The sequence below is a fragment of the Corynebacterium sp. HMSC059E07 genome, from assembly GCF_001814395.1.
GTDB classification, from domain to species: Bacteria; Actinomycetota; Actinomycetes; order Mycobacteriales; family Mycobacteriaceae; genus Corynebacterium; species Corynebacterium hesseae.
Map to the genome: position 1 here is coordinate 1 of NZ_KV816328.1, position 57,671 is coordinate 57,671.

At 61.3% G+C, this 57,671-nt stretch carries 37 protein-coding genes and 1 tRNA gene (1 of these 38 running past the window's edge); 22 read left to right on the forward strand and 16 right to left on the reverse strand.

Annotated features, from left to right (window positions below):
* Positions 1-458 precede the first annotated feature (458 nt).
* Positions 459-6,566 (forward strand): YPDG domain-containing protein, encoded by a 6,108-nt coding sequence (locus HMPREF2967_RS08460; protein WP_083312607.1) that lies wholly within the window; start codon positions 459-461, stop codon positions 6,564-6,566.
* A 558-nt stretch (positions 6,567-7,124) separates the two neighbouring features.
* On the opposite strand, the gene HMPREF2967_RS08465 is transcribed toward HMPREF2967_RS08460, so the two are convergent.
* Entirely contained in the window at positions 7,125-10,847 is a 3,723-nt protein-coding gene (locus HMPREF2967_RS08465; RefSeq protein WP_070686028.1) for a multifunctional oxoglutarate decarboxylase/oxoglutarate dehydrogenase thiamine pyrophosphate-binding subunit/dihydrolipoyllysine-residue succinyltransferase subunit, read from the reverse strand.
* A gap of 153 nt (positions 10,848-11,000) precedes the next feature.
* Positions 11,001-11,762 (reverse strand): hypothetical protein, encoded by a 762-nt coding sequence (locus tag HMPREF2967_RS08470; protein WP_070531255.1) that lies wholly within the window; start codon positions 11,760-11,762, stop codon positions 11,001-11,003.
* A 115-nt stretch (positions 11,763-11,877) separates the two neighbouring features.
* On the opposite strand from HMPREF2967_RS08470, the gene HMPREF2967_RS08475 reads away from it, so the two are divergent.
* From HMPREF2967_RS08475 to HMPREF2967_RS08485, 3 genes are all read left to right on the forward strand, one after another.
* Positions 11,878-13,599, forward strand: a complete 1,722-nt coding sequence (locus tag HMPREF2967_RS08475; RefSeq protein WP_070686030.1) for a carboxylesterase/lipase family protein — start codon at positions 11,878-11,880, stop codon at positions 13,597-13,599.
* Between the two features lie 76 nt (positions 13,600-13,675).
* Positions 13,676-14,524 (forward strand): DNA primase, encoded by an 849-nt coding sequence (locus HMPREF2967_RS08480; protein WP_070686032.1) that lies wholly within the window; start codon positions 13,676-13,678, stop codon positions 14,522-14,524.
* Positions 14,525-14,587: 63 nt separating this feature from the next.
* Positions 14,588-15,439 carry a hypothetical protein gene (locus HMPREF2967_RS08485; RefSeq protein ID WP_070686036.1) on the forward strand — a complete coding sequence of 284 codons (852 nt, stop codon included), beginning with the start codon at positions 14,588-14,590 and terminating at the stop codon, positions 15,437-15,439.
* A gap of 36 nt (positions 15,440-15,475) precedes the next feature.
* Here the strand turns inward: HMPREF2967_RS08485 and HMPREF2967_RS08490 are convergent, their stop codons facing one another.
* Positions 15,476-15,997, reverse strand: coding sequence for a hypothetical protein (locus tag HMPREF2967_RS08490; protein ID WP_232770792.1), 522 nt, complete (start codon positions 15,995-15,997; stop codon positions 15,476-15,478).
* Positions 15,998-16,090: 93 nt separating this feature from the next.
* Here HMPREF2967_RS08490 and HMPREF2967_RS08495 point away from each other — a divergent pair, with 93 nt between their 5' ends.
* Positions 16,091-17,326, forward strand: coding sequence for an MFS transporter (locus HMPREF2967_RS08495; RefSeq protein WP_070531242.1), 1,236 nt, complete (start codon positions 16,091-16,093; stop codon positions 17,324-17,326).
* 354 nt (positions 17,327-17,680) lie between these two features.
* Here HMPREF2967_RS08495 and HMPREF2967_RS08500 read toward each other — a convergent pair whose 3' ends face one another.
* From HMPREF2967_RS08500 to HMPREF2967_RS08515, 4 genes are read right to left on the reverse strand one after another with little or no spacing between them, the layout of a single operon-like run.
* Positions 17,681-20,797, reverse strand: a complete 3,117-nt coding sequence (locus HMPREF2967_RS08500) for a DUF3427 domain-containing protein (RefSeq protein WP_070686038.1) — start codon at positions 20,795-20,797, stop codon at positions 17,681-17,683.
* Positions 20,794-21,186, reverse strand: a complete 393-nt coding sequence (locus tag HMPREF2967_RS08505) for a (deoxy)nucleoside triphosphate pyrophosphohydrolase (protein ID WP_070686040.1) — start codon at positions 21,184-21,186, stop codon at positions 20,794-20,796. Before HMPREF2967_RS08505 ends, HMPREF2967_RS08500 begins: the two co-directional genes overlap by 4 nt.
* 33 nt (positions 21,187-21,219) lie before the next feature.
* Positions 21,220-22,188, reverse strand: coding sequence for a formimidoylglutamase (gene hutG, locus HMPREF2967_RS08510; RefSeq protein WP_070686042.1), 969 nt, complete (start codon positions 22,186-22,188; stop codon positions 21,220-21,222).
* 2 nt (positions 22,189-22,190) lie between these two features.
* Positions 22,191-23,573 (reverse strand): amino acid permease, encoded by a 1,383-nt coding sequence (locus tag HMPREF2967_RS08515; protein WP_070531231.1) that lies wholly within the window; start codon positions 23,571-23,573, stop codon positions 22,191-22,193.
* 367 nt (positions 23,574-23,940) lie between these two features.
* Between HMPREF2967_RS08515 and HMPREF2967_RS08520 the strand changes: the two genes are divergently transcribed.
* From HMPREF2967_RS08520 to HMPREF2967_RS08550, 7 genes are all read left to right on the forward strand, one after another.
* On the forward strand, positions 23,941-25,287 hold the full coding sequence (locus HMPREF2967_RS08520; RefSeq protein WP_070684348.1) for a YjiH family protein: 1,347 nt from the start codon (positions 23,941-23,943) through the stop codon (positions 25,285-25,287).
* 37 nt (positions 25,288-25,324) lie between these two features.
* Complete coding sequence (locus HMPREF2967_RS08525) at positions 25,325-26,053, forward strand: IclR family transcriptional regulator (RefSeq protein WP_070686043.1); 729 nt, start codon at positions 25,325-25,327, stop codon at positions 26,051-26,053.
* Between the two features lie 188 nt (positions 26,054-26,241).
* On the forward strand, positions 26,242-27,795 hold the full coding sequence (gene hutH / locus HMPREF2967_RS08530; protein ID WP_070686044.1) for a histidine ammonia-lyase: 1,554 nt from the start codon (positions 26,242-26,244) through the stop codon (positions 27,793-27,795).
* A 255-nt stretch (positions 27,796-28,050) separates the two neighbouring features.
* Positions 28,051-28,950 (forward strand): endonuclease domain-containing protein, encoded by a 900-nt coding sequence (locus tag HMPREF2967_RS08535; RefSeq protein ID WP_070686045.1) that lies wholly within the window; start codon positions 28,051-28,053, stop codon positions 28,948-28,950.
* A 374-nt stretch (positions 28,951-29,324) separates the two neighbouring features.
* Positions 29,325-31,001, forward strand: coding sequence for a urocanate hydratase (locus tag HMPREF2967_RS08540; RefSeq protein WP_070686046.1), 1,677 nt, complete (start codon positions 29,325-29,327; stop codon positions 30,999-31,001).
* 21 nt (positions 31,002-31,022) lie between these two features.
* Positions 31,023-32,201, forward strand: a complete 1,179-nt coding sequence (gene hutI, locus HMPREF2967_RS08545; RefSeq protein ID WP_070686047.1) for an imidazolonepropionase — start codon at positions 31,023-31,025, stop codon at positions 32,199-32,201.
* Positions 32,202-32,488: 287 nt separating this feature from the next.
* On the forward strand, positions 32,489-34,504 hold the full coding sequence (locus HMPREF2967_RS08550) for a DEAD/DEAH box helicase (RefSeq protein WP_070686048.1): 2,016 nt from the start codon (positions 32,489-32,491) through the stop codon (positions 34,502-34,504).
* A gap of 112 nt (positions 34,505-34,616) precedes the next feature.
* Here the strand turns inward: HMPREF2967_RS08550 and HMPREF2967_RS08555 are convergent, their stop codons facing one another.
* From HMPREF2967_RS08555 to putP, 3 genes are all read right to left on the reverse strand, one after another.
* Positions 34,617-35,060 carry a DUF2269 domain-containing protein gene (locus HMPREF2967_RS08555; RefSeq protein ID WP_070686050.1) on the reverse strand — a complete coding sequence of 148 codons (444 nt, stop codon included), beginning with the start codon at positions 35,058-35,060 and terminating at the stop codon, positions 34,617-34,619.
* A gap of 47 nt (positions 35,061-35,107) precedes the next feature.
* Positions 35,108-35,650: an HNH endonuclease family protein gene (locus HMPREF2967_RS08560; protein WP_070686051.1), complete on the reverse strand. Its 543-nt coding sequence runs from the start codon at positions 35,648-35,650 to the stop codon at positions 35,108-35,110.
* A gap of 326 nt (positions 35,651-35,976) precedes the next feature.
* Entirely contained in the window at positions 35,977-37,539 is a 1,563-nt protein-coding gene (gene putP / locus HMPREF2967_RS08565; RefSeq protein WP_070624844.1) for a sodium/proline symporter PutP, read from the reverse strand.
* 242 nt (positions 37,540-37,781) lie between these two features.
* Here putP and HMPREF2967_RS08570 point away from each other — a divergent pair, with 242 nt between their 5' ends.
* From HMPREF2967_RS08570 to HMPREF2967_RS08605, 8 genes are all read left to right on the forward strand, one after another.
* Entirely contained in the window at positions 37,782-40,868 is a 3,087-nt protein-coding gene (locus tag HMPREF2967_RS08570; protein WP_070624846.1) for a DEAD/DEAH box helicase, read from the forward strand.
* Entirely contained in the window at positions 40,869-41,702 is an 834-nt protein-coding gene (locus tag HMPREF2967_RS08575) for an SWIM zinc finger family protein (protein ID WP_070597097.1), read from the forward strand. It abuts the gene before it with no gap.
* A gap of 62 nt (positions 41,703-41,764) precedes the next feature.
* A complete protein-coding gene (locus HMPREF2967_RS08580; protein ID WP_070686053.1) occupies positions 41,765-42,889 on the forward strand; it encodes a metallophosphoesterase family protein in 1,125 nt (374 codons plus the stop codon).
* A 2-nt stretch (positions 42,890-42,891) separates the two neighbouring features.
* Positions 42,892-45,468, forward strand: a complete 2,577-nt coding sequence (locus tag HMPREF2967_RS08585) for an AAA family ATPase (RefSeq protein ID WP_070686055.1) — start codon at positions 42,892-42,894, stop codon at positions 45,466-45,468.
* Positions 45,469-45,492: 24 nt separating this feature from the next.
* A complete protein-coding gene (locus tag HMPREF2967_RS08590; RefSeq protein WP_070531202.1) occupies positions 45,493-46,002 on the forward strand; it encodes a MarR family winged helix-turn-helix transcriptional regulator in 510 nt (169 codons plus the stop codon).
* Positions 46,003-46,068: 66 nt separating this feature from the next.
* A complete protein-coding gene (locus HMPREF2967_RS08595; RefSeq protein WP_070531200.1) occupies positions 46,069-46,362 on the forward strand; it encodes a molecular chaperone GrpE in 294 nt (97 codons plus the stop codon).
* A gap of 182 nt (positions 46,363-46,544) precedes the next feature.
* Entirely contained in the window at positions 46,545-46,751 is a 207-nt protein-coding gene (locus HMPREF2967_RS08600; RefSeq protein WP_154737117.1) for a hypothetical protein, read from the forward strand.
* A 309-nt stretch (positions 46,752-47,060) separates the two neighbouring features.
* On the forward strand, positions 47,061-47,501 hold the full coding sequence (locus tag HMPREF2967_RS08605) for a hypothetical protein (protein ID WP_070531198.1): 441 nt from the start codon (positions 47,061-47,063) through the stop codon (positions 47,499-47,501).
* Positions 47,502-47,703: 202 nt separating this feature from the next.
* Here HMPREF2967_RS08605 and HMPREF2967_RS08610 read toward each other — a convergent pair.
* From HMPREF2967_RS08610 to HMPREF2967_RS08635, 6 genes are all read right to left on the reverse strand, one after another.
* Positions 47,704-47,777 (reverse strand) — tRNA-Arg (locus HMPREF2967_RS08610).
* A 137-nt stretch (positions 47,778-47,914) separates the two neighbouring features.
* Positions 47,915-49,516 carry an alpha/beta fold hydrolase gene (locus HMPREF2967_RS08615; protein WP_070525130.1) on the reverse strand — a complete coding sequence of 534 codons (1,602 nt, stop codon included), beginning with the start codon at positions 49,514-49,516 and terminating at the stop codon, positions 47,915-47,917.
* Positions 49,517-49,620: 104 nt separating this feature from the next.
* Complete coding sequence (locus tag HMPREF2967_RS08620) at positions 49,621-50,250, reverse strand: LutC/YkgG family protein (protein ID WP_070686057.1); 630 nt, start codon at positions 50,248-50,250, stop codon at positions 49,621-49,623.
* Positions 50,247-51,752, reverse strand: coding sequence for a LutB/LldF family L-lactate oxidation iron-sulfur protein (locus tag HMPREF2967_RS08625; RefSeq protein ID WP_070525134.1), 1,506 nt, complete (start codon positions 51,750-51,752; stop codon positions 50,247-50,249). Before HMPREF2967_RS08625 ends, HMPREF2967_RS08620 begins: the two co-directional genes overlap by 4 nt.
* Complete coding sequence (locus HMPREF2967_RS08630; RefSeq protein ID WP_070525136.1) at positions 51,752-52,537, reverse strand: (Fe-S)-binding protein; 786 nt, start codon at positions 52,535-52,537, stop codon at positions 51,752-51,754. Before HMPREF2967_RS08630 ends, HMPREF2967_RS08625 begins: the two co-directional genes overlap by 1 nt.
* 324 nt (positions 52,538-52,861) lie before the next feature.
* On the reverse strand, positions 52,862-54,514 hold the full coding sequence (locus HMPREF2967_RS08635; RefSeq protein ID WP_070525138.1) for an L-lactate permease: 1,653 nt from the start codon (positions 54,512-54,514) through the stop codon (positions 52,862-52,864).
* Between the two features lie 237 nt (positions 54,515-54,751).
* Here HMPREF2967_RS08635 and argS point away from each other — a divergent pair, with 237 nt between their 5' ends.
* Together argS and lysA are read left to right on the forward strand one after the other, a co-directional pair.
* Positions 54,752-56,413, forward strand: a complete 1,662-nt coding sequence (gene argS / locus HMPREF2967_RS08640) for an arginine--tRNA ligase (RefSeq protein WP_070686058.1) — start codon at positions 54,752-54,754, stop codon at positions 56,411-56,413.
* Between the two features lie 12 nt (positions 56,414-56,425).
* Positions 56,426-57,671: the 5' portion of a diaminopimelate decarboxylase gene (lysA, locus tag HMPREF2967_RS08645; RefSeq protein WP_070686059.1), read on the forward strand. It continues 92 nt past the right edge of the window; 1,246 of the gene's 1,338 nt are visible here — the first part of the coding sequence; the start codon lies at positions 56,426-56,428; the stop codon falls past the right edge of the window.

Genomic DNA, 57,671 nt, shown 5'->3' on the forward strand with positions numbered 1-57,671 from the left:
TGCAATGGAATAGCCATCCGGCTATTCCACCGCCGCAAACGTCCAAAAAGCCACTAGACATCCCGTCCAAAAACATCCTGGACTCCGTGTCCAAAAAGTCGCTAGACATCACAAACCTAGGACTGTATAAAACGGCGCTGAACGCGCCTAGCTTGGCGACGTCTCCCCGCACCGCCCGCCCTCTACGTGCAGAAACCGGAGAGTATCGCACAGGGCTGGCAATTCTGGGAAATCTATATTTGCCATATAGTTGTGTGTTTATTTTTAAAAAGTGCAGGTAAAATCCTTTTTTTATTGCGACTTTATGTGCGGGAGGGGATTCTTTTTAGCATTCACCTGCCTTTTTCCTGTCAACTCTGTAGGGAATCTGTGAGGAACTGTCTTGAGAAGTCTCTGCGACTTTCGGGTTTCCGCACTGTGGGGTGGAGCAGGGTACTGCCTTTGAAAGGACCTAAGGAATGAATGCATCAAGGAACGACACCGCTCGGCGACGCTCTTCCCGTAAAGGGATGGCAGCTCTTTCTGCTATTACACTCGCGCTCAGTGGGCTGAGCATCACCTCTTTTAACACCGTGATGCCCGAGGCCACCGCCGCTCCGTTCACTGGCGGCATCCGCGACAAGTCCGGCGCGGTGGAGAAGGACGCCCAGCAGGCCTCCGACCTGCCGGCCGGTTCGTGTGTTGTTAAAGAGGCCAACACCGCTAATCACAGCCAGGCTGGTTTTAGCTGGAACATCCAGGAGCCGAGTAGTACCAGCCCCGACAAGACCTTGTGGGGCTTAAGCGTCTCCTTTGATAACTCGAAGGACCGCACATTCGCCGATTGGTACTTCACCAATACGGGGAACCTTGGCGACTACTTGAATCCCGGCGAGGTGCCTTCCATGGAGGCCGGCCAGACCTTCCTTGACAAGAGCGTCACTGACAAGGCCGACGAAAGCATTGACATTACTGGTTCTCGCACACAACGAAACCTGAATCTCTACGCAGAGCTGACCGATGACAAAGTCAAGCAGTTCGCTTCGGCCACTGCCGACAATCCCGTGCGCTACGCCTGGCAGGGCAATTACAAGAAGGACAATCCTTCGGGTGTGCTGCAAGCCACACAAGGTCGCAGCTCGGAATTCAGCGCTACTGTAAACCCGTGGCCGAGCGAGAATATTGAATGTAACCCAATTACGGTCTCGTGGGAGAACCAAGAAAAACTGGTCATTAGGCCCGGCGAGAAGCTCAAGGTCGGCAAGATCAACGTTCCCAAGGTGCAGAACGGCGGCACGGACGATTCCCTGTCCCGCATGGTCGTGGAGGCTTACGACGCGCAGGGTAACTTCATGGGCACGAGTGACACCGATGCTTCTGGTGGTGGCACGTCGAGCGTGAGTATTGATGAGACTACCGGCGAGATCTTCTACACCATGCCTGAGTACAAGGGCACGAAGCTGAGCGACCAGCAGGGCATGCGCTTTAGCGTGCTGGCTAAGCCCCGTACCGTCGACCAGTTGCAGGCTGCTGCTCGCAACAACGCCTTTGGCGGCGGCGGGGTCTTCGACAGCTCCAACTCGCTGACCCGCTACAACCAGGCGAACGTTATCGCGAACCATCAGTGGAGCTTCGACGACACCCAGTTCCACGACCCCAAGTATGACCCTGCCCAGCAGGCCATCATCTCCGGTGTAGAGGGCTCGAACGGACCTGTTATCACGGAGCGTCAGGTTATCAAGTTTCCGCAAGCCGGTGACAAGATCGCCAATCTGGTAAAAAAGCGTGAGGACGGTGGTGTTGAAGCCGAGGTCAAGCTGGATAAGCAGTTTGTATACTCAGGCTGGGAAGCCAAGATGGACCCCGACACCTACGAGGTCACCGTCACTGCACCGAAGAACCCAAACCCGGGCACCTTTGCGCAGCCACGTGTTATCGTGACCTACTCCAACGGCTCGCGGGATATCATCCCGCTGCTTGTGACTGTGGACCCCAACAATACCCAGGTCACTACTCTGGTTAGCCCTGGAACCACCACGGGCATTCCGGGCCAAAGCATGGACGCGCAGCTGACCGTGGAGGCCTCCTTTGAGGATCGCGACGCGGTCCCGCCAAAGTCCTATGAGGTGGTCGAGGGCACCGTTCCTAACGGTTGGACGGTCACCGTGGATAAGGAGACAGGCAAGGTTACCGCGACCTCGCCTGTGGATGCCCCGAACTTCTCCACGATCACACCAGAGATCAAGGCTATCTATCCTGATGGTACGACCGATACTGTCAAGACGAGTTTCCAGGTTATCAACAGTGTGAAGGTGCCGGACTACGCCGCAGTCTCTGGCCAGGTTGGTGAAGAGGTATCGCTCCAGCCAGTCATGCCTCCGGTGGGTCAGGGCGGCAAGGAAACGGACGAAGAGCCGAACCGCTACACCTTCGAGGATGGCACCACCGAGTACAAGGCCGGTGGGTGGACTATCAAGATTGATGAGAACACCGGTGTCCTATCCACCACTATCCCGGATAATATTTTCCCTGGTGCGCAGCTGACCGTGCCAGTGAAGGTGTATTATGCCACCGGCGCAAACCCGCAGATCACCACCGGCACCATCAGTGTGATCGGTGACAAGTCGGGTGAAGATACCGCGCACTACCTGCCGAAGTTGACCAAGGCAGGGGCCTCGGTTACGTCCGATTTCCAGAGCCTGCTGCCTGACCCGAAGCTAGCCAAGTTCAAGCTGCCTGATAGGAAGACCTGGCCGAAGGGCTGGGAGTTCAGTATCGACGAAAGCGGTACTGTTACAGCAACCCCGGGCTCGAACATTCCGAACGGTGAGGCTGTCTCCATCCCAGTACATGTCGTCTACCCGGATGGCTCCACGGCTGAGGTACCAGCAGACTTCACTGTTGTCGGTTCGTACTCGCGAATCAACCAACCAACCTACCCGACGGTAAACGGCAAGATCGGGACCACGGTGACCAGCCATGTCGACCGTACGCACCTGAGTGATGCTTCTGAGCCGCGCTTCTCCCTCGTGACTGACCCGAAGGACCCGGATTACATTGCGCCGCCGCGTAACCTCACCTGGGACAAGGTGAAGATCGATCCGGAAACCGGTGAGATCACCACGCCAATTGGTAAGAACGTTCTTCCGGGCTCGTCTGCGGATATTCCAGTTCGTGTGACCTACAAGGATGGGTCGAAGGACTTCACCATCGCTACTGTGGTGGCACAGGGCGCGCAGCGTCAGATTTATGAACCGAAATATGAGCAGAAGACCACCAAGCCGGGCGAGGGTGCCGCTTCCTCCATCACGGAATATACGAAGATTCCTGAGCGTGATCTGGCTACAGAGCCGTCGAAGCGCTTTAGCGCGCCTGACACTGTTGATGGTTGGGTGGTCAATGTTGATGAAACCGGCATTGTCACCGCAACACCACCAGCAACCGCCAAGGCCGGAGACGGCATCCAGGTGCCTGTGACCGTGACCTACCTCGACGGTTCTCAGGACACTGTCTTGGCGCCGTTCAAAGTGCGGGAGTCGCAGAATGATGTATATGAGCCTTCCTACTCCGTTCAGGATGCGGCCCCGGGCGAAGAGGTGAAGCGAAACGTCAATCGGAATAACATTCCGGATGGTTCGACCTTCTCCTTCGGCATGGACGGCGACAAGCCGAAAACTGAAGACACCGTTGACGGATGGAAGTACAAGATCGATCCCGCCACCGGCGAAGTTTCAGTGACCCCACCGGCAAACGCTAAGCCCGGCGATAGGCGCAAGTACCACGTCTCCGTCACTTACCCTGACGGCTCGATTGATGAGGTCCCTGTTGGCACCGTGGTGAAGCTGACCAACAAATGGGAGGCTAACCCGACGTATCCTGAGGAGACGGTGTACCCGGGCGAGACCGCAACGCTACCGGTCGCTCTCGACAAGCCGGAGAACGTCAACGTCGCGAAGGAAAACCCATACAAGTTGGGCGATGTTCCTACCGGCTGGAACGTCAGCATTGACGACAATGGCCAGGTCACCGCAACCGCACCCGCGGATGCGAAGCCAGGTGACCAGGTCAAGATCCCAGTTACCGTGACCTACGAGGACGGTTCTACCGACACCGCTTATGCAGTGGTGAACGTTGTCGACGTTCCGACGCGCGAGGTTCCGTTCAAGGTTGAGTACAAGTACTCCGACCAAATCCCTGCCGGCGATTACCAGGTTGAGGCCGAGGGTGAGCCGGGCAAGGAGAAGAAGAACAAGGACGGCGAATGGGAGCGCGTCGTTGATCCAGAAACAGGCAAGCCGATGGACCCGGTCAACGAGGTCGTTGTCATCGGCACCAAGCCTGCCGAGAGTGCCGAGGAAGTCATTTGGACGGTTCCGATCCCGTACCCGACTGAGGTTCGCGAGAACCCGGTCCTGAAGCCAGGTGAGATCAAGGTTTTTCAGGAGGGTGCAAACGGCGAGAAGACTTACACCGCCAAGTTCACCGCCAAGGGTGACAAGGCCCAGGTTGCTGAGGAAGAGACCACCAAGGAAGCCAAGCCACGCATCATCGAGGTTGGCCCGGGCATCCCTGATCAGGAGCTGACCAGCAAGAAGACCCAAGAGGTCCCGTTCGAGATCGAGTACGTTTACGACGACACCCTCGAGTCCGGCAAGCAAGTTGTCGACCAAGAGGGCGTTCCGGGTGAGCAGACCATCACCTCCACCCAAAAAATTGAGAACGGCAAGCCTGTTGGTGAACCGAGCATCACCACGGAGCAGACCAAGGCGCCGAAGAATGCCAAGATCCGTGTGGGCACCAAGACCACTGGAACCACCACTGAGACCGTGAAGTCTGAGGTTCCGTTCGGTGTGAAGATCGAGTTTGATCCGAACATGCCTGCCGGTACGTCTGAGGTTGTGACCGAAGGTGTTCCTGGTGAGAAGACGGTGACGATCAAGCGAGACATTGTTAACTCCAAGCCGGGTGACCCGCAGATCACCGAGGAAATCACCAAACAGCCGGTTGATCAGGTCATCAAGGTAGGCACCAAGCCTTCCGAGGCATCTGAGAAGGTCACCTGGACTGCCGAGGTTCCGTTCGAGGTTGAAACCCGCCCGAACCCGGATTTGAAGCCGGGCGAGAGCAGGGTGGTCCAGAAGGGCGTGCCTGGCGAGAAGACCTACACGGCTGATTTCTCCGCCACGGCCGGCAATGCCACGGTGACCCCTGAGGAGAAGCAGACCAAGGACCCGATCAACGAGATCATCGAGTACGGTCCGAAGGCTGATGACACCTCTGTGGTGACCAAGGTTGAGAAGCCGATTCCGTTTGAGACTGAGATCGTCTTCGACAGCACCCTGGAAAAGGGTAAGCAGGTCGTCGACCAGCAGGGCGAGACCGGCACCGAGGTTGAAACCTCCCTCCAGAAGATCGTGGATGGCAAGCCTTCTGGCGACCCGACAGTGACTACTGAGCGCACCAAGGAGCCGACCAAGCAGATCATTCGCGTGGGCACCAAGGCCCAGCCTGCCTCCACGGTCATCGAATGGACTGAGAACACCCCGTTTGAGGTTGAGGTGCGCGTTAACCCTGAGCTGCAGCCTGGTGAGAGGAAGATCATCCAGCAGGGCAAGCAGGGCGAGATCAAGCACACCATCACTGTCAATGCAGAGAATGGTGAAGCCACCAAGGACGAGTCCACTGAAAAGATAAGCGATCCGACCACGCACATCATCGAGATTGGTCCTGCGACGCACCATGAGACTGAGCTGACGGATACGTACAAGGAGAACACTCCTTACGACACCATCATTGAGTACGACCCGAACCTGGAAGTTGGTGAGGTCGTTGAAGACCAAGCCGGCGAATACGGTGAGAAGGAAGTAACCAAGACCTGGAAGCTCAAGGACGGCGTGCCGGAGGGCGATCCGGAGACTTCTGAGGAAGTCATCAAGGACCCGCAGCCGCGCAAGCTGCGCGTCGGTACCAAGTGCAAGTGCGAGGGACCGACGGACGATCCGAGCCAGGAACCGAGCCAGGAACCGAGCGAAGAGCCCGGTGACGATCCAAGCCAGGAGCCGAGCGAAGAGCCCGGTGACGATCCAAGCCAGGAACCCAGCCAGGAACCCAGCCAGGAGCCGAGCCAGGAGCCGAGCGAAGAGCCCGGTGACGACCCGAGCCAGGAACCGAGCGAAAAGCCGGATAAGCCTGGTACATCGAGCATCCCGGATCTCAGCAGCCTGTGGCCGCTCATCCCGCTGGCGATTATTCCGCCGGCACTGGCCCACTTCTTCAAGCCTCCGCACATTCCGGAGCTGCCGACGAAGCCGGCCAAGCCAGCAGAGCCGCTGAAGCCTGAGGAACCGAAGGCGCCAGAGGTACCGAGCACGGAAGCACAGCCGACGGCTGAGCAGACTCCGAGTGCACAGCCGAGCCAGGCTAGCCAGCCAGGAACGACATCGAGCACCCCGGCCTCTTCCAAGAGCACCTCGTCTGGCAAGCTTGCCAACACAGGTGCTAACGTCCTAGGCCTCATTGGTGTGGCACTGGCACTCATCGCTGGTGCAGCTCTGATTCTGCGTCCTAGCCGCCGCAAGGATTCCTAAGCACTAGGTATCCGCAGGGGCCCGACCGGCCTCACGGCAGTGGTTGAGTAAACCACGAGCAAACGCCCGAGCTAATGCTCGGGCGTTTCTTTTTGCTCAATCACACTGAGGCGATCCACTTGCCCTGTCGAGGTTCGATGCCACATGAGAAGGGGTGTCTGCCGTCGTCGTCGGCTAGGGCGTCAGCGTGATCAATCGCGCCGGTTGACGGATGGATCACTTAGAGGTTGTGCCACAGACTTATCTACGTGTGCAACGCTGCCTAGCCTTTCGTGGGGAATCTGAGAAAGCACTCACTCATATGGGCGTCTCCCTTTGCGCTCACCGGGAGTGCTTGCGGTTGCTGTTTGAGGCTCACGGTGAGCGCGAAGGGCGAGTAAGGGAGAATGGAGGGCGGGTGGCTGAGCGCGCAGCGCGGCTTTTGTGGTCTGGTAGGGGAGGCAACCCGGGTTACACAAGCAAGAAAAGGCCCCAGCCACCACACTCGCTGTGAGTTCGTGGTGGCCGGGGCCTTGCTCGGCGCTGGGCTTTGGCCAGCGCCGTCGGCTTTAAGCGCCTTTAGATGTCGAAAGCTTCCTCCAGCAGGTTCTTCTGCTCAATCTGGTGAACCTTCGCGTTACCGGTAGCAGTCGAGGACTGCGAGCGGCGGGACACGCGGACCATCTCCGGCATATCCGGGATGAGGTCGCGCAGGTGCTCGTTGTAGAACGGCCACGGACCTTGGTTCGCCGGCTCGTCCTGTACGAAGCGAATCTGCGTTGCGTTCGGGTAAGCCTCGAAAGCCTCACGCAGACGGTTGAACGGAATCGGGTGGAGCATCTCCACGCGGACGATAGCGATATCGTCGCGGCCGTCGGCCTCCTTCTTCTTGGCCAGCTCCCAGTAGAGCTTGCCGGAGACCAGCATGATGGTCTTGACCTTGTCCGTATCGCCGACCTTCTTGCCGTTGATGTCAACGAAGTTCGGGTCATTGATGACGGACTGGAACTTCTTGATCTCAGTGAAGTCCTCGACGGAGGAGGTAGCAGCCTTGTTGCGCAGCATGGACTTCGGGGTGAAGACCACGAGCGGGCGCTTCATCTCACCGAGAGCCTGACGGCGCAGCAGGTGGAAGTGGTTAGCCGGGGTGGACGGCTGTGCCACAGTCATGGAGCCCTCAGCACACAGCTGGAGGTAGCGCTCGATGCGGGCGGAGGAGTGGTCCGGGCCCTGGCCCTCATAGCCGTGGGGCAGCAGCAGGATCAGGCTGGACAGCTGGCCCCACTTGGCCTCACCGGAGGAGATGTACTCATCGATGATGGTCTGAGCGCCGTTGGCGAAGTCACCGAACTGTGCCTCCCAGGCCACGACAGCATCCGGGTTACCCACGGTGTAGCCGTACTCGAAGCCCATGCCGGCGTACTCGGTCAGCGCGGAGTTGTAGACCATGAACTTGCCGCCATTGCCCTTGGACTCAGCCAGGTGCGCAACGGGGTTGTATTCCTTACCCGTGTGCGGGTCGAAGGCCACCGCGTGGCGTTGGGTGAAGGTACCGCGGCGGGAATCCTCACCGGCCAGGCGCACGACCTTGCCGGAGTTGGCCAGGGAGCCAAAGGCGATGAGCTCGCCCCAACCCCAGTCGATGCCGCCTTCGCGGGAGGTCTTCTGGCGGTCCTTGGCAACCTTGCGAACACGCTTGTGGTACTCGAAGTCCTCCGGCGGGGTGCCGTAGGCATCGCCGATCTCGGCGAGTTCCTCGGCAGTGATGGAGGTATCCAGACCGCGGGTCAGCTCCTGGGAGGAGGTAATACCGGTCTGCTCCTTCGGTCCAGCCTCTTGCGCCTTCTTGTGCTCGGTGAAGACGGACTCCATCTGATCGTGGAAGTCGCGTGCAGCTGCCTCTGCCTCTTCATCGGAGAGGTCGCCGCGGCCGATGAGCTCCTCGGTGTAGCGCTCACGGACGGACTTGTGGTCATCGATGATGTCGTAGAGCAGCGGCTGGGTCATCGACGGGTCATCGGCCTCGTTGTGGCCGCGCAGGCGGTAGCAGACGAGGTCAATGAAGACGTCCTTGCCGAAGCGGCGGCGGTACTCGGTGGCCAGCTTGCCCACCCAGACAACTGCCTCGGGGTTGTCGCCGTTGACGTGGAAGACCGGGCAGTCGAAGCCCTTGGCCAGGTCGGTGGCGTAGTGCGTGGAGCGTCCGGAATCCGGGGTAGTGGTGAAGCCAACCTGGTTGTTGACGACCACGTGGACGGTACCGCCGGTGGTGTAGCCGCGCAGCTTGGACAGGTTGATGGTTTCCTGGACCACGCCCAGGCCGGTGAAGGAAGCATCGCCGTGGAGCATGATCGGCACGACCGTGTGGCCCTCCGCGCCCTTGTCCAGGATGTCTTGCTTAGCGCGTGCGATACCTTCCATGACCGGGTCAACGGCCTCGAGGTGAGACGGGTTAGCGGCCAGGGTGACCTTGATTTCGCCGTCACCAAACATCTGCAGGTGCTCGCCCTCAGCACCCAAGTGGTACTTCACGTCACCCGAGCCGCCGAGCTGGCCGCCCTTGTAGTTGCCGTCGAACTCACCGAAGATATCTGCCAGCGGCTTGCCCACGATGTTGAAGAGAACGTTGAGGCGGCCGCGGTGCGGCATACCGATGACGACCTCGTCGAGGTCCTGGCCAGCGGCGGTGTCCACGATGGAGTCCAGCAGGGCGATGAGGGACTCAGCGCCCTCCAAGGAGAAGCGCTTCTGGCCTACGTACTTGGTCTGCAGGAAGTTCTCGAAGGCTTCAGCCGCGTTGACCTTCTGCAGGATGTACTTCTGCTCAGAGTTGGTCGGCTTCGGCATGCCGGCCTCAATCTGCTCCTGCAGCCAGCCGCGCTCATCGCGGTCGAGGATGTGGGCGTACTCGGAGCCAACCTTGAGGGTGTAAGCGGAGCGCAGGCGGGTAACCACCTCACGCAGAGTCATGGTCTCCTTGCCGCCGAAACCACCGACGTTGAAGGTGCGGTCCAGATCCCAGATGGTCAGTCCATGGGTAGCCAGGTCCAGGTCGCGGTGATCCGGCCAAGGCAGGCCCGGCTGCTTCCAGCCCAGCGGGTTGATGTCAGCCAGCAGGTGGCCGCGGGAGCGGTAGGCCTCGATGTACTGCATGACGCGCGTGTTCTTGTCGACGCCCGTGTTGGGGACGTCGGCAGCCCAGCGGAAGGGCTGGTAGGGAACGCCCATGGACTCGAAGAGCTCGTCCCAGAAGGCGTCGTCCAGAATAAGCTGGCCGATGGTGCGCAGGAACTCACCAGACTCAGCGCCCTGGATAACGCGGTGATCATAGGTGGAGGTGAGGGTAACCAGGCGGCCAACGCCCAAATCAGCCAGGCGGTCTGCGGAGGTGCCGGCGAATTCAGCCGGGTAGTCCATGGAGCCGACACCGATGATGGCGCCGGAACCCTTGGTCAGGCGGGCGATGGAGTGACGGGTGCCAATGCCGCCCGGGTTGGTCAGGTTGATGGTGACGCCGGAGAAGTCATCCATCGTCAGCTTGTTCTTGCGGGAGCGGTCAACGATGTCCTGGTAGGCATCGATGAACTCGGAGAAGGTCTTGTTCTCTGCCTCCTTGATGGCAGCCACGACGAGGGCGCGGGAACCATCCTTCTGCGGGAGGTCGATGGCCAGGCCCAGGTTGACGTGCTCCGGCTGAACCACGGTGGGCTTGCCGTCCTGGATTTCGTAGCGCACGTTCATGTCCGGGTGGATCTGAACTGCCTTGACCATGGCGTAGCCCAGGATGTGGGTGAAGGAGATCTTGCCGCCGCGGGTGCGCTTGAGGTGATCGTTGATCATCGCACGGTTTTCCCACATGAGCTTGACCGGGATGTCGCGCACGGTGGTGGCGGTGGGGATCTCCAGGGATTCGTCCATGTTCTTGGCGATTGCCTTGAACATGCCCTTGAGCACGCGGGAGCCCGGCTCCGGTGCATCCTTGATGCGATCCAGCGGGGACTCGGACTTCTTTTCAGCCTTCTTTGCGGACTTAGCGGCCGCGGCGGAAGCCTTAGAGTCGCTCGGTGCCTTGGCGCCCGGAGCTGCAGGGGACTTCTCTGCAGCTGGTGCTGCGCCCTTCTTCTGTGCGGGGGTGGTGGCCGGAGCGTCCGCAGCCTTGGACTGTGCGGCCGACTTCGGTGCCCCGTTGGCCTCAAAGTACTCGCGCCACTCCTTGTCTACGGAGTTCGGGTCCTTTGAGTACTGCTGAAACTGTTCGTCAATCAGCCACGCATTCGGGCCATAGATGCTCGAGTTGCTCACGGCAGATGCTCGCCTCTTTCTGTGCTTCTAAGTTTGTCTTTATTCGACTCTAGTAGGCCAATCCACGGGTGCGAAAGGCACCCCGAAAAGTGTCTTCCTTTATGATACGGGCCCTGTAAGTTTGGCCACTATCCTGGGCGCGTTTCGCGGCCTTTACTCCCCCTGCAGGGGGGAGAGTTGGGTATTGGCATGGTCAATAACTTGGCGGCCCAATTTGCGGTTGGCGGTTGTTCCCAACACCGCGCCTACACCCATCGGCAGCAGCTTAGACACCCACGCCCACTTCAGCTTCTTGGTGGCTTGCTTCATAAACAGCTTGGTCAGGCGGCCGTTGAGGCCGCTGAGGGTAGGGCCGGAGAAGCGCGAGAGAGTAGCCGCGGAGGTTACACCGGACAGTGAGGTCACATCGCCCACAAAGGTATCGACCAAGGCGCTGCCCTGGGAGCCGGTGAGCACCACCAACACGAGTGCACGGCGGCGCTCCTTATCCCGGATGTCGTCACCGCGCAGGTGCGCCGAGGCGAGGATGTACCACGCGGCTGCTTCGAGGAAGACCAGGGATTCAGCGCCAACGGTGGCTGCGCCGGTGACGAGGCCGATACCGGGGATAGCAGCGGAGGCACCGGCGGCGGCACCCGTGCCGGTGATGATGTTCATGAAGTGCTTGTCAATGAGTGCTTGGAGCTGAGCCGGGCTGGCGTCGGAGTTGCGCTTCTTTAGACCTTCGACGTAGCTGATGATGACGGAAGACTGTACTGAGACGATCTTGTCGATGGCTCCTAAGAAACCTTGGGTAATGCGGTTGGACTCATCAACCTCCAAGGTGCCTACGGTCTCGGAAGTGCTGGCCCCCTCTTTAGATGAATCCCGGCGGCTAACAGTTTTGTTCTTTTTGTCAAAGACCTTGTCGAGCATTGTCTCACCTTAATTCTTTGCTAATGCTGATTTTGAATCTGAACTGTATGTTTACCACCGTATCGAAAAAGCTTTATTGAGCGCGTCGGCAAGCTAGCACACTAGGGTATGAGACATGAGCGAGTTTGAGCCTTCCCCTCCGCGTGAGGTCAGCGCGGCCGCGGCGCGCTTGCTTGCAGATTCCCTCCGCGCCCGTGCCCGCGCCGCCCACGAGGCAGCACGCACCGCGCTTGCCGACGATCTCACGGTCCTCACCAGCGGCGGCTGGGTACGCGGCTGCATCGAAGAGGAATTGCGCACGGACCGTCCACTGAGCGCGCCCGTGCGATCGTGGCGCGGGATTCCCTTCGGCGCGGATACGTCGGGCGCAAACCGTTTCATGGAACCGCGCCCGGCCCCGGCCTGGGAAGGGATCCGGGATTGCCGCGAGTTTGGCCACGTTGCCCCGCAGCCGGTCTATTCCTGGACCGACCGCATTGAAGGCGCAGAGGACTGCCTGACCCTCGATGTCGTCCGCCCACACCATGCGGGTGGGGCCGATGCGCCGTCGGGTTCTCAGGAAGGGGAGAAGCTGCCCGTCGTGGTGTATCTGCACGGCGGCAGCTTCATCGTGGGCTCCTCCCACATGCTGATGCTGCGCGGTTTCGAATTCGCGGCGCAGATGGGCGTGGTCTACGTGTCGGTGAATTTTCGCCTGGGGGCTTTGGGCTACCTTGACGTCCGAAGCCTTGGCGGTGAGGCGTGCGCTAACCCGGCGGTGGCGGACCAGGTCTTGGCGCTGGAGTGGGTGCGGGACAATATCGCGGCCTTCGGCGGGGACCCAGACAACGTCACGCTCATGGGGGAATCCGCCGGCGGCGCGGCGGTCCTGACGTTGATGGCTGTTCCGCGCGCCGAGGGCCTGTTCCACCGCGCGATTGCTCAATCACCACCGATCGGCATGATTCATTCGCGAGCGCAGTCAGTCTTTTGGGCCCGGGAGCTGGTCCACAAGATGGCCTTGCCGCGCGATACCACCGCGGATGATTTACGTCGAGAGGATTTCGCGGACGTGGTGCGCTCCGGTCAGTCTATGATGTGGCGCGCGGGGGAGTTACTGTATCTAAATTCCTGCTATGCGCCGACTGTCGACGGCGACCTCATCCCACAGCACCCCATCGAGGCCTTCGAGGCCGGCAACCAGCACCCCGTGCCCTTGCTTGTAGGAACCAACTCCGGTGAAGCTAGTTTTGGCAAGTTCCTCTACCAGCGTCAGAGTGCGCGTGAGCGCGCAGCGCTGCGCCTGCTAGCTTCCTTCGATCCGGAAAGCGCACCGGATGTCGTCGCGGCATACGGTGGTGCGGTCTCGCGCCGCGATTTTGGGGACTTGCTTACCGACGCCCTCTTCTGGGCCCCCACCGTCCGCGTGGCTTCGGAACATGCGCGGCGCTATCCGACGTGGATGTACCGCTTCGACTTCGCCCCGGCAGCACTGCGTTGGCTGGGCTTGGGAGCGATGCACTCGATGGAGCTCTCCAATATCTTTGGTGATCCAGGAGCATCACGCGTCTCCTTCCTCACCAGCATTGCCAAATCCTCCGAAATGGATGACGTGACCGAGACCATGCAGGCGCAATGGGGCGAGTTCATCAGGGGAGGGGCTCCTGAAGACAACTGGCCGCAATATCGCGCACCGCAGCGCTCGACCATGGTCTTCGATGTGGAGCCGCGCGTCGAGGAGGCACCGATGGAGGGGCGTCGTCAAGCGTGGGAGGCCTACGACATGTTGGAGTGGGGCACCGGGCGTCCGGAGATTCTGAAGGAACTGGGATTCCTGCTTGAGGGCGGCAGCTATTGAGGGCAAACGCAGGTAAGATGTGTGGGGCCTTGGCAGCAGCCTGGGTGAGACTCCCACATGGATGGATGTTTATCACATGAGCTTTTTTGAAGATATCGCCTCTGCGCTGGACGGGGAGGGCATTGAGTCCCGCGTCAATGACGATGTGATGTTCGTGCCCATCACCTCCGATTTGGAAATCCAGTTTGTGGAAATTGACCCACTTCTGCCAGCCGCCAACGTATATATCGCCGCCGCCGACGTGGACGAGGATGACGAAGACTTCGAGGCCGTTTTGGTGTCCGTGGCGTTCTCTGTGGAGGATGCGGTTGAGGCCGTATCCCGCCACATCGCCACGGACCAGGTGGTGACGGTGCTGCGTGACCTGCTGGAGGGCACCGATGAGCGCATCGCTGAGTTGGAGTTTGTCCAGGACGAATTCAACCCGAACCTCGTCGTGGCGGAGGTAGCCAATGACTCGGAACTGCGCGTGCTGGTGGAGGCCATCGACGGTGTCCCGAGCGCGGTCGTGCGTTTCCTCTCCTTCGACTTTGATGAGGAAGAGCTCGATGAGCTGGAGGATGAGGCAATCAGCAAGCTCTGGGACATCGAGACTCCAGAGGACCTGAGCGAAGAAGAGCGCGTTGCCATCTTCGGTGACGCGGAAGACGCTGACGGCGGGCTAGCTCCCATCATCGAGGTTCCTGCCGAGGCCCTCGAACTGGGCACCTACACCGACTTCGACCGTCTCTTTGACGTGCTGAGCCTTGTCTCCGATCAGGCCTTGGACTGGGAAGCCCAGCTGGTCAGCATCGATGACTCCGATTTTGACGAGCCGGAGGTCTATGACATCTTCGGCGCCGATGATGAGGACGAGGATGACGTTCTTTTCGACGACGATGATGACGATGACTCCGACATCGAGGAAGGCGACGACGACGACTAAAAGCGTCCGGGGTAGGGTAGGAGCGTACTTTTCCCTGGCGTTGAAGAGGAGCAACCAAGACAAATGCCGAATGACAAGGCATCGCTGTATCAGCGTCTGTTTGTTGGCTCCGCGCTAGTGTGTGTGGCTTTGTCTTGGATTCTGTCGTTGCGCCCGGACTTTGGCCATCGGGATTTTGTTTTTTCCTCCGTGCTTTCGACCAGCGTGTGGTGCCTGAGTCTGCTCGGCGCAATTCTCTTCATTGCCGCACAGTGGCGGTCCTTGGGTAACCACGCTCTGTTCAACCCTCTGCTTGCAGTGGCAGCAAACCTCCTCTTGTCGTCGTTGATCTTCAACATCAACATCCCCTTGTACCTCGACATGATGGGCACGGCTTTCATAGCAATCGTTTACGGCCCTGTCTTGGGAATGGGCACCGCAGTTTTGAGCGCTTGCCTGGCTAGTATCAACAACCCGTCGCTCTTGGCGTATTTGCCAACAGCCGTGGTGGTGGCCTATTTGTTTGGCTGGCTTGCGCGCCGTGGTGTGTTTAAACGAATGCTGGCCATGATGCTTGCTGGTACCGGGCTGGGCATTGTCGCAGGATTGTTGTCCGCCGTTTCTACGTGGTTACTTCCCAGCGATTACGGCCAGCGCGGCCCCGCTGAACTTATAGCGCTGTGGGAGCTCATACTGCACGATGAACACCTCGCCATTCTGCTTCAGAACCTGTGCTCTGACGTCATTGACAAGACGTTTACGGCGCTTGTGGTGTGCATTGCAATCCGCTTGGCGCCGAAGTCGATCCTCCGCCTTTATGACTACCCGGAGACGCGCCCAGCATTGGATCGCGTGCTGACTGAGGATAGGTTCTCACTTTCTCTTGATGAGGAGCCGCCCAAAGGTTTTCTGGACCGGATCCAGCGCTATTTCTAGCGGCTGAGCATCTCGACCTGATGAGGCCCACCGGTATTAGGCGGCCTGACTAAACCCTTCGAAAAGGGAAAGCGGGGAATGCACCGGTGTGTAGGTGCTATCCACCAGCCACACAAACGTAGCCGCGCTGCTGCTGGAAATCTCATGCACCGCGGAGACAAGCTCCTCTGGAACCAGTGCCCGCACCCAGGCTTCCGCTAGCGAAGGCGCGACGGGACGCCCAGTCGGATCGGTGATGCGCACCGTAACGAGGTAGGAAGGCACGCGCTTTTCGCCATAACCCAGAACGCGGGCCTTAGCCCGCTCACCCACGCGGTGGCGCGAAATAGTAAGTGTCAGGGGGAGCGCTTCACCGCCATATATCTCTACCGGTGGCAATACCTTTGATGGCGGGCGCCACTGCGGCGTCGGCCGCGCAAGCGAGCGCGGATGACGGATGATGCTCTCTATGGAGCGAAGCGTTTCGTGGTGGTGGTAGAGGATCTCCGTGGTGAGTTCACCGGTGCTGAGAGTGGACGGGGACTGAACGGACGTGTGAATGCTGCTGTAGTTCTTCATGGCCCACACACTAGAAAACCGAGCGGACATCCCCACAGGCGAGTCGAACATGTGTGCGATGATTTGACGGGGTGGGATACAGTGAATGGCGATATGAAAAATACTGCAGCTCCGCAGGTTAAAATCCCGCGGGAAATTTGGGTCATGGTCACCGCCGGGTTCATCATCGCCTTGGGGTACGGGCTCATTGCGCCGCTGCTTCCACAGTTCATCGTCAGCTTCGACGTCTCGATGGCGGCGGCCGGACTGGTTGTCTCCGTCTTTTCCGCCAGCCGCCTTGTCTTCGCCCCGGCCGCCGGCTTCCTCATTGACCGCGTGGGCACGCGCCGCGTTTACGTGACAGGTTTGTTCACCGTGGCGCTCACCACCGGTTTGGTGGGGATGGCGCAGGAATACTGGCAGATCGTCGCGCTGCGGGCTATCGCGGGCATTGGTTCGACGATGTTTACTGTCGCGGCAATGGGCCTCATCGTGCGCCTGGCACCGCCCAGCATCCGCGGGCGCTGTTCGGCCACCTACGCCACATCCTTCCTTCTCGGCAACGTGATTGGTCCGCTCGTGGGTGCGAGCCTTTCCTTCCTGGGGTTCCGGTGGCCCTTCTTTATTTACGGCACCGGTGTGGCTATCGCCGCGTTGGTTGTGTGGATCCTCATGCCGTCGGTCAATCGCGCCGATGAGCGCCGGCGCCAACTCCGTCCGATGCACTTGGCGGAAGCCTGGGAGGATACCGCCTACCGGGCGGTACTGACGTCGAATTTTGCCCAAGGCTGGATCAACATGGGCGTGCGCGTGGCTGTCCTCCCTCTGTTCGCAGCCGCCATTTTTGCCAACGGCGCCTCGACGTCGGGCGTCGCTCTGGCGGCCTTCGCCGCCGGCAACGCCATTGTCCTGCAGTTCTCCGGATCATGGTCTGACCGGGTCGGACGTCGCCCGCTCATCATTGCAGGACTGGTGGGTTCCGCATTGTTCGTTGGCACGCTGGGCTTGGCGACGAACATCGTATCCCTCCTCATCCTCTCCGCCCTGTCCGGCGCGGCATCGGGCCTCATCGCTCCGTCGCAGCAAGCAGCCGTGGCGGACATCGTCGGCTCGCAGCGCTCGGGCGGACAGGTGCTGTCGACGTTCCAGATGGCAGGTGACTTCGGGCAGATTTTAGGCCCGATTTTCATCGGGCTGCTGGCGGATAGGTACGGATTTGAGACCGCTTTCGGGTTCTGCGCAGTAGTGGCTGCGGCCGGCATTGTTGCGTGGGCATTCGGCCGCGACACCTTGGGGGAGCGGAAGATCATTCTGCGTGGGTTGCGCCGCCGCTACCACCCGCGGCGATAGAAAGCGGAATAGTCCGACTACGAATTGCTAGCGGAGTTGTGCTGACGGAGTTTTGGGGCGGCTTTAACGCTACTTAGCGCGTGTGGCGCGCTTTCTTGCTGCATGCAGCCCATCGTGGGGTGGTGCCAGTCTTGAAGCTGCGTTCCCTAAAACGCGTAAACCCATACACGGAAGTTTCGGAACCGGTATCTGGGCGGTTCCAGCGCTTTTGGCTACGCTCGCTCGCGGCTCCCATAACCGACCTCCATTTTTCTGCACCAAGGCAACAGAGATTAATTACTTCTTAATCTGCTAAGAAAAGATTAATTTATGGTGGTTACGGCGTCAACTTCCTGGCTTAACTCACTGTGAGGTTTAAGCCACAGTGCGCCCGGCTGCATAAAGCTGCTTGGGCATGTCACGGCGGAGGCTCCATTCGAACTGGATCGGCTTCTCACCGCTGTGCGTGACGTAATCGACGTTTCCTAGGAAGGTATATGCCGAAGCCGTATCCACCTTGTTCTTCTTATTAAAACGGGTTGCGATGATGATGTTGCCGTTGAGCTCATGGTGGTGGATGTAGCGGCGGGCCATCGCGGACTTAAGTGATGTGGTGGATTGGGATTCCCAGTGCAAACGATCCGGTGCTAGCGGGTAATCGCGGTAGTTTGTCGAAGCACTAACGTTCTCATCCTTTTGGAAAGTAACCAGGAAAAGATCAGTGTTAGAGGCATCGAAGCGGCGTACCCCTTCGCGTGGGAGGTTGGCGAGCTTGCGCAGAGAGCCGTCGTCCAAAGCGCCGACGAGTTCGGCGAGGCTGTAATCCGCGTGTGTTTCCAAGACACTATTCGTCGATTTCTCTGGGATGACTCGGGAGCGGTCGAGTGTGAGCCGCATAACCTGAGTTACTTCGGCGACGAAGGCAGGGCAGGCGCGGATGATGCTCAGGGCCTGGTCAATGGTCTCTGGGATTGCCGTATTTGAGTTCGCCCACAGAGCCAGCACAAGCATGGTGGCGTACCGGACTTGCTCGGGAGTCATGTCCTTTTCATATGGCCCATCCGGAGAAACCAGGAGACTGTAGGCCGCTACGCGGTTGGGATCGTTGATGTGTAACAGCACCCGGATTCGGCTGAGTAGAAACTCTTCGTGCTCGCTCGCAGGGCCGGAGGGCAGCAGGTTCTCGTCGCGAAGCAGCGTGGTCCACGTAATGCCCTTGCGACGGTAGATGTCTTCCACGGGGACGCCAGAGCTATTTATGAAGCTTGCGAGATCGGTCGTGCCGTAGTCAGTAATCAGTGCTCGTATCTTCTTAACTGTGTTCCGGGCCAAGCGTTTGATGTTCTTTAGAACGCGCTCGGTCGTTACGCGGTCCAAGGTGATGTTGGAGCCAGGCGGGGCAGTGGGGAATCCTTGCTCTACCTCCTTGGCGAGGTTCTTTCCGCGAGCGGCGGTAAGCACCTTGAAGCGCTCTTCGAAATCGAATTCCTCGTGCTGGAGGCCTAGGAAATCAAAGACGGTGCAGGCGTTCTTTCCTTCGTTGAGGCGCAGGCCGCGGCCGAGCTGTTGGACGAAGAGCACCGGGCTTTGCGTCGGGCGCAGAAGCAGCAGCGTGTTGACCGCTGGGATATCGACGCCTTCGTTGAAAATATCGACCGCGAAGATGATCTTGATAGTGCCTTCGCGAAGCTGCTCAATGGCGCGACGACGCTCATCAACGTTGAGCTTGCTGCTGACCGCTAAGGCAGGGATGCCGAAAAGGTTGAATTGCTCCGCCATGTATTCGGCGTGGGCGATGGTCACGCAGAAGCCAAGGGCCTTCATTTCGGAGAGATCGAAGATGCGATGATTGAGCTCGTTGATGATGAACTTGGTGCGCTTTTCTCCGGCCTTGATATAAATCTCGCTCAGCTCCGAAGCTTGGTAGTCCTTCTTTCCACGGTTCCAGGTCAGGCTCGTCAGGTCGGTATCATCGTCGACTCCGTAGTAGTGCAACGGCGCGAGGAGCTGGAGGCGCAATGCATCCCAGAGGCGAAGCTCATGGGCTACGCGATAGTCGAAATACTTCTGGACGTTCTCGCCGTCACCGCGCTCCGGTGTGGCCGTGAGGCCAAGGAGTTCACGTGGTTGCAGGTAGTCCAGAACTGCGCGGTACGTCGCGGCCTCGGCGTGGTGGAACTCGTCAATGACGACGACTTCAAAATGGTCAGGCGCAAGCTGGGCTAGGCGTTTGCTATTCAGAGACTGGATGCTCGCGAAGACATGGTCCCACTGGGCGGGCTGTTCACCGCTTAGGAGGAGCTCGCCAAACCCAGCGGAACTAAGTACCTCGCGATATGTCCGCTGGGCCTGGGTGAGAATCTCACGCCGGTGGGCAATGAAAAGCAGACGTGGCCTACGCCCCAGCTTCTCGCACAGGCGGCGGTAGTCCAATGCGGCCACGACCGTCTTGCCTGTACCGGTGGCGGCAATCAGGAGGTTGCGGTGACGATCGTGAACTTCGCGCTCGGACTCTAAAGCTTCGAGCATCTCTTCTTGGTAGGGGTAGGGCTCGACGCGAAGGCCAGATAGCTCGAGCTTTTCGCCGGGCTTTGATTCGAGGAATTTGGCGCTGCCGAGAGCCTCCTTGAGGCGCGCGTGGTCCTTCTCCGGTTCAAAGGTTTTGAAGTGATTGTCGTACCAATAGCTATCGAAGGTCTTGATGAACTTCTCAATGATCTCCGGCGTGGAGGAACGAGAACCTCGGACGTTCCATTCCCAACCATCAACCAGCGCTGAGCGCGAAAGGTTTGAGCTGCCGATAAACGCGGTGTCGAACCCGGATTTTCGCCGAAAGAGCCAGGCTTTGGCATGCAAGCGTGTGCTCTTGTGTTCGTAGCAAATGCGGACTTCAGCACCGTAATCTTCCACGAGTCGACGCACTGCGGCTGCTTCGGTCGCGCCGCAGTAAGTGGACGTAATGACTCGCAACGGAATCTGGTGATCCCTGAGGTATTCCAGTTCATCGCTGATGACGGCAATGCCCGAGCTCTTGATGAAAGCGCACAGCAGATCGACGGAATCCGCCGTGCGGATCTCGCGAGCGATTTCGACCGACATATTTGTATCGTCCACGCTGTTGGTGAACAAGGCACTGGTGTTGAGCGAGACTTCCGGAAGCTCTGGCGGCTCTTCAAGCTCTGATCTGTAGATAGCGTAGAGCAGCTGTTCTGCGGCGATAGACTCATCCGCACCAAGGTGTTGTGCTAGCGCATTGATGAGGGCAACGCGGTCTTCTGCCTTCGTCATCTCGGTGAGTTTTTGTTCAAGTGCTTTGACAAAATGCTGGGACACTGCCGCGGCGAAGCGCGGATTGACGTCCTTCGTGGACTCGTGAGCAATGCCAGTAGCAGCCGTGGGGCGCGCTCGCTTGGTCTCGTCGATTCGCTCCTGAATACGAGCGGTGACGGGGGTTTCGTAGATGCCAAAAGGCAGGATGGATTCGGAGCTCATAGGCGCGAAGAAATGAGTTTGACGGTGGGAATGTCTGCGGGAGCCCAGTCGAGTTCCCGTGCCGTGGCAGGGGTCACCCAACGCGTCTCGTCGTGATCACTAAGGATTAGTTCACCGGACTCGATGCGGCACAGGAATGTAGTTAGCTCAATGGTGGCGAAGTCATACTCGTACACGGTCGAGGTGACCTTATCGCCAACGGTTGCGGTTACGGAAAGCTCTTCCTTGATTTCACGCGCGAGCGCCTGCTCCGGGGTTTCGCCAGATTCAATTTTGCCGCCCGGAAACTCCCACATGCCGGCGAGGGACTTTCCAGGAGCCTTTCGGCAGGCCAGGAAACGATTGCCGTCTGTGAAGACGGCGCCGACAACACGAATCGGTGAGCTCATGGGGACTAGTATGCCGGCTGGCCCCGGTCTTATCTAGGAATTCGCGTCCGTGGCAGCAGAAAAGTGTGCCGTCACAATGTCATCAATCAACCGCGCGGCCAGCTTGGCGGTGTGGGCGTCGATGTCGAAGGTGGGGTTGAGCTCGACGACGTCGACAAGCGCCAGGCGTCCCGTGGCGGCGATGGTGAGTGCGAGTTCCCGGATGATGTTTACCGAGACGCCGAGGCCTGCGGGGGCGGAGACACCGGGTGCTTGGTCGGCGGGCAGAACGTCCAAGTCGATGGAGAGGTGGATGGGTGTGGTACCGGCGCAGATGCGCGCGGCGGTGTCGCGCACCTGGGCGCGGTCCATGCTGAGCAGTTCCTCGTCGAGGACGACGGTGACGCCGAGGGTGGAGGCTTCGTCGAAAAGCACCGGCGTGTTGTTGGGGCGGGAGATTCCCAGGACGGAATAGTCGAAGTCCTCGCGGCCCACCAGGTCAGAAATCTGCTTGAACGGGGTGCCGGAGGTGGGCACGTCCGCGGTGCGGAGATCGAAATGCGCGTCCAAGTTGATGATCTGCAGTGGGCCCTGGGCGCGGAAGGCGCCGCGGTGGGAGCCGAAGGCTGTCTCGTGGCCGCCGCCGAGGATGATGGGCAGGTGCCCGGCGCGCGAGAGTGTCTCCACTGCTTCGGAGAGGCGCTCGTGGGAGCCCTCCAGGTCGGTGCCTTGAGTGGTGATCGTGCCGGCGTCGTAAAGCGGGTGCGTATGGTGCAGCGCCAGGGAACCCAGGGCGCTGCGCAGGGCGGCCGGGCCTGCAGCCGCGCCGGGGCGTCCATGGTTGCGCTCAACGCCCTCGTCGGAGGCAAAACCAAGGAGTGCGACGCCGGGTTCTGCCTGGGGCTTGGCGACGTCCAGCGGGCGAACCACGCTGTGCCACCGCGCATGCTCGGGGCCCGGGCCATCGGAGCGGCCGGACCACTCGGGGGCGGGGGAGTAGGCGGGGGCATCAACGGTGTTCATGGTTATCCTTTCGCGTCTGTTCCTTGCGTGGTACCTGCGGCGGTGCGGCGGCCGGTGAGGTAGAAGATGGCCGTCATGAGGAGGATGAAGATAACGCCCGTGGCGAGTGCCGGGCGGTACTGCTCCTGCCATACCATGATGCCAAAAGTGAAGATGATGAAGACGATCGAGAAGTATTGGCCCCAGGGCCAAAAGGGGACGGTGTATTCCAGGCTGGCACGCTCTTCGGTGGGCATCTGGCGGCGGGAGGCCACGTGTGCCAGGAGGATCATCAACCACACGTAGATGGTGGCAAAGGTGGCCAGGGAGGCGATGATTTCGAAGACATTCTCCGGGATGAGCGCGTTGAGCGCGGTGCCGATGATCATGACAATGAGCAGGATGATCATGGTCATGACGGGCACACCCCGAGTCTTCTTCGCCATGATCTGCGGTGCGAGGTTCTGGCGTGCCAAGCCGGTGAGGACGTTGCCGGCGCCGAAGAGATCGGCATTAATAGCGGAGACCGCCGCGGTGATGACGACGACGTTGAGGGCGGCCGCGGCCCAGGTGACGCCAAGGGTGGAGAAGATTTGGACGAAGGGGCTTTCCTCACCGGTGATGCTGCGCCAGGGGTTGATCATGAGGATGACCAGGATGGCCAAGACATAGAAGAGCAGGATGCGCACCGGGATGGTGTTGACGGCTTTCGGCACGGACTTGGCGGGGTCCTCGGCCTCCGCGCTGGCGACGCCGACGATCTCCGTGCCGCCGAAGGCGAAGAGGACGAGGATGAAGGAAGCGACCATGCCGGAAATACCGTTGGGGAAGAAGCCGCCATCGTTGACCAGGTTGGCCGGGCCGGTGGTCTCCGCGGTGGAGAGGCCGAAGACGAGCACGGCCACGCCGCCTAGGATCATTGCGATGACGGCGCCGACCTTGACGATGGTGAAGGCGAATTCCAGCTCGCCGAAGGCCTTAACCGTGGCGAGGTTGGCGCCGCCGACGAGGAGCAGCGTGGCGGCGACCCACACCCACTTGGGCGAGCCGGGGAACCAAAATTGCATATAGACGCCGATGGCGGTCAGATCCGCTAGGGCCACGATGACCATCTCGAAGGCGAACATCCAGCCGGTGATATAACCCGCCCAGGGGCCTAGGAAGGCGCGGGCGTATTCGGCGAAGGAGCCGGTGACGGGGTGGTGCACGGACATCTCACCCAGCGCGCGTAGGAGGAAGTAAACCACGGCGCCGCCGAGGAGATAGACCAAGAGGACCGAGGGGCCGGCGGCTTGGATGGCGCCGGCGGAGCCGTAGAACAGGCCGGTGCCGATGGCCGAGCCCAAGGCGATGAAGTGCAGGTGCCGGTGTTTCAAGCCGGGGCGCTTGGCGGTGGTTTCTGCCACGGGGATGCGTCCTCCTCAGTTCCCCAATGCGGTGCTCGTTGGTTCCGGCGCCGCGGATGAAGGGGAGTGGTTGGTGCGGGTGGGTCTGGGAGTTACTTTCCTCTAGTTCAGACGTGGGGTCAATTTTGTGGTGGGGGTGGCACGGTTGGGCTCTATGGCGGGGGACTCATTCCGCTTATGGGGGTGACGCGTGTGACAAGTGCGTGTGGTGCCGCTAGTATGTGGAAGACCTGCGTGTGGCTGTCGCGTGGGCACGGCTTCAAGCAACCGCCTTTTCTTGGTGTGTGTTTTTGTTTGGCTCGCTCAAATATTGGGCGTGTCGTGGCCGTGCTAATGACGTGTAGTTTCCACCACCGTGAGGTAGAACATGAACTCTGAAGACGCAATCGTTGACGCCTTCTACGAAAGCGACGACGATGTCCCCTCCAAGAAGGGCATCTGGCGCCTCTTTGTCTACAGCGCTATTGGCGCTTTCGTATTCTTCTTTCCCATCAGCTATGACGGAAAGAAGTCCATTCCGCTTGACCACATGGTCACCATCATCCGCACCTATGCCGATGCCTTCGTGCCCTGGTTCATCCTGGCGCTGGCGCTCTATGGCACGGTGCGCAGCATCGTGAACAAGAACTGGCGGGAGGGTCCGCTGCAAGCGGTCTTTACAGTTCTCAACGTGGTGGGCCTGGTGGTTTCCTTCCTCATGGTCATCGGAACTCTGCCGGGAGTGCTGGGCAATGAGGACATCGTGCCCTTCCTGTGGAATTCCATTGCCACCCCGGTGGGCCTCATCGTGCCGATTGGCGGCGCCTTCCTGGGCCTGCTGATTGGCTATGGCCTCCTGGAATTCGTGGGCGTGTTCATGCAGCCCATCATGCGCCCGCTGTGGCGCACGCCGGGGCGCTCCGCCATCGACGCTGTGGCTTCCTTCGTGGGCTCCTACTCGCTGGGAATCCTGATTACTGACCGCGTGTATCAGCGCGGCGGCTACACCGCGCGTGAGGCATCCATCATCGCGACGGGCTTCTCGACGGTCTCGGCGGCCTTCATGGTGATCGTCGCCAAGCAGCTCGACCTGATGGGCATGTGGGGGACCTACTTCGCGGTATCCCTCGTGGTGACCTTTGTGGTTACGGCGATTACCGTGTGGATTCCGCCGCTGAGCAGGATCCCTGATGAGTATGTGGACGGTGTGCAACCGGACCCGGAAAAACCGGTCAAGGGTAACTTCATCAAGGCCGCCTGGCGCGAGGCGCTGCTGGCGCTGGACCGCGCGCCGTCCTTGGGTGCTGCCATCTGGGAGAACCTGCGCGATGGCGTGCGCATGGCGGCGGCAATCGTGCCCTCCATCATGTCCGTGGGCCTGATTGGCCTTCTGCTGGCTAACTTCACCCCGCTCTTCGATTGGTTGGGCTACCTGTTTTATCCCTTCGCGTGGATTGTCCAGCTGCCAGAACCGGCACTCGCGGGCAAGGCAGCCGCCATGGGAATCGCGGAAATGTTCCTGCCTGCCACCGTGGCGGCTGGGTCCTCGAGCATGGTGCTCAAGTTCGTTATCGGCGTGGTCGCGATTTCCGCCATCATTTTCTTCTCCGCGCTGGTGCCCTGCATCCTGGCCACCAAGATTCCTATCAAGCTGTGGCAGCTCGTGGTCATCTGGTTCGAGCGCGTGGTGCTCACCATCATCATTACGACGCCGATTGCCTTCTTGGTGACCTAAGGAGGACTTAAACGAGGGCTCACTAGAATGTGGGCCCATGAGTACCTCCCGAGTCCCGGCGGCGCGCAACGCGCTGGAAATCCTCCGGCTGCTGTCCACCATCGACGTGCCGATTTCCGCCGCGCGCATTCGCAGTGAGCTGAACCTGCCGCGCTCGTCCACCTACCACCTGCTCAAGGAGATGGTGGACGCAGGATTCGTGGTGCACCTGCCGGAGAACCAAACCTATGGGTTGGGGCTCGCTGCCTACTCCATGGCCGCGGCTTATGCCACGCAGCAGCCCCTCGTGAAGGCAACGCAGGGGCATCTTGAACGCATCGCCAGCACTGTGGGCGGCTCGGGGCACCTGTCGCGCTTGGCGGGTTCGGAGATCCTCTACCTCAACGAGGTGCGCGCGCCGGGGGCGCTGTCACTGGTCACGGAGAGGGGAGTGCGCCTGCAGGCACAAAAGACGGCCTCCGGGCGCGCCATGCTGGCGCTGCTACCAGAAGCGGAATGGCGGGCGGCCTATTTCCCTGGTTCCTTAGGTTTTGGGGAGTACAAGGAGATACTGCGCCAGGTACGCGAGCGTGGTTGGGCCGAAGAAGTTGAGGTGGTGGCGCGGGGGCAGGCGTCGGTTGGCGTGGCGGTGGTAGACCACGTGGGCAGGCCCGCGGCGGCGCTGGCTGTGACCTTTCCCGTGGGCACCGTTGATGCCGCCGGCGCGGCGGAGAAATTACACGCGGCTGCGCAGCAGGTTGCGGCGAGGATGTACGGGCGCCGTTAGTGCGCGTGGGTGTGCGAGGTGCTTGCGCGCCGGGGAACCTGTTGTACTATGAGCGCAGCGCGTAAGGCTGTCGCGCGTATCACTATTTTTCTAAACTTGTGAAAGCAAGTACGTATTTTCGCGTGCCTTTTACCCCTTATTGAAAGGGGTGAGGTGCGGGTAATGCAGTGACGTTGAAGGAGCCTTACATGTCCAATTCTTATCCCTCCACCGTGACCGTGGGTATGGGTGCGCTGAGCATCGAAGAGGTCGTAGCCGTTGCGCGCTATGGCGCACAGGTAGAAATTTCTGAGGATGCCCTGGCGGAAATCGCTTCCACTCGCGAGCGCGTCGAGGAGCTGGCCCAGGACCCGACTCCGGTCTACGGCATTTCTACTGGTTTCGGCGCGCTGGCCCGCCGTCATATTCCGGAGGAGATGCGCGCGCAGCTGCAGCTCTCGCTCGTGCGCTCCCATGCTGCGGGCACGGGCCCGGAGGTAGAGCAAGAGGTTATCCGAGCGCTCATGTTGCTGCGCCTGTCCACCCTGTGTACTGGCCGCACCGGCGTGCGTCCGGTGGTGGCGCAGACCTATGCCGCGGTGCTCAATGCGAATATCCACCCGGTGGTCCGCGAGTACGGTTCCTTGGGCTGTTCCGGTGACTTGGCTCCGCTTGCGCACTGCGCGCTGGCGCTGTTGGGTGAGGGCGAGGTGCGCGTCGACGGCGGCGACATCATCCCTGCCGCCGAGGCCTTGTCGGCTGCCGGCATTGAGCCGCTCAAGCTGCGGGAGAAGGAAGGCCTAGCACTCATCAACGGCACCGACGGTATGCTGGGGCAGCTTTGCCTTGCTATTACAGACTTGCGTGAACTGGCCAAGACCGCGGATATTGCCACCGCAATGACGGTGGAAGGTCTGCTGGGCACTCTGGTGGTCTTCGCCGATGACCTGCAGCAGCTGCGCCCGCACCCGGGCCAGGCGGATGCTGCGGCGAATATCCTCTCGGTGGCGGAAGGCTCGGAGATTCTCGCGGCGGCCCTCGAGGACTTCAAGAAGAAGCAGGTCCAGGACGCCTATTCGGTGCGCTGCGCCCCGCAGGTGGCCGGTGGTTTCCGCGATACCCTGGCGCATACCGCCTTGGTTGCGGAGCGTGAGCTCGCTGCGGCCGTCGACAACCCGGTGGTGGCCAAGGACGGGCGCGTGGTCTCCAACGGCAACTTCCACGGTGCGCCGGTGGCCTATGCGCTGGACTTCCTGGCCATCGTCGTGGCGGACCTGGCCTCCATCTCTGAGCGCCGCACCGATCGCTTCCTCGATGTTGCTCGCAACCGCGGCCTCAATGCCTTCCTGGCGGATGACCCGGGCGTGGACTCCGGCCACATGATCGCACAGTATGCGCAGGCAGGCATCGTCTCTGAACTCAAGCGCTTGGCCAACCCGTCTTCGGCGGATTCCATCCCGTCTTCGGCCATGCAGGAAGACCACGTCTCCATGGGCTGGTCGGGTGCGCGCAAGCTGCGCAAGGCAGTCGATGGCCTGCAGCGCGTCCTCGCCATCGAAATCCTTACCGCCGCCCGCGCCATCGATATGCGCGAGGGCCAGCCGGCCAAGGGTACCGGCGCGGTTATCGACGCTCTGCGCCAGACTGTCCAGGGTCCGGGCACCGACCGCTACCTCTCCCCGGAGATTGAGGAGACCGTGCGCCTGGTCAAGGAAGGTGCGCTGGTGGATGCGGTAGAGGGGGCCGTCGGCACGCTGCGCTAACTCCACCCCAGCCCCATGGTCCACACGGTCCATGGGGCTTTCTCGTGCGCCCTTGATTTCAAAAGTGCAGACCTGGAAGTACAGACCTGCTGGTCGTCGCAAAGCACTGCCTTGGCGCTTCACGACGCCCACCTGCATGAATGCACTTCCAGGTCTGCACTTTTGGCTGGGTACCGGATTGCAGGTAGTGCGGCGGAGGCGAAGTACGGAAGCCTATCTGTGGCGAGGCACACAAAGCTGGGTTATGAGTAGTGCATGAACAATGAACAACTCTTTAACTTCTTAGACCAGCATCTTATCGACCTTCGCAAGCTACCCAATGATGATCCCCGGTGGAAGAAGGTGCACGCCGGCAAGGTAGCCAAACTGGCGTGGTGCTTCGTACTGCCGATGATGCATTGGCACGAACTCAAGCCGTGGCAGAAGGAGACCACGAAGGCATATGTGCTCGGGTTGACCTTGCCCAAGGCAACATTAGTGGGAAAATCCGCCGCCCTTATTCACGGAATTCCGCTGGTTGTGCCGCCGACCGAATGGGAGGCAACGTTGCCTTCGAACTCGGTACCTCCACGATCTAAAGCCACTGTCCGTTATCGCCGCATGGACTTGCGCGGTAAAGAGACGGTGGTTCACGGGATTCGCGTGTCAACCCTGGAGCGCACGGCCATTGATATTGCGCGGTTCTATGGATTTGAGGAGGGACTCGTTGCCGTCGATGACGTGCGGGCGCGCAATGTTGGCCAGTTCTGGATCAGTGAGACGCTCGGCGCTATGGGGAGAGTTAAGGGTGTTGCCGCCGCGCGGCGGGCGGTTGCTGAAAGCATCAACTGCTCGGAGTCACCGTGGGAATCCTATGCCCGTGCCTTGATTCTTGCGGCGGACTACCCGGAGCTGCGCTGGGTCAAGGCGCAGTATGTGATTGAGAACTATCGAGCGGATCTGGTCATTAATGGGTGGCTCGTGATTGAGATTGACGGGTACGTCAAGTACAGGCACGAGGTTGAAGAGGTGATTCGCGCGGAACACCGGCGCCAGCAAGCCATCCTCAATAAGGGCTACATCGTTTTGAGGTTTAGCCCAGAACAGTTGAGTTCGCGGCCTGACTATTTCCAGGAGACGGTGGGGAAGCATTTGGCGCGCGGCCCTCGTTTGTAGATGTGCAGACCTGGAAGTGCAGACCTGCTGGTCGTCGTCAAGCACTGCCTTGGCGCTTCACGACGCCCACCTGCATGAATACACTTCCAGGTCTGCACTTTTGGGTTGGGCGGAGGTGTGGAGCCATTGGGTTGGTTGATGCGGGGCCGCTGCAGGGCAGCTGAATGTGGCGAAGGCGGACAGCGCGCCGCTGCAGTACTGGTCGTGCGACAGTCTTGTATCTGAGACAACTAGGCCAAAAGTGTCCTGGCTCATGGTGCTGCGTCACAGTAACTTGTCCTGTGTGACGCTGACCAAGCCTTAAAAGGGACAGCCCCGGGAAACCGGCCTTGGGGGTTTGGGAGGGCGTCGAAAAGCACGAGCGAAAGGAAGTCATGTCTGAACCACGCGAAGTACGCGCCCCGCGCGGAACCGAACTGAACGCCAAGTCTTGGCAGACCGAAGCCCCGCTGCGCATGCTCATGAACAACCTCGACCCCGAGGTTGCCGAGCGCCCCGAGGACCTCGTGGTCTACGGCGGCACCGGACGCGCTGCCCGCAGCTGGGAAGCCTTCGATGCCATCGTGGAGTCGCTGAAGGATCTCGAGTCCGACGAGACCTTGCTGGTGCAGTCCGGCAAGCCGGTGGGTATCTGGAGAACCAACGAGTGGGCACCGCGCGTGCTCATTGCGAACTCCAACCTGGTCGGTGACTGGGCCAATTGGGAGCACTTCCGCAAGCTCGAGGACGAGGGCCTGATGATGTACGGCCAGATGACGGCCGGTTCTTGGATCTACATCGCCACCCAGGGCATCCTGCAGGGTACTTTTGAGACCTTTGCGGCCGTGGCCAAGAAACGCTTCAACGGCACGCTCGCCGGCACCTTCACCCTGACCGGTGGCTGCGGCGGCATGGGCGGCGCGCAGCCGCTGTCCGTTACTTTGAATGGCGGCGCCTGCCTCATCGTTGATGTTGACGAAACCCGCCTGAAGCGCCGCCAGTCCAAGCGCTACCTCGATGAGGTCGTCACCGACCTGGACGAGGCGCTGAAGCTGGTGCTCGACGCCAAGGAGAACAAGAAGCCTCTGTCCGTTGGCCTCGTAGGCAATGCCGCCGAGGTCTTCCCGGAGGTGCTGCGCCGCCAGCGCGCGGGCGAGTTCACCGTGGACATCGTTACGGACCAGACCTCCGCGCACGACCCGCTGAGCTACCTGCCCACCGAAATCACCGTCGAGGATTGGCACAACGAGGCCAAGGCGGACCCGACCACCTTCACGAAGAAGGCCCGCGAGGCCATGGCCGCCCAGGTTCAGGCCATGGTGGAATTCCAAGACGAGGGTGCAGAGGTTTTTGACTACGGCAACTCCATCCGCGACGAGGCCCGCAAGGCCGGATATCAGCGTGCCTTCGAGTTCCCGGGCTTCGTCCCGGCCTACATCCGCCCGCTTTTCTGCGAGGGCTTGGGCCCGTTCCGCTGGGCAGCGCTTTCCGGCGACCCGGAGGACATCAAGGTCACCGACCAGGCTCTCAAGGAGCTCTTCCCGGACAACGAGCACCTGCACAACTGGCTCGATGCCGCAGAGGAGTACGTGGAGTTCGAGGGCCTGCCGGCACGTATTTGCTGGCTGGGCTACAACGAGCGCCACAAGGCTGGCTTGCTCTTCAATGACTTGGTCAAGGAAGGCAAGATCAAGGCCCCGATCGTCATCGGCCGCGATCACCTGGACTCCGGCTCCGTGGCCTCCCCGTACCGCGAGACCGAGGCCATGCTCGATGGCACCGATGCCGTGGCTGACTGGCCGCTGCTCAACGCCATGACCGCTGTGTCTTCCGGTGCCACCTGGGTATCCATCCACCACGGCGGTGGCGTGGGCATGGGCCGCTCCATCCACGCGGGCCAGGTCACCGTCGCCGATGGCACCGAGCTGGCCGCCGCCAAGCTGCGCGCGGTGCTCACCAACGACCCGGGCATGGGCGTTATCCGCCACGTGGATTCCGGTTACACTCGCGCCAAGGAAGTCGCCGACGAGCGCGGCGTGCGTATCCCGATGGAATTCAAGGCCCGCGACTAGACACGAGAGGAAAAGAAGATCATGTCCACCCTGTTTACTGGAATCTCAGAGCTGCGCACGGTGTCGGAGGCAGGCACGCTTGCCGACGCCTCCCTCATCGCCAACACCGACGGCACCATCGCCTGGATCGGACCGGCCTCCGAGGCGCCAGCCGCGGACGAGAAGGTCGACCTTGGCGGGCGCGCAGTTCTGCCGGGCTGGGTGGATTCCCATACCCACATGATCTTCGACGGCGACCGCTCCGCCGAGTTCGAAGCTCGCATGGCGGGCGAGTCCTACCAGGCCGGTGGCATCGCCGTGACCATGGACGCGACCCGTTCGGCGGGGGAGGAGCGCCTGGAAAAGCTTCTGGTGGAGCGCATCGCCGCCGCCCGCCGCGGGGGAACGACGACGCTGGAGACGAAGACAGGCTACGGCCTCAACACCGCCTCCGAGGTTGAGGCCGCTCGCGTGGCGGCCCGCCACGTCGATGACGTGACCTTCCTTGGCGCGCACCTCGTGCCGCCGGGAGCAGAGGCCGAGACCTACCTCGACGAGGTGGTCGGCCCCATGCTCGATGGGGTGGCCGAGCACGTGCAGTGGATTGACGTCTTCTGCGAGCGCGGTGCATTCGACGAGGATCAGTCGCGCCGCGTGCTCGAGGCCGGTAAGGCCCGCGGATTGGGCGTGCGCGTGCACGGCAACCAGCTGGGCGAGGGGCCAGGCGTAGCACTCGCGGTGGAGCTGGGTGCTGCCTCCGTGGACCACGTCAACTACCTCAGCGATGCCGATGTTGAGGCACTGGCGTCTTCGGATACGGTGGCCACCTTGCTGCCTGCCTGCGACCTGTCCACGCGTGAGCCGCTGGCACCGGGACGCAAGCTTATCGACGCCGGCGCGACCGTCGCCATCGCCTCCAACCTCAACCCGGGCACGTCCTACACCTCCTCGATGAACTTCTGCGTGACCACGGCCGTGCTTCAGCAGTACCTCACGCTTGATGAGGCCATCGCTGCCGGCACGCTGGGCGGTGCCACCGCGCTGCGCCGCCAGAATGTTGGCGAGGGCAAGGATGCGCAGGGCCGTCCGGCCAAGGGCTCGCTGGTGGTCGGTGCTGCCGCGGACCTCCATGTCCTCGATGCCCCGAGCGCTATCCACTTGGCCTACCGCCCGGGCATGCCGATGACCTGGAAGACCTTCGTGGGTGGCCGCGAAGTCTAGGCCGGGGCAAAGGCACCATTTGAGGGGCACCTTATAAAGAAACCGACATGTATTGACGTGGGGTTTTAGATTTCGGAAGCCGCAAATGGTGCCTTTGGGTTTGGTACCTTCGGTCTTTTCGGGCCTTCGCGGACGGGGACTAAGTGTGATTCAAAGGGCTGGGTCAAAGGGGGCTGAGTTAAAGGGCCTTGGCTGAAGTTCGAGGTGCCGGGGTGCCGCGTCGGGAAGAGACAGGTCGTGGGGAGAAATAGCTAATCTCACCGCAGTGCCGTACTCTGGTTTGAGCAATGAGCATTACCGATAACGCCACCGGCGGCGTCAACGAGCCGGAAGAATTCAATAAGTCGGAATCTCAGGAAAACTCGCAAGGTGGCGAAGCATTGGACGCTTCGCAGGTGTCGAACCAGGACACCGGGGCTGCGAATAACCCTGAGGACACCGGCGCTGAAGAAGTTTCAGCCAACGACAACTCCCAGGGTTTTGCACACCTCGGCCTTCCCGATGACGTTCAGGAAGCCGTGTCCAAGGTGGGCTTTACCAAGCCATCCCCGATTCAGGAAGAAACCATCCCGATCCTCATGGAGGGCCGCGACGTCGTCGGCCTCGCCCAAACGGGTACGGGTAAGACCGCAGCCTTTGCACTGCCGGTGCTCTCCCAGATCGATACCGAGGCTCGCTATCCGCAGGCCCTAGTCCTTGCGCCTACGCGCGAGCTGGCTCTCCAGGTTGCGGACTCCTTCCAGTCCTTCGCCGACCACTTGGGTCGCATCGAAGTTCTGCCTATCTACGGTGGCCAGGCTTATGGCATCCAGCTCTCTGGTCTGCGCCGTGGTGCCCAGATCATTGTGGGTACCCCGGGCCGTGTCATCGACCACCTGGAGAAGGGCTCCCTGGATATCTCCCAGTTGCGCTTCCTCGTCCTCGATGAGGCAGACGAGATGCTCAACATGGGCTTCCAGGAAGACGTTGAGCGCATTCTTGAGGACACCCCTGAGGACAAGCAGGTCGCACTCTTCTCGGCCACGATGCCGAACTCCATCCGCCGCCTGTCCAAGCAGTACCTCAATAACCCTGCCGAAATAACGGTGAAGTCGGAGCGCCGCACCAATGACAACATCACGCAGCGCTTCCTCCTGACGCCGCACCGCCACAAGATGGATGCCTTCACTCGCATCCTCGAGGTCATCGACTACGACGCCATCATCGTCTTCTGCCGCACGAAGCATGCCACGGAGGATGTCGCCGACAGCCTCAAGGAGGCCGGTTACAACGCGGCTGCCATCAACGGCGATATCGCGCAGCAGCAGCGTGAGCGTACCGTCGATCAGCTCAAGGATGGCCGCCTGGACATCCTGGTGGCTACCGATGTGGCTGCCCGTGGCCTCGACGTCGACCGCATCACCCACGTGGTCAACTACGACATCCCGAATGACACCGAGTCCTACGTGCACCGCATCGGCCGTACCGGCCGTGCTGGCCGCACTGGCGAGGCCATCCTGTTCGTCACCCCGCGTGAGCGCCGCATGCTGCGCTCCATCGAGCGTGTGACCAACGCCCGCCTGGAGGAGATGGATCTCCCGACCGCGGATGAGGTCAATGCCAAGCGCAAGGAGAAGTTCTTCGCGGCCATCGGCGCCTCCCAGCAGGACAAGCAGTTCGACTTCTTCCGCGACATGGTGCGCGAATACTCTGCGGCAGAGAACGTGGCGATGGATGACATCGCGGCCTCCCTGGCTGTGCAGCTGCAGGGCGGAACGGACTTCCTGCTCAAGGAACGCCCGGTGTCCAAGAAGGACCGCCGCGAGCGCGATCGCTTTGAGCGCGATGGCCGCGGGCGTGACCGCGATCGTGATGGCCGCGGGCGTGACCGTGGTGGCCGCGACCGTGACCGCGGCCCGCGCCGTCCGGACGGGGACTTTGAGACGTACCGGCTGGACGTCGGCAAGCGCCAAGGCGTGCGCCCCGGCGCCATTGTGGGTGCGTTGGCCAACGAAGGTGGCCTGACCTCCAAGGACTTCGGTCGCATCACCATCGCGGTGGGCCACACCCTGGTGGACCTGCCGAAGAACCTGGACCCGGCGGTGCTGGACCGTCTCAAGGACACCCGCATTTCTGGCCAGCTCATCAAGATTCAGAAGGATACCGGACGCCCGCCGCGCCGGAACTTCGACGATGACCGCGGCCGCGGCGGTTACGGCGGGCGCGGACGTGGTGGACGCGGTGATCGTGGCGGATACCGTGACCGTGACCGCGGTGGACGCGGCCGTGATCGTGGTGGACGCCGCGGCGGCTGGCGCGACTAGCCTCCGCTCGGCGCCGCAGCGGCGTTAGAGCAACACAAGAAAACCTCCCAAACTCGTTCACGCATCGTGCGAGCTTGGGAGGTTTTCGCTATTGGGGCCTAGACCCGAAGGATTAGACGTACATCAGGATGGCGCACACAACCCACAGCAGGTTGAAGATGCCGGAGAACTTAGCCAGCTGCTTCTTTAGCTTGGCCACATCGGCGCTGCCCGGGGCAGCAATCGCGGACATGGCCTGGTTCTGCTTCGGGATGACCACGACGAGCAGGATAACCCAGGCGATGACAGCCAGAAGAAGGGCGATGTGGAACTGGACCTGGGACTTGTAGGTATTGAGGTCAGTAAGGAAGACAGCTAGACCAATGACCGGAACAATAGCGGAGATATAGCCATACGTCGAGGTGATCTTGTTGAGGACACCGGCGGCACCAGCCGCAGAAGCATCACCGGAGGCCGCCTTTGCCAGCTGGCCGGGGAAGGCGGAGGTGGAGATACACACAGTACCGACCAACAAAATAGCGGTGAAGGCGTGGAGGAAGATGAGCAAGCTAGTCATGGGAGGGTGCTTATACCTTTCTGTACGGGGCTTTTCCCTGCGAGAGTCTAACGGCGCGGTGAGATGAAATCGAATCGACACTGGTGGCGCATGACTACGTAGTCGCGGGAGGGCAGCGGTAGTTGGTATTTGCGGGCCACTGCGGCAAGCCGCTGCGAGTAGTCGCAACGGTCGGCGGGCGGGAGCCAATCGGCCGGCAGAGAATCGGACTTGGCCTGGTTGAGGTTGCGGGCGGTGGCGACGAGGTTGAGCGGATCGTTGGCAAAGGCCATCTTCTTATCCGGTGGCCACACTGATGCCCCAAGGTCCCAGGCCGCCGCGAGCGGGAAGACGTGGTCAACTTCCACGCGGTCCGGTGCGGGCGCGCGGGCATAGGGATCGTAGAGGGCTCCGTCGATGGTCTGCGCGGCCTTGACATTGTCCCGCGTTCCAGGCGCCCAGCCGCCGAAGTCTTCCCGCTCGTAGCCGGGAACCTCCACGCGCGCGGGCACGGTTGCCACGCCCAGATCAGGTCCGGGGAGGAGATGATAGCCGGCGTAGGCAACGGTTGCGACGGAAAGGAAGCCTATATAGGCCGTGCGCAGGTTCATGGACTTTTAGACTGCGCGGGGGTGTTCGCGGTTCCCGTATGAGCAGGAAGCCTGTGAGCGCACAGGGAGGGCTACATGGATGCAGTCAAAAGGCATTTCCCAGAAGGCATCAGTAAGAAGGTTTCTTTGGGGGCAAAGACACCTTTTAGAGGCTCGGACACGGCGTTCTCGAAGCAAAGGCACCTTTTGGGAAATGCCTTTTGAGAAATGCCTTTTGAGTAGCGACCATGTAGAGCCATCCGATCCAATCACAAGCGAAACCCCGCCACAGCAGCAACTGGACTGCTGGAGCGGGGTTCGCGCGTGAGGGGGAGAAGGGGAGAGGCCTACTTCTGAACCTGCTCCGCTGCCTCCTCGAAGTCCAAGTCATCGTTCTTCTCAACGAGCTTGGCCAGGCGGGTTGCCTCCTCGAACTCCTGGGTGACCTTCTCATCCGGAGCCTTGGTGGCCAGCGAAACGCCGACAGTCACGAGCAGAGCGGAGATGAAGCCCGGTACCAGCTCGTAGAGGGTATCGCCCAGCGGGCTCATGCCCCAGCCAATCGCAACGACAGCACCGGTGATCATGCCGGCGATGGCGCCGGTGGAGTTGAGGCGCTTCCAGTACAGCGACAGCAGCACCAGCGGGCCAAAGGCGGAGCCGAAGCCGGCCCAGGCGAAGCCGACCAGACCCAGAATCGAATCCGACGGGTTAATGGCCAGCACAGCAGCGATGACGGCGATGGCCACGACGGCGGTGCGGGACAGGTTGATGAGAACCTCTTGGCGCGGCTTCTTCTTAGCGAAGATGAGGTAGAGATCCTCAATGAGGGAGGTGGAGACCACGAGCATCTGGGAGGACATCGTGGACATGATGGCCGCCAGAACGGCGGTCAGGACCAGACCTGCGAAGAGCGGGTGGAACATGACCTGTGCCATGTCCAGGAAGATGGTCTCGTAGTTCTCTTGGTCAGTGATGGAGTGGCTGGTCTCAGTGAAGAAGACCGTGCCGGAGAGCGCGACGAAAATAGCGCCGATGAGGGAGATACCCATCCAGCTGACACCGTAGAAGCGGCCCGCGCGGGCGTCGGAAGGCTTGCGCAGCGCCATGAAGCGCACGATGATGTGCGGCTGGCCAAAGTAGCCCAAGCCCCAGGCCAGGTTGCCGATGATGACCGCGGCGGAAACGCCGGAGAACAAGGAGAAGTAATCGGGGTTCTCAATTACACCGCCGGTGGCGTACGGGTTCTCAGCGGCGAAGCTGAAAATCTCGCCCGGGTTGTCCAAGGAGAAGAGCACCATGATCGGCACGATGATGAGAGAGGCGAACATGAGCAGGCCCTGGACGGTATCGGTGTAGGACACCGCGAGGAAGCCGCCGACGAAGGTATAGAAGACCGTCACGGCAGCCACGACGAGCATGCCGACCATGTAGTCACCGCCGAAGCTGGACTCGAAGTAGCGGCCGCCGGCCACCATGCCGGAGGAGACGTAGAAGGTAAAGAAGAAGATAATGATTGCCGCAGCGATAATGCGCAGCAGGCGCGACTTATCGTGCAGGCGGTTCTCAAAGAAGGAGGGAACGGTAATTGAATTGCCGGCGATCTCGGAGTAGGAGCGCAGACGCGGCGCGACCCACTTCCAGTTGGCCCAAGCACCGATGAGAAGGCCGATGGCCATCCATAGCTCAGACATACCGGTCAGGAACAAAGCGCCGGGCAGGCCCATAAGCAGCCAGCCGGACATATCGGAGGCGCCGGCGGATAGGGCGGCTACGAACGGGTGAAGGCCGCGGCCGGCGAGAACGTAGTCGTCGTACTCATCCGTCTGCTTGTAGCTCCAGAAGCCAATGGCGGCCATGGCAAGCAGGTAGATGATCATCGCAACGACATACCAAGTGGAGTCTTGCACTGATCTCTCCTTGAGATTGAGATTAAGAATAGGACTCATCCACGCTAACGAGGCAAAAGGTCCTACCCAACTGAAAATTGGCTGATTGACCAGTATTTGGTTACCTTGGTCACAGCTTAATGCACGGTCTTACTGGTGTTACGCCGTTATGTAACGAGACTGTAACAATTGCGTATTTGGGCAGGAATCGGGAACTTTCTGCAACCCTTTCCCCACAAAGGTGTGCTGCTAAACTGGCCCCTATGGCTTCTTACCTGCTGCATGGCCTCTGGCTGCCCGTCTCCGGCCTGAGTCTATGGATCGAACAGGTCGAAGGGCACAAGATCGTCATGCCCTCAGCAGTCCCGGAGGGAACCTTTCCGGATGTGGTTGATACCATCCTGAGCAAGAAGACCTTCCGCAACCGAGCGCGCGTCTCCCTCCGCACACCGAAGGGCAAAGATGTCTCCCTCATGGTGCCCATGGCGATGTTCGCCCCGGATGAGGCAGTGGAGACGCTGGCCAAACTGGAATACCTCGATACAGACAGCCAGGCGGTTTCGGCGGAACAGCGTGCAGCTATTGCGCCGGACCTCCTGTGGCTCATCCGCGCCTATCGCGGCCTGTACCGTTTCGTCCGCGCCGGCCGCGTGACCATCCGCCTGTCCTATCAAGCAGGCGAGTGGTACCCGATGTGGCAGCTGGCATCCGGTCTGGGCGAGCGCAGCTGGCTGGCGGAAATGCTGGCTTCTGCGCCCGGCATCCTCTCCATTAATAACCGGGCGCTTTCGGATGATTTGGCCGATGAGCTTACGCACTGGATTGCCTATACCCAATTGCGCCCGCAGATCGATGCCCCACGCGCCGCGCCCTGGCATGAATTCGCGCAGGCCTTGCTGAAAACCGCGCCGGTCAAGAAGGGGCGCGCCCAGCTGCTGCGTGGGCTCAATGAGTGGAAAGATTCCATTACCTCCGTTGACCTGCAGCTCGTCTTCCTCGTGGAGGAGCCGCCAAATAGTACTGACTCCGTCGAGGATGCAGCGTGGCCCATTCGCCTGCTGGTGCGCTCCGGTACGGATTCGCCGCTGCCGGTGCGGCAGGACCAGTTGGATCGGGGGAGCGTCGAGAAGCTGCGTGAGGCCCGCCGCCATGCCTTCGACGTGGCTCCGCGGCTGAAGTACAACTCCGCCCCGGCGAGCCGGAATGCGGGGGACTGGGACGTCTACCTGACCACCGAGCAGCTCGTCGATTTTGTTACCCACGACGCCGCTGCCCTGCGCAAGGCCGGTTTCACCGTGCTGCTGCCCAAGTCTTGGTCCCATATGGAGACCAAGGCCAAGCTGGAAACCACGGAGGTCCGTGATCCGGCCGATGCTGCCACCAAGGCGCACATTGGTATGGAGAAGCTGTTCAGCTATGACTGGAAGCTCTCGGTGGGTGACACGCAGCTTACCGACGCCGAAATGCAAGAGCTCATCACTTCTAAGTCCGGGCTGATTCGTTTGCGCGGCGAGTGGGTCATGGCGGATACCCAGGCCTTGAACAAGATCTCGCAGTACATGCGCGAGTTGGCCGATACCGCACGAAAGCGCGCCCTGAAGGAGTTGGAGCAACTCGCCGCTACCGCAGAGATGGCGCGCCAGCTGGAACAGCCCGGCTGGGAAGAATTGGTGGCCGAGGTGGAGCGCCGCCGCAAGGAATTCAATGAGGGTGAGCAAGAAGAAGCGGTAACGCTTGCAGACCTGCGCGAGATGGCCTTGAAGTCCATGGCGGAGGACCCCGTGGCCTTCACCGGATCCGAGTGGCATACCTCGCTGCTCGGCGGGCTGGATAGTACGGCACCTGACCGCGTGGAGATCCCCGATACGGTCCATGCCGAGCTGCGCGAGTACCAGCGCCGAGGCGTCGACTGGCTGTACTGGATGTCCCGCAACAACATCGGCGCGGTGCTGGCAGATGACATGGGTTTGGGCAAGACCCTGCAGCTGCTGTCTTTGCTGGCGGTGGAAAAGGCTGCCCACGAGGACGCGCCGGACAAGGAAGATGGGGAGGCTGAAGCCTGGAAGCCCACCCTCGTCGTCGCGCCGACCTCCGTGGTGGGCAACTGGGCTAGGGAAGCTACGCGCTTCGTACCGGACTTTAAGGTCATGGTGCAACACGGCACTGGGCGCCTGAAGGGCGAGGAATTGGTCAGCGCAGCTCAGGAGGCCGATATCGTCATTACCTCCTATGGCACGGTCAGCCGTGACTTTTTGACCTTGAGCAATGTGGAGTGGGACCGCGTGGTCCTCGATGAGGCTCAGGCGATCAAGAACGCCTCCACGCGCTCCTCCAAGGCGGTGCGCGCCATCCCGTCACGTCACCGCGTGGCGCTGACCGGCACGCCGATTGAGAACCGCCTGTCAGAGATGCGCTCCATCCTGGACTATTGCAACCCGGGAATCTTGGGCTCGGCCTCCTTCTTCCGCAACCACTTTGCCAAGGCCATCGAGCGCGAAGGCAGCGATGTTATGGCGGAGCGCCTGCGCCTGCTCACAGGCCCGTTCATCCTGCGCCGTCTCAAGACGGACCCGAATATCATCGATGACCTGCCGGAGAAGTCCGAGCAGATCATCACCGTGCGCATGACCGATGAGCAGGCAGCACTCTACAAGGCCCTGGTCAATGACGTGGAGCAGGCCCTGGCGAAGAAGAAAGAGGGCATCTCGCGCCGCGGCCTCATCCTGGCATCACTGACGCGCATCAAGCAGATCTGCAACCACCCGGCGCACTTCTTGGCCGATGGTAGCCCCGTCACCATCAAGGGCAAGCACCGCTCCGGCAAGGTGGAGGAGCTCATGCGGATCATCGACCAGGCCATCGAATCTCAGGAACGCGTACTGATCTTTACCCAGTACAAGGCCTTCGGCGACGTTCTCCAGCCTTACCTCTCTGAACAACTGGGCTGCGAGATTCCCTTCCTCCATGGCGGGGTCAGCAAGAACCGGCGCGATCAGATGGTGGAGGAATTCCAGGCCGATAACGGCGCGCCCGTCATGCTGCTCTCGCTCAAGGCGGGTGGTACGGGGCTGAACCTCACGGCGGCGTCGATTGTCGTGCACATGGACCGCTGGTGGAATCCGGCGGTGGAGAACCAAGCCACGGACCGCGCCTTCCGCATTGGCCAGCAGCGCAACGTGCAGGTGTACAAGATGATTACGGCCGGCACCTTGGAGGAATCCATCCAGGACATCCTCGACGGCAAGACACAGCTGGCCGGTGCCGTCGTGGGCGAGGGCGAGGGCTGGCTCACCGAACTGAGCCCTGAGCAGCTGGCGGATCTCATGAGCTATAGGGAGCAGGAGAAGTAAATGGCACCGAAGAATCCTGAGGACAATAACGTCATCTACGCCAACTTCGGCACCCGCAAGCGCGTGAGCACGCCGGAGGAGGTCAACCGCGTTGACCGCGTGCGCACCATGCAGCCGGCGGCCACGCGCCTGCTCAATTTCGTGAACCAGCAGACGGATTCCGGCCGCATTCGCCGCGGGCGCCAGTACGCCACCGAGGGGCATGTCGTGGGCCTCGATGTGCGCAATGGTGCTGTGCACGGCAAAGTCGCGGGCTCTCAGAACGAACCTTTCGCGGTGCTCATCCAGGTGCCTTACCGCAACAACGAGGACATCGGGCGGCTGTCGGAGATGTTCGCGCGCACCCCCAACTCCGTGGCGAAGGCTAGGGAGGGCATGCTTGCCGACGCCTCCCTCGACATCCTCATCGCCGAATACCCCGACGACCTCCGTTTCTCCTGCACATGCCCCGACCCGGAGTACGTGTGCAAGCACGTCGTGGCGGTGGCGGACCGCCTGGCCGCGCGCATGGATGCTGACCCGTCCGTTATTTTCGCCCTGCGTGGCCTCGATTTTGCGCGGCTGGAGCAAGCGGTCATGGAGCAGGCCAAGGCGGCCTCGGAGGACTCTTATTCCGCTTCCGCGGCCTCTGAAATCTCGGCCGAGGAGCGCAATGCCTTGTTCTGGGAGGGGCGAGAATTGCCGCCCTTGCCGGAGCCGAAGACCGCTCCCGCTGTCGATGATTCCGACCCGGAACTGCTGCGCAAGGCCATGAGGTCTGTCAGCCATACGAACATAGATTTGCTTCGGGCCGTCTCCGATGTCGAGGACCTTTACTATCATCTGACGCACTAGACATTGCCACCCCAGGGGAGAGGCTCAAGCGCCAGCCCTGGACCACGTTGTAGGGAGTTTGCATGGCCGCGGTTACGTTCATCCACACCTCAGATTTCCAGCTGGGAATGACACGCTGGTTTTTAAGTCCCTCCGCGCAGTCGCGTTTTGATGATGACCGCGAAGCAGCGGTCCTGCGGCTCGGGGAGTTGGCCGCCGAGACGGGGGCGGAGTTCATCGTCGTGGCCGGTGATGTGTTTGAGCACAACTCCTTGAACAAATCTACGCTGCTGCGTGCCAAGGACATGTTCAAGCGCCTGCCGGTGCCGGTCTACCTGCTGCCCGGCAACCACGATCCGCTCGTGGCGGATTCCATCTTCTTCAACTCCTTTGCGGATAACGTGCACGTCATCGCGGATTCAGAGCCCATCGAGGTGCGCCCAGGCGTGGAAATCGTCGGCGCTCCCTACCTGTCCAAGCGGGCCAACTATGACTTGGTGCGCCGCGCGCTGGAGCCGCTGCAGCCTGTTGAAGACGGCACGGTTCGCATCGCGGTGGGGCATGGCCAGGTGGAGTCCCGCGCGGGCGAGGGCGAGGACTCGGATGCCGATACGATTGACCTCTCCTTCGTGGAGGAATGCCTGGATAAAGGCGTTATTGATTATCTGGCCTTGGGGGATACGCACTCCACGGAATCGCTGGGCCGTACCGGCAAGGTGTGGTTCTCCGGCAGCCCGGAGACCACGGCCTTCGACGATAGGGAGCGCGATTCGGGCAATGCCTTGGTGGTGACCGTTGAGGGGGATCGGGTGGACGTCGCCAAGCACCGCGTCGGTCGCTGGGACTTCCGGGCGATTGATGCGGACATTAACTCACTGGAGGAGGTTGAGGCTTTTCTTGCGGAGCTAGACGCCGTGCCGGAGAAGATCCGCACCGCGGTGAAATACAGCCTGCGTGGCACCGTGGGTTTGAGCGCGCAGGCTCGTCTGGAGCAGGGGCTGGCGGAGCTGGAGGAGGTCTTTGCCTCCCTCAAGCCGCGCGAGAGAACCATGGACCTGCATCTGGCGCCCTCCGAAGAGGAGCTCAGCGAGTTGAGTTTGAGCGGTTATGCCGCGGATGCCCTGGCGGAGCTGCTTGAGGACTTAGATGATCCCACCGCCCGCGACGCCGCCAACCTGCTGTTCCGCCTCAGCGCGAAGGGAGCTTAATCATGATGCAGCTACATTCTGTTGAACTCAATAATGTCCGGGGTGTGGATCACCTGGAGGTCAAGGACCTTCCAGAAACCGGTGTGGTGGTCATCGGCGGGCCGAATGAGGCTGGCAAATCCACATTGGTGGAGTCTATTGATTTTGTGCTGACGCAAAAACACACCGCCAACTCTAAGGCGGTGAGGGCGCTGCAGCCCGCCGGCCGCGATGTGGGTCCAGAGGTCACGCTGGAGGCCACCGTGGGGCCCTATCATTTCCGCATCCACAAGCGGTGGGTGAAGAAGCGCACCTCGGAGCTGCATGTGTTCTCCCCGCGCCCGGGCCAGTGGACCGGTGCGGAAGCGGATGGGGAGCTCGAGCGCATTCTCAGTGAACATATGGACCGCGCGCTTGTCGACGCCCTCTTCGTCCGCCAAGACGATAGCCACGAGGGCATCGCCGCCGTGGGCATTCCTTCCCTTACTGCGGCGCTAGAGGAGCAGACCGGGGCGAATGCCGTGGCGGAAGACTCCGAGCTGCTCACGCGCATCGAGGCGGAGTACAAGGAGTATTTCACCGCGAAGACGGATAAGCCGGCGGGAGACTATAAGGCCGCAATCGCCGCGCTGTCAGAGGCGGAGGAGGAGCACGCGAACGCTGAGTCTGCGCTCCGTGAGCTCGACGGCGTGGTGGAGCGCTATGAAGCCGCCGAGCTGAAGAAGTCCGAGGCCGAAGCGGCTTTGCCGGAGGCCGTAGAAGAGTGCGAGCGCCGTGACGGCGAACTAGTCGCCGCCCGGGCCGCCCAGGAGAAGGTCACCGCGCAGGAGGCAGCAGTGACCCGGGCAGCGGAAGCTGTGACGCGCGCGGAGGAGGAATCGGCGCGGCGCAAGGCTGTGATTGCTGAGCACTCCGCAGCGGTTGAAGCGGCCGAGCGTGCTGCAACTGCTGTTAGCGAAGCCCGCGAGCGCGCCGAGGAAGAGTCCGCCGCCCGCACGAAGCTGGAAGAAGAACGCGCCGAGGTGCACACGCGGTACGAGGCCGTGCGCGAGGAACGCCAGCACGCCCGCCGCGCGCAGCGGCGCGCAGAACGCGAGGCCTTGGGCACCCGCCTCGAAGCGCTGACCAAGCTGGAAGAGACCTTGGCGTCGCGCCGTCGTGAGCTGGCTGCCGCTCCAGACGTGCCAAACTTGAAAGCACTGGAAGAGGCGGCTCGTGAGGTCACTGTCCAGGAGCGCCTGCGAGCGGCGGCTGCTGCCAAGCTGTACTTTTCCGGGAAGGGCTCCGTCGCCGTCGATGGCGAGGAACGCTCTCTGGAGAGCGGTGAAGAACTTGCAGTCGAGTTGCGTGAGGGCACGACCCTTCAGGTAGGCGAGGTCACCGCCCGCTATGCCGCAGGTGCCGGCGAAAGCGGTGAGGAAGGCGTGGAGAAGGCTCGCGCTGAGCTCGCGCGCCTGCTGGAGGATGCCGGGTGCGAAGACCTCGAGTCGGCCCGTGCCGCTCACGAGAAACACACCGAACTCGCATCCGCCGCGGATTCCGCGGCGCGCGAACTGGCTGCCGCGTTGGGAGGGGAGGACCTCGGTGAACTGCGTGCGCGTTTTGAGGCCGGCGCAGAAGAGGCTGAGGACACACCTGGTCTTTCCGAGGACGACGCGGCGCCGCGAGAGCTGGACGTGGTGGAGCGAGAGGAAGAGGAACTACGCAGGAAGCTCGATGAGCTCGACCGCGCTGTGGCTCCCTACCGTGAAAACAAGGCTGGCGCGGCATTAGAGGTAGCCACCGTGCGCGCGGAGGAGGCAATCACGCAGCGTGATGCCAAGGCCGCAGCCGTGGAGGCCGCCCGTGCTCAACTCAGTGATGCCGACGTGACCACGGCTATCGAGGCAGCACAGGCCAAGCTGCAGGAAGAAAGAGCAGTGCTGGCGGAGATGTACGCGGTAGACGTGGACACCGCCGAGCATCTTGCCAAGGGAGCGCGTACACACGTGGATTCCCTGAAGGCAGCGGTGAATGCAGCGGTCGGTGACATGCGCGAGTTCCGGGGACTCATCGATATGCATTCCGGTGCGGCTGAGGATGCGGAGAAAGCCGCCGCCGAGCTCGAGGTTGCTCGTGAGCGCCACGCCGCTATCGAGCGTCGCGCGGAGGCTGCGCGTTATCTGCGCACACTCATGCTGCGCCACCGTGACGCCGCGCGCCAGCGCTATGCCGCGCCGTTTGTCACAGCGCTCAATAGCTTGGCGCGAACAGTCTTCGGTGGGGATGTGGACTTCGAGCTGTCGGAAGAGCTCAAGGTCGAAGCTCGCAGCCGCGACGGTGAGACCGTGTCTTTTGACGCGCTCTCTGGCGGTGCCAAAGAGCAGTTGAGCATCCTGACGCGCTTCGCCATAGCTCAGCTGGTGTCCGATGAACCGGTGCCTGTACTGATCGATGATGCGTTGGGTTCCACGGACTCCCAGCGCCTTCAGCTCATGGCGGCGCTGTTTAGTAAGGCAGGGAAAAGCACTCAGGTCATCGTGCTGACCTGTATGCCGCAGCGCTATTCCTGGGTGCCTGGGCGCATGGAGCTAGATATGGAGAAACTTACAAGGGCCTAAGTCCCGGAGTGTAGGGTATGAGCCATGACAGCGGACACTCGATGGCTCACCGAAAGCGAACAGGACCTGTGGCGCCACATTCTAGCTAGCATTCGCAAGATCAATCGCGGTATGGAGGAGACCCTTCTGGCCTGCGGCGATATCTCAGCCGCGGAGTTTTCGGTGCTTGTTTCTCTTTCGGAAGCACCCGCGCACACGCGGCGCCTGCGCGAACTCTGCACGGAGTTGGAGTGGGACCGCTCCCGCGCCTCCCACCAAATCACCCGCATGGAAAAACGGGGTTTGGTGCGCAAGGAAAAGTGTGCGGGCGATGCGCGCGGCGTGGAGGTCGTCATGACGAAGTCCGGCCGGGAGCGTCTAGAGGCGGCGGTACCTGAGCACGTCGAGTCCGTGCGCCGCATGGTTTTTGATCACCTCGATCCTGCCGACGCTCCGGCGGTCCTGCGTTTCTGCGAGGGCGTTCTTTCAGAAAGCAACCTTCCGGGATATGACGGCTTCGTGCCGGATGAGCGCTTGGGTATTCACACCGACTAGTTGTGCTTCGTACGGGTAGTGTTAGTTTTCGACCGTTTACTCACCTGGAGGTGATCTGTCCGCACCATGATGGGACAAGAACTGTTTGAGCATCCCGAGCGCCAGTACGCAACGTACGGCATTACTCCGCTGAAAGAGCTCAGCGCCCAAGTAGGCCAGGTCGATGATCTGGATGAGCTCACCGAGGAACAAGCCACAGCGCTTGAGGCGGCCCTCGAGCAGCACCCAGAGGGCGCGCTGACCTTCGATGACGCCTCGCAGCTGTGGATTATCGGCGCGGATGAGGATATTGAGCGTATGTTCCAAGACCGCGAGGGATTCGTCGAAGCGCTCAACAACAACGAAGACCCTGGGGTCTAGCCCACAGTCGGTGTCATACTAAAGGTGGATGGCGGCTAGATTTACTGGGTTTAACTACGGGCGGCTCTGTTTAAACTGCTAAGATACTCTGTGTTAAAGGGCGAGCATCCCCGCGCTTTTCAGAGGCAGCTTGAGCGAGAGCGCCATCTGGCTAGGGGAGCTAAGTGAAAGGACAAAACATAATGGTCGAGCGCGATTTGGCTCAGGAACAGCGCGAAGCAGCTGCACGTGACAAGGCTGACGGCTGGGTATCCGTCTTCGTTCAGTGGATTCCCTCCATGCTTCTCTCCGTGGTGATGCTGGGCGCCATGATGTTCGGCATGTACTACATCGAGCACGGCACCTTGGACATCACCCAGCCGATCGTCAACCAGTACATCACCCAGTAACCTGGTTCGCTCCCTCGCTGCCGCCTGGCGGGGGGGAGAAAAGCTTGACTTTAAGCCCCAGCAGATTTGTCTGCTGGGGCTTGCTCTTTATCACCAGGCTCATTTCTCTAACTCGTGCCGTGGATCCATCAGGCGGCTTGAGCCACTGCTAAGCCTGAGAATTAATCTCCGAGTGCGATGTCTCGAGGCATGATGACTCCTACACCCTTCGCGCTCACCGTCGTTCCTTGATCAGCCGCCGCCCGTCCTTTCGGTGAGCGCGAAGGGCGTATTCGTCCGGGAGAGCGTTAATCCGATAGCCTGATCTCCATGGACTCTCGCATCTACATTCGCTATCTCAACGGTCCGCTCCTGTGGATGGGAATAGTCGTTGGCCTTGCCGTTGTGGCAGCGGTGGTGCCCACGATGATTGATTCCACGTGGGCAGCAATCCTATTTGGTGCCCTGGTCATCATTGCAACCGTGGCCTGCCTTCTGATGCGGGTGAAGATCGCCGTCAACGATGGCGAGGTTGCGGTGTCCGTCTTTGGCGTCTTCACAAAGAGAATTCCCCTGCGCGAGATCACCGGGGTGAGTATCGGTCCGGAGACGGGGCTTAAAGAAGGTGCGGGCCCGCGCATCGTCGATGGCGCACCAGCCTATATCGTCTCTGGGCCGACGGTGCGCATTGAATGGGGCCGGAGTTCTCTCATTGCTTCGGCGAAGAACCCGGAAGAAGTGGTTGCGGATATTAAGGTGCGCTTGCACTAGTTCCATATCCCCAGACCTCGATCCCGAAACTTCCAAGTGAGTGGCTTGGTGCCGGAGGGCGCTTGACGACGCCCACCTGCAGGTTGCGGGTTTCAGGTCTGGGGAGATGCAAAATGCGACAAGCCGCTCACCTGCAAACGTGGCGTCGCAAAAAGTGGGCCGGGGCGTACTGGCCGATTCGGGGTAGGCGGGCATGAAAAAGTGCCCCTGACAGGGATCGAACCTGCGACCTTCGGTACCGGAAACCGATGCTCTAATCCGCTGAGCTACAAGGGCATTGCTGGCGAAATGCCAACGATGCGATTCTAACCTATAAAGGCTAGAGCGCAGTAATTGGCCTAGCGCCGATGGGGGTGTGGTGGGAAAGAAGGAGTGCTAGGACAGCCACTCCTTCATGGTTCCCGCCGTTCCTACTACTGGGCGGGCTGCTCCTGAGCCTGGGGCTGGTCAAAGAAGCCCGGCGCATCCGCGGTGTGGACGTCACCAGTGCGCAGGTAGTCAACCACAATCTGGTCAACAGCCTTGTTGCCCACCGCGAAGTGGCCGTGACCCGGGCCGTGGACGGTCACCACGTGGGACTGCATCGGGTCAGACAGTCCGCGGTAGTAGGCGTACGGGGTCTGTGGGTCGCCGGTGGACTGAATCTGCAGCGGCTTGGTGGCCAGCTGCGCGCCGCTAACTTGTACCGGCTTGGTGATTGGTGCGCGGCCACCGCAGCCGACGCCGGAGGCATACATGGAGTTAAACAGTGTGAAGGGGTCAACGGTGACGTAGTTGGACCACAGGAAGGCCGGGATACGTGTCGGATCCATCGGGGCGGTGTTCTCGTTGCACATGATGATGTTTTGCATGCTCTGGGTATTCACCAGGCTCTGGAGCGCAGCTTCCTGGTCCACTTCGCTAGCCTGCGGATCGACTGCATTGAAGTCGAGCGGCTCGATGCCACCGATGTGCTTGGCCATCGCGTCCCAGGCCTCTGGGCGCGGGACTACCTGGTCGCGCGTTACCTGGAGGGTGGGGGAGGTAGCCTGGATGCCCTGCGGGTTGGATGCCTTGCCCGCGAGGTGCTCAGCCTGCACGCGCAGCTCGCCCGTGGCGGTCATGACATTGGCGCCCGGCTGGCCGGCGAATTCTAGGCCCGGTGGGAGGTCGCCAATCTCGGCGTCCGGCGGCAACACGGTGGGTCGCACGCCGGCCTCGGCGGCGACAATCTGGGACCAGCGCTCGTAGGCCTTCAGCGGGGTCTTGCCCGCGTGGTAGGTGTCATCGTTCTTCGCCACGAAGTTAAAGAAGTCATGCAGGGCATTTTCGTAGCCTGCCTGCTGGGATGCGAAGATCTGGTTCCAGGCCATGCCCGGATTCATGCCGGAATCCAGCACCACCTTGTCGGTGTGCTGCGGGAAGAGAGTGGCGTAGGTCGACCCCAGGAAGGTGCCGTAGGACAGGCCAGCGATGTTAATGCGTTCATCGCCGAGTGCCTGGCGTACAACCTCCCAGTCGCGGGCGGTGTTCTCTGTGGTAAGCGAGTCGGTGTAGCCCGGGGTGTTCTTCTCGCAGTCGTTGCGGGTAACGGCACCTGCCTTCGTGAGAATCTCTAGCGGATTGCCTGTGGCCGCGGTCATGGAGCAGTTCAGCGCGCCGGAATCGCGCAGGCCGCGCGGCTGGACGCCGATGATGTCGAACTCCTGCTCAATCTCGTCTGGCCAATTCGCGTTGTTCACCCAGGCGTATGCATCGCCGCTCGGGCCGCCCGGGTTGGTAAACAGGCTGCCCTTGCGCTCGCCGGTGGCCTTGAGGCGGATGAAACCGACGTCGATGGTGCCCTTGTCCGGTGCGTCGTAGTACTTCGGCACGGTGACGTGGCCGCACTCGGCGCGCTGGTGGTCCACTCCCTCCGGGCACGGGCCCCAGTTGATGACGGGCTGGTCAGCGTGAGCAACGGCAGGTGCCGCAACCAAGCCAGCGGCGATGGCTACAGGTCCTAGAACCGAACCTAAAACGCGAGAAAGACGCATAGAACAAGGCTCCTAAAATCGTAAATTGGTACGAGCCTTATCCTATGCGTCAGGGGTGATGTGAGCCGAGCTCTCATACAGGGCGGGTGCCCCCGAAAGCCTCACTACTTAACAATCACCACAATGAGATCGCGCGGGCCGTGGACACCTTCCACGCGGGAGAGCTCGATATCCGAGGTCGCGGAAGGGCCCGAGATCCACGTTGCCGGGCGCTCCGGGTTCATGCGGGAAACCATCTCCGGGACACCGTAGACAATCTGGTTCTTGCGCACGATGCACACGTGACGGTCCGGCACCAAGGTCAGCGCGCGATGGCCACAGGTCTCATTGGATTCGAGCACGATGGTGCCGGTCTGCGCGGAGGTGACGTGAGATTCGGTCACCACGGCGTCGACAGCGTCGAGCTCACGCGGGTCCTTGGCGTTGTCATCCGGGGTGATGGTGCCTTCGAAGCCGTCGAGAAGCCCAGCGTCCATGCCAGGTGCGTAGACGACATTCGAGCAGCCGCGCTCCTTCAGGATGTCCACGAGGGTGGAGTTCAGGCCGGACTCATCGGTGACGTGTACATCAGCCTTGTAGTCTTCGAGGCGGTCCACCAGCATCTCGCGTAGCTCCTCTTCGTTGAGCGTGCCTTCCTTCTGATATTCGCGCGGGATGTCTACGTGGTCCGGCAAACCGGCCTGCTTTTGGGCGGCGGCAATGCGGTTGAGGATTTCCTCTTTGGCGGTGGTCACTTGATGCCCTCCTTCTTGGCTTGGGCGAGGAGTTCTTGAGCTTCGTCAGAGTTGAACCATTGGCGGAAGGACTTCTTCGGAGGAACGGCAGTATCGCGTACCTCGGACCAACCAGACATGAACAGCGGTAGCTTGTCGATGACTCCGTTGAAGCCACCGAGGACACGGCCGAGCGCCACCATGTGGGTGATCTGGTTCCAGATCTTCGGGTTCTTCCACACCAGCTCCACGACTTGGAAGAGCTTTTCCTCCACTGGCGGGGTGGCGTTAGTGACCTTCTGGTAGCGGTTCTCCAAAATGACTTGGGAGAGCGGGATGCGCACCGGGCAAACCTCGTCGCAGCGGCCACACAGGGAGCAGGCATAAGGCAAGCTTGCCGACGGATCGTTGTGGTCCTTCATACCTGTTAGCTGCGGCGTCAGGGAGATGCCAATTGGGCCCGGGTAGACAGAGCCGTAGGCGTGTCCGCCGGCGCGCTCGTAGACCGGGCAGACGTTCAGGCAGGCAGAGCAGCGAATGCACTTGAGTGCTTCGTGGCCCTTGGGGGAGGACAGGGCTGCGGTGCGGCCATTGTCCAGAAGCACGATGTGGAAGTTCTGCGGGCCGTCGCCTTCGGTCACACCGGACCACATCGACGTGTACGGGTTCATGCGCTCAGCAGTGGAGGAGCGCGGCAGCAGCTGCAGGAAGACTTCGAGGTCCTGGAAGGTCGGGACCAGCTTCTCAATGCCCATCACGGTAATGAGGGTCTCCGGCAGGGTCAGGCACATGCGGCCGTTGCCCTCGGATTCCACGATGTTGATAGTGCCGGTCTCAGCCACACCAAAGTTAGCGCCGGAGATGGCGACCTTGGCCTTCATGAACTGCTCGCGCAGGAAGCTGCGGGAAGCCTCAGCCAACTCCGCCGGCTCGGCCTTGAGGGAGTCATCGGTGTTCGGCATCTTGTTGACAAAGATGTCCCGAATCTCCGCGCGGTTGCGGTGGATGGCCGGGACCAGAATGTGGGAAGGCTTATCCTCACCCAGCTGGACGATGAGCTCCGCCAGGTCAGTCTCCTGGGCGTGGATACCGACCTCTTCCAGGTGCTCGTTGAGCGCGATCTCCTGGGTGGCCATGGACTTGATCTTGACCACGTCGGTCTCACCGGTTTCGCGGATAAGGCCCTCAATGATCTTGTTGGCTTCCTTGGCATCGCGTGCCCAGTGGACAATGCCGCCGCGCTTGGTTACCTGCTCTTCGAACTGGAGCAGCAGCTCGCCCATGCGGACAGCAACGTCATCCTTGAGTGCGGAGCCGGCGTCGCGCAGCTGCTCCCAGTCCGGGGTTTCATCAACGGCGTGCTGGCGCTTGTTGCGAATGGTGGTGGTGGCGTGGTGCAGGTTGCGGCGCTGGGTGGCGTTATTGAGGCCAACGTGTGCCAGCGGCACGAACGCCTTCGAACCGCGCAGGTTGCCGTAGCCTTCTGGGGCTCGGGGAGGGGTGGTGTCGAGGAAGGAAGTCATTAGAGCATCTTCTCCTTGGAGTAGGCCGCGGAGGTGGGAGTCCACGGGTGTTCCTTGGTGGAGGCGAGGATTTCCGCCAGGTGGATAGCGCGAACACCGGAGCGCTGGCGAGCCAGAGCGCCTCCAATGTTCATCAGGCAGGAGGAGTCACCGCCGGTAATATATTCGGCCTCGGTTTCACGAATGTGGCGGGTCTTATCACCGACCATCGCTGCAGAAACCTCGGCGTTCTTAAGAGCGAAGGTGCCGCCGAAACCACAGCATTCCTCCGCATTAGGTAGCTGGACGAGGTCGATTCCTTCGACCTCCTTAAGAAGCTGGTAGGGGCGGTCACCCAGTTTGAGGAAGCGCAGGCCGTGGCACGAAGGGTGATAGGTCACGCGGTGGGGGAAGAAGGCTCCGACATTGGTGACACCGGCGACGTCGACAAGAAACTCCGGCAAGTCCAGGGTCTTGCCGGCAGCCTTCTTGGCGCCGTCCACATCGGCGGAGGTGCCGAAGCGGTTTGCGATCATCTCGTGCTGCTCGCGCACGGCGCCCACGCAGGAGCCGGAGGCAGAAACCACGTAATCAATGGAGGGATCCGCGAAGGCGTCCGCATAGGTGCGGATCATGCCCAAGGTCTGCTCCTGGTAGCCGGTGTTGATGTGCATCTGGCCGCAACAAGTCTGTTCCTCGGGGAAGACGACGTCGTAGCCCAGGCGGGAGAGGATCAGGGCCGTGGCCTTGTGGGCATCGGGGAAAAGTGAGTCACCGATGCAGGTGGAAAACAATGCTATTCGCATTTGTGAGCGCTCCTTAATCTGCCTCCATGTGGCTTGTCCCGTGCTGTGCACAGCGGAGTTGTGCTCGGATGCGCGCTACCAGGACAGCCGCACTGGGCATTTTTCGAGTGTGTACCTTTGAGCCTACCGCCCAAAACTCACATTATCGACACAGGATTACCCCTCCTACCTGGCTTTTTATCGCAACACTAATGTTGTGAAATTCCTAACGTGCGGTGATGGTCGCAGCGGTCGCGGCCGATATGAGGCAACCCCCAGACTGGGCGATGAAGACGCCCGAATCTGGGGGTAGTTAGTGGTGTAGAACTTTATGGCTAAACCCTTTTAGGGGACCAAGAAGCCCAGCACGTTGGTCATGAGGAAGACGATGACGCACACGACGGCGAGGAAGGCCACGGAGTAGCCCACGACCGCCTTGAAGATGCGGGATTCCTCGCCCTCCATCTGCACGGCGGTGGCGGCGATGGCCAGTGACTGCGGGGAGATCATCTTGCCCACAACGCCACCGGAGGTATTGGCGGCCAGCATGAGGTCCGGATTGACGCCGATGCGCTCGGCGGCGGTGACCTGCAGGTTGGCAAAGAGTGCGTTGGCGGAGGTATCCGAGCCGGTGACGGCGGTGCCGATCCAGCCCAGGACGGGGGAGAAGAGCGCGAAGATGCCGCCGACAGAAGCCACGAACTGGCCGATGGAGATGGTTTGGCCGGAGTAGTTCATGGTGTAGGCCAGTGCGAGGACCAGGATGATGGTCAGCGCGGAGAACTTCATGCGGGAGACAACCTCGCCGAACTTGGTCAGCGGCGCGGAGGCGTCCAGCTTGTAGCGGCCGTTCTCGTTGAAGGTCATGTAGATAAGGGCCACGATGATGCCGGAAATCAGCAGTAGGGTTCCCGGGTTGCCCAGCACGTTGAACGTGAAGGCGGTGTCCATGGCGTGGCCTTCGGCGTCGAAGACGGTGCCGTCGAGAAGCGGCCAGGCAACGTTGACCTGGAGGAAGCCGAAGATGGCCGGCCATGCGGTGGCGATGGCGAAGACAGCGGTGACCACGGCATAGGGCAGCAGGGCCATCCAAATGCGGCTGCTGTTGAGATCCGTGACCTCCTCCTGGGCGGGCAGCTCCATGCGCTCGCGCAGGCTGTCGACACCCTTGGGCTTCCACACACGCAGGAAGATGAAGCCCGCGCCGAGGGAGACGATGCAGGCCACGACGTTGGTGAGCTGGTAGGCGAAGAAGGTAGCCGCGGCCCACTGGGCAATGGCGAAGGAGATGCCGATGACGGCCGCGGCGGGGCCGGCCTCCTTAACACCGCGCATGCCGTCAAGGATAAAGAGGATGAAGAAAGGCACGACGGCGGCAATGAGCAGGACCTGGAGGGAAATCAACGCGGCGATGTCAGCGGTCTGCTCGGCGGTGCGCCCGCCGACCGAGCCCGCGGTGGTGACTGGGATGCCCACCGCGCCGAAGGCCACGGGCGCGGTGTTGGCAATGAGCACCGTGGTGGCCGCCTTGAGCGGCTTAACACCCAAGGCCAGGATCATGGTCGCCGTAATCGCCACGGGGGCGCCGAAGCCGGCGAGGGCCTCCAGCAGGCCGCCGAAGCAGAAGGCGATGAGGATGGCCTGGATGCGGATATCGCCATCGCCCAGCAAGTCAAAGGTCTTGCGCAGGTCACTGAATCGTCCGGAAGCCACGGTCACTTCGTAGAACCAGATGGCGGTGATGATCACCCAGACGATGGGGAAGAGGCCGAAGAGCCCGCCGCGCACCGCGGAGGACAAAGCCATGCCGGTTGGCATGCCCATGCCGAAAATGGCGATGAGAACCGCTACGAGAAGCGCTACCGCACCCGAGGTGTGGGCGCGGGCCTTGATCCCCAGGAGCATGATGAAGAACGCGATGAGCGGCAGCGTGGACACCAGCGCGGTAAGCCCGACGTTGCCAGCGATGGCGTCGGTGGTGATTGTGAATGTAGACATAACGCTCACTTCAGGTTGAGTCCCGCCGGCGTCCCTGCGGTGGTCCCCGCGGTGTGGCACCACAAGTTTCGGCCGGGCGAGAGAGGCGAAAGAATAAATCGGTTCAGATATCAAGTTTAGGGTAAAACCATGCGAGTGCTTGTGTCGCCGGATTCACACTACGGGGGGTGGGTGACCTTGCTAACGTCCGCGACCTGATAGTGCCTCCCAGCGGCGGGGACGATAGACTTTGGCCCTATGAATCCTGAAGATCTTTCCGTCCTGATCAAGAACACCGCTGCCGCCGTGCTCACCGAGCATGAGCTGGACGCCTCAGTCCTGCCAGAGACCGTGACCGTGGAGCGCCCGCGCAACCCGGAGCACGGCGATTACGCCACCAACCTGGCCCTCCAGGTGGCTAAGAAGGCTGGCGCCCAGCCGCGCGAGTTGGCGCAGTGGCTTGCCGACGCCCTTGCAGGCAACGACGCCATCGATGAGGCCTCCATCGCGGGCCCGGGATTCCTCAACATTCGCCTCGCTGCCGCCGCGCAAGGTGCCATCGTGGCGCAGGTTCTCAATGCGGGTACGGACTTCGGCAGCAACTCCACCTACCAGGGCAAGAAGATCAACCTGGAGTTCGTCTCCGCGAACCCGACTGGTCCCATCCACCTAGGTGGTACCCGTTGGGCCGCCGTGGGTGACTCACTCGGCCGCGTGCTCGAGGCCTCCGGTGCGGACGTGACCCGCGAGTACTACTTTAACGATCACGGCGGACAGATCGACCGTTTTGCTCGCTCCCTCGTGGCCGCGGCCAAGGGCGAGCCCACCCCGGAGGATGGCTACGGCGGAGACTACATCAAGGACATCGCGCAGGCGGTAGTGGAGAAGAACCCCAGCGCCCTTGAGGGCAGCGATGCCGAGGTCCAGGAGAACTTCCGCGCTGACGGCGTGGAGATGATGTTTGCCCAGATCAAGGAGTCCCTCCACGAGTTCGGCGTGGACTTCGACGTGTACTTCCACGAGAATTCCCTCTTCGAATCCGGTGCCGTGGAGAAGGCTATCCAGACGCTCAAGGACAACGGCAAACTCTACGAAGCCGAGGGTGCGTGGTGGCTGAAGTCCACCGAATACGGCGATGATAAGGACCGCGTGGTCATCAAGTCCGATGGCAATGCCGCCTATATCGCCGGCGATATCGCCTACGTGGCCGATAAATTCGACCGCGGCCACGACCTGGCTATCTACATGCTCGGTGCTGACCACCACGGTTACATCGCCCGCTTGCGCGCCTCGGCCCAGGCTTTGGGTTATGACCCGGAGGCCGTCGAGGTGCTCATCGGCCAGATGGTGAACCTGGTCCGCGATGGTAAAGCGGTCAAGATGTCCAAGCGCGCGGGCACAGTGATTACCTTGGATGACCTTGTCGAGGCCATCGGTGTGGACGGCGCGCGCTACTCGCTGGTGCGCTCCTCCGTGGACTCCAGCCTGGATATCGACTTGGGCCTGTGGGCCTCCCAGTCGTCCGATAACCCGGTCTACTACGTGCAGTATGGCCACGCCCGCATCTGCTCGATCCTGCGCAAGGCCACGGACCTGGGCTTCGACACTGCCGCGCTTGGCGACGCCCCCCTCGACCTCCTCACCCACGACAAGGAAGGCGACCTCATCCGCACCCTGGGCGAGTTCCCCGAGGTTGTGGCCACCGCCGCCACGCTGCGCGAACCGCACCGCATCGCGCGCTACGCCGAGGAGCTCGCCGCCGTGTTCCACCGCTTCTACGACCAGTGCCAGGTGCTGCCGAAGGCAGGCGAAGAGACCGAGCCGATCCACTCCGCACGCCTCGCCCTGGCTGCAGCCACCCGCCAGGTCATGGCGAATGCCTTGACCATGGTCGGGGTCAGCGCGCCGGAAAAGATGTAAGAAAAGGTATCGATGACTGATTTCAATTCTCTTCCGGCCCACGTGTGGCCGCGCAACGCCGCTCGAGACTCTAATGGCGTGGTCTCGATTGGCGGTGTGGCTCTGACCGAGTTGGCCGCAGAATATGGCACCCCGCTCTACGTTTTCGACGAGCAGGACTTCCGCTCGCGTTGCCGGGATATGGCCCAAGCCTTCGGCGGGCCCGACCACGTGCACTATGCCTCCAAGGCCTTCATTACCAAGCGCATCGTGCGCTGGGTTGACGAGGAGGGCTTGTGCCTCGACGTGGCCTCCCTCAATGAGGCCAAGCTGGCCCTGGCCGCAGGCTTCCCGGCGGAGCGCATGACCGCCCACGGCAACAACAAGGAAGACGAGTACCTGCAGCTGTGCGTGGGCAACGGTATCGGACACGTCGTCCTCGACAACGAGGAGGAGCTTTCGCGCCTCAATAGCATCGCGGCATCCGCTGGCCGCGTCCAGCCGGTGATGATCCGCGTGAAGCCCGGCGTGGATGCGCATACCCACGAGTTCATCGCCACGGCGCACGAGGATCAGAAGTTCGGCATTTCTCTGTCCACCGGTGCAGCCTTCAACGCCGCGCAGAAGGTGCTGGAATCCGCGAACCTGAAGCTCGTGGGCCTGCACTGCCACGTGGGTTCTTCGGTGTTTAATGCCGATGGCTTCAAGCTGGCCGCCGAGCGTGTGCTCAGCCTGTACAAGCGCATTCACTCCGAGCTCGGCGTTGCTCTTGAGGAGCTGGACTTGGGCGGCGGCTTCGGCATTCCCTACATGGAGTATGAGGAAGCGCTCGACGTCGCCACGCTGGCCAAGGATCTGCTCGACGCCGTGGAGCGCACCGCCACCGAGCTCGACATCACGCCACCCTTCGTACTGGTGGAACCCGGCCGCTCCCTGGTCGGTGCCTCTGCGGTCACCGTGTACCGCGTGGGCACGGTCAAGGATGTAGAAACCGGCAAGGCGGATCTGCCGATGCGCCGCTACCTCTCCGTGGACGGCGGCATGTCCGATAACATCCGCCCAGCGCTTTATGGCTCGGAGTACGACGTGCGCGTTGTCAACCGCCGCACCCAGGGCGAGCCGGTGGATTCACGCATCGTGGGCTTCCACTGCGAGTCCGGTGACATCCTGGTCAACGAGCGCCGTTTCCCCTCGGATATCACCACCGGCGATCTCCTCGCCTTCGCCACCACCGGCGCCTATCAGTACATGATGGCCTCGCGCTATAACGGTGCTCTGC

Coding starts and splice junctions, on each gene's coding strand:
- HMPREF2967_RS08460 (WP_083312607.1), top strand. CDS start 459: ATGAATGCATCAAGGAACGACACCGCTCGGCGACGCTCTTCCCGTAAA.
- HMPREF2967_RS08470 (WP_070531255.1), bottom strand. CDS start 11,762: ATGCTCGACAAGGTCTTTGACAAAAAGAACAAAACTGTTAGCCGCCGG.
- HMPREF2967_RS08475 (WP_070686030.1), top strand. CDS start 11,878: ATGAGCGAGTTTGAGCCTTCCCCTCCGCGTGAGGTCAGCGCGGCCGCG.
- HMPREF2967_RS08480 (WP_070686032.1), top strand. CDS start 13,676: ATGAGCTTTTTTGAAGATATCGCCTCTGCGCTGGACGGGGAGGGCATT.
- HMPREF2967_RS08485 (WP_070686036.1), top strand. CDS start 14,588: ATGCCGAATGACAAGGCATCGCTGTATCAGCGTCTGTTTGTTGGCTCC.
- HMPREF2967_RS08490 (WP_232770792.1), bottom strand. CDS start 15,997: ATGAAGAACTACAGCAGCATTCACACGTCCGTTCAGTCCCCGTCCACT.
- HMPREF2967_RS08495 (WP_070531242.1), top strand. CDS start 16,091: ATGAAAAATACTGCAGCTCCGCAGGTTAAAATCCCGCGGGAAATTTGG.
- HMPREF2967_RS08500 (WP_070686038.1), bottom strand. CDS start 20,797: ATGAGCTCCGAATCCATCCTGCCTTTTGGCATCTACGAAACCCCCGTC.
- HMPREF2967_RS08505 (WP_070686040.1), bottom strand. CDS start 21,186: ATGAGCTCACCGATTCGTGTTGTCGGCGCCGTCTTCACAGACGGCAAT.
- hutG (WP_070686042.1), bottom strand. CDS start 22,188: ATGAACACCGTTGATGCCCCCGCCTACTCCCCCGCCCCCGAGTGGTCC.
- HMPREF2967_RS08520 (WP_070684348.1), top strand. CDS start 23,941: ATGAACTCTGAAGACGCAATCGTTGACGCCTTCTACGAAAGCGACGAC.
- HMPREF2967_RS08525 (WP_070686043.1), top strand. CDS start 25,325: ATGAGTACCTCCCGAGTCCCGGCGGCGCGCAACGCGCTGGAAATCCTC.
- hutH (WP_070686044.1), top strand. CDS start 26,242: ATGTCCAATTCTTATCCCTCCACCGTGACCGTGGGTATGGGTGCGCTG.
- HMPREF2967_RS08535 (WP_070686045.1), top strand. CDS start 28,051: ATGAACAATGAACAACTCTTTAACTTCTTAGACCAGCATCTTATCGAC.
- HMPREF2967_RS08540 (WP_070686046.1), top strand. CDS start 29,325: ATGTCTGAACCACGCGAAGTACGCGCCCCGCGCGGAACCGAACTGAAC.
- hutI (WP_070686047.1), top strand. CDS start 31,023: ATGTCCACCCTGTTTACTGGAATCTCAGAGCTGCGCACGGTGTCGGAG.
- HMPREF2967_RS08550 (WP_070686048.1), top strand. CDS start 32,489: ATGAGCATTACCGATAACGCCACCGGCGGCGTCAACGAGCCGGAAGAA.
- HMPREF2967_RS08555 (WP_070686050.1), bottom strand. CDS start 35,060: ATGACTAGCTTGCTCATCTTCCTCCACGCCTTCACCGCTATTTTGTTG.
- HMPREF2967_RS08560 (WP_070686051.1), bottom strand. CDS start 35,650: ATGAACCTGCGCACGGCCTATATAGGCTTCCTTTCCGTCGCAACCGTT.
- HMPREF2967_RS08570 (WP_070624846.1), top strand. CDS start 37,782: ATGGCTTCTTACCTGCTGCATGGCCTCTGGCTGCCCGTCTCCGGCCTG.
- HMPREF2967_RS08575 (WP_070597097.1), top strand. CDS start 40,869: ATGGCACCGAAGAATCCTGAGGACAATAACGTCATCTACGCCAACTTC.
- HMPREF2967_RS08580 (WP_070686053.1), top strand. CDS start 41,765: ATGGCCGCGGTTACGTTCATCCACACCTCAGATTTCCAGCTGGGAATG.
- HMPREF2967_RS08585 (WP_070686055.1), top strand. CDS start 42,892: ATGATGCAGCTACATTCTGTTGAACTCAATAATGTCCGGGGTGTGGAT.
- HMPREF2967_RS08590 (WP_070531202.1), top strand. CDS start 45,493: ATGACAGCGGACACTCGATGGCTCACCGAAAGCGAACAGGACCTGTGG.
- HMPREF2967_RS08595 (WP_070531200.1), top strand. CDS start 46,069: ATGATGGGACAAGAACTGTTTGAGCATCCCGAGCGCCAGTACGCAACG.
- HMPREF2967_RS08600 (WP_154737117.1), top strand. CDS start 46,545: ATGGTCGAGCGCGATTTGGCTCAGGAACAGCGCGAAGCAGCTGCACGT.
- HMPREF2967_RS08605 (WP_070531198.1), top strand. CDS start 47,061: ATGGACTCTCGCATCTACATTCGCTATCTCAACGGTCCGCTCCTGTGG.
- HMPREF2967_RS08615 (WP_070525130.1), bottom strand. CDS start 49,516: ATGCGTCTTTCTCGCGTTTTAGGTTCGGTTCTAGGACCTGTAGCCATC.
- HMPREF2967_RS08625 (WP_070525134.1), bottom strand. CDS start 51,752: ATGACTTCCTTCCTCGACACCACCCCTCCCCGAGCCCCAGAAGGCTAC.
- HMPREF2967_RS08630 (WP_070525136.1), bottom strand. CDS start 52,537: ATGCGAATAGCATTGTTTTCCACCTGCATCGGTGACTCACTTTTCCCC.
- HMPREF2967_RS08635 (WP_070525138.1), bottom strand. CDS start 54,514: ATGTCTACATTCACAATCACCACCGACGCCATCGCTGGCAACGTCGGG.
- argS (WP_070686058.1), top strand. CDS start 54,752: ATGAATCCTGAAGATCTTTCCGTCCTGATCAAGAACACCGCTGCCGCC.